The following is a 57,671-nucleotide window of genomic DNA, read 5'->3' as shown; positions in this document are numbered from 1 at the left end:
GCCTATCATGGAAGCGCTGCGCAACCATCATCTCGACCAGAAGCTAGTGTTCCTGAACCCCACCGAACCCTTCAACATGTACCTGAAGGTCGGATTTGTGGCTGGGCTATTCGTGGCCTCGCCGTTGGTCCTCTACCAAGTGTGGGCGTTCATCGCGCCGGGACTCTACCGGCACGAAAAACGCTACGTGGTGCCCTTCATGGTGTCGTCGGTGGGGCTGTTTGTCGCCGGCGGCGCCTTCGGCTACAAGATAGTGTTTCCGGCGGCGCTGGATTTCCTGATCGGCTACGGCGCGCAATTCCAGCCGATGATCACTATCGGCGAATACACCGACCTTTTCTTAACCATCCTCATCGGGCTGGGCATTATTTTCGAGATGCCGATCCTGGTGTTCTTCCTGTCGCTGATGGGCGTGGTGAGCGCAGGCTGGATGTGGCGCAACCTGCGCTATTCCATTCTTCTGATCTTCATTATCGCGGCCATCGTGACCCCGACCACCGACATCCTCAACATGTGCCTGTTTGCGGCGCCGATGGTGCTGCTGTACGTCGTGAGCATCTTTATTGCGTGGCTGGTGAGCCCGGCGCGGCGCAAGGCGCGCAGCAAGGCGGAAGCCGCGAGTAGCGAGTAGACCCACCCTGTGATGTTTACTGCAGTTCCGGCGGGAGGACGCAGATGTCGGGCAAATTGCGATAGCGCTCGGCGTAATCCATGCCGTATCCGACCACGAATTCGTCGGGAATGACGAAGCCGACGTAGTCGGCTTTGACCGGCTCGATGCGGCGGCAGGCCTTGTCGAGCAGGACCGCTACCTTCAAACTTCGCGGCTGGTGGGCGAGGAACAGCTTGCGCAGATAGCCCATAGTCAGGCCGGTGTCGAGAATGTCTTCCACGATGATGACGTTTTTGTCGGCCATGGAGGAATCCACGTCCTTGTTCATCCTGACCTCGCCGCTGGTCTTGGTGCCGGCGCCGTAGCTGGCGACACTGATGAAGTCGAAGGTGGCATCGAGCTTGACCTGGCGGGCGAGATCGCCGAGAAAAATGGACGCGCCCTTGAGCACGCCGACGAAGATGATGGACTGGCTGGCGAAGTCGCGCGTGATCTCGCCGGCCATTTCGGTGACGCGGCGGGCGATCTGATCTCGGGTGAAAAGAATTCTGAGCTGGGGAGTGACCGCAGTGCCGGAGTGCATGGCCGCTATGGTAGTCGAAGTTCGGGGTGTTCAGCTACAGAGGAAGCAGGGCAAAGTCATTTTCGAAGCCCGGTTATTTCTTTCGTTCTCCTCCATGTCCTTCGTGGGTACATTTGGGGCTGATAGAATTCTTCCGCTCGACTTGCATCTGAACATGGCAGAAAGGCGGCCATCATGGACCTGAAAGGCGCCAAGCTCACCTGGCTGGGGCACTCGACGTTCCGCCTGGAAACCGGCGGCAAAACCATCCTGATTGATCCCTGGGTGATGGGGAACCCCTCGTGCCCGTCCAACGAAAAAATAGTGAAGAAGGTGGATGCGATGCTGTGCACGCACGGCCACTTCGACCACATCGGCGACGCGGTCGAGATCGCGAAGCAGCACAACCCGGTCGTGGTGGGAATTTTCGAACTGGCGACGTGGCTGCAGAAAAAAGGCGCCAAGCAGATTGCGCCGATGAACAAGGGCGGCTCGCAGGAGGCCGCCGGGATGCAGATCACGATGGTGCACGCCGACCACTCCTGCGGCATCCAGGAGGACGACGGCTCCATCATCTACGGCGGCGAAGCGTGCGGGTACGTGATCGAACTGGACAACGGGGTGAAGCTGTACCACGCGGGCGACACCAACGTGTTCGGCGACATGCACATCATTCACGAGCTGTATCACCCAGAGATCGTGATGCTGCCGATCGGGGACCTGTTCACCATGTCGCCGCGCGAGGCCACCTACGCCTGCCAGTTGCTGCGGCCGAAGGTGGTGATCCCGATGCACTGGGGAACGTTCCCGGCGCTGACCGGGACACCCGCGGCGCTGAAGCGGCTGATCGGCGACATGGGATGCGAGGTCGTGGCAATGAAACCGGGACAGACGATGGGATAAAACGATGAGCGACGGAAAGCGGCCTTCGTGGGCGATGGGCGGCGTCACCAGTGAGGCGGTGGACAACTATCTCTACTCGTTGCTGCCCGACAGCGGCGACGTGTTGCGCGAGATGGAAGCAGAAGCGGCGAAGCGCAAAATCCCGATTGTCGGGCCGGCGGTGGGACGGTTGTTGTACTTGTTGGCGAGGCTGAGCGGGGCGCGGCGGATCTTCGAGATGGGTTCGGCAATCGGATATTCGACCATCTGGTGGGCCCTGGGCGCGGGAGAGGAGGCGCGCGTCATCTACACGGACGGCGATTCCAAAAAGGCGATGGAAGCCTACAAAAACTTCGAACGCATCGGCGTGGAGAAGCGGATCGAGATCAAGGTGGGCGACGCGATCGAACTGCTCTCCGAACAGAACCTGGAGCCGTTCGACATCATTTTCAACGACGTGGACAAGGAAGATTATCCCAAGGCCTTTCACCTGGCGGTGCCGCGGTTGAGGCGAGGCGGGCTGTTCGTCAGCGACAACGTGCTGTGGAGCGGGCGTGTTCCGGAAGCGGCGGCGGGGAAGGAAGGCGCCAGCGAGGCGACGCGCGCGATCGTACAGTTCAACCGCATGCTGTACGAATCGAGAGAGCTGTTTACCACCATCCTGCCGCTGCGCGATGGGGTGGCGGTGGCGCTGAAGCAGTAGTCCGCAATCGCGCCCGCTCCGCTGAGTACGACCATAGCTGTGAAGTGCTTCATCGCCGCGTATGTCACCGGGCAGGGATATGCCGGCAGACCTTCAATTGAGCTTGCTGCGTCTCACTACCCTCGAAAATCCTGATAAAGTAATGTTCAGAGCCGCGTCTCATATTGTGGGACGATGTCGATGGACTTACCCTCTTAACGAGGTCGCGCCTGACGGGTGACGATCCAGCCTCGTAGCCTGTCGCGTGGGGCTACACCAAGGCGATGACCAGCCGGGTTCTCAGGCTCACGACCGTTACCTTGACTTAGGAGTGCATCCGAATGCCGATCAGCAGCGACGTGGTGATGGGCAAGGATGTTCGCGTCTTTCAACCGACGCTGGTGAATTTGTACGGTTGCACGATTGGAGATGAGACGAAGATCGGCGCATTCGTGGAGATCCAGAAGAATGCGTTCATCGGACGCCGGTGTAAAATCTCTTCCCATACATTTATTTGCGAGGGGGTAACCGTCGAAGACGAATGCTTCATCGGCCACGGAGTTGTGTTCATTAACGACAAGCAACCGCGGGCGACAGCGGGCGGGCAGTTGCAGACCGAGGTTGATTGGAGAGTGGTGCCAACGCGCGTTAAGCGCGGCGCTTCCATCGGGAGCGGCGCAGTCGTTCTGTGTGGCATCACCGTAGGCGCGGGAGCGATGGTAGGCGCCGGCGCTGTCGTTACTCGCGACGTTCCGGACGGCGCGGTGGTGGCGGGCGTCCCGGCACGACTACGGGCGAAAGCGGGCGCCTCGGTTTAAGTACGCAACCCCAAGCTTTTGTCTTGCTGCCGCGTGGAGCGCTGAAAGGGCGACTGTGATTCAGGTCGGCTTAATCGGGTACGGATACTGGGGGCCGAACCTCGTCAGGAATTTTTTTGAAGCGCCGGGCTGTCGGGTCGCAGTGGTCAGCGATCTGAGGCCTGATCGTGTTGCCCGCGCCGCGGCTCGCTATCCCAGCATCGGCACCACGGTCGATCATCGGGAGCTGATCAACGATCCCGGCGTCGACCTGGTGGCGATCGCTACCCCGGTGTCCACGCACTTCGAGCTGGCCATGCAGGCGCTGCGCGCCGGCAAGCACGTGCTGTTGGAGAAGCCGCTGGCGGCAAATTCCGAACAAGGCGAACAACTAATTGAGGAAGCCGATCGCCGCAGGCTGACGCTCATGGTGGATCACACCTTCGTGTACACCAGTGCGGTGGGCAAAATCCGTGAACTGGTGGCCGCCGGCGCCCTGGGCGATGTTTACTACTACGATTCCGTGCGCGTGAATCTGGGGCTCTTCCAGCATGATGTCAATGTCATCTGGGACCTTGCGGTGCACGACCTGGCAATTCTGGATTACGTCGTGGACGCGCGGCCGATCGCCGTGTCGGCAACCGGCATCAGCAACGTGCCGGGGAAGCCGGAGAACATCGCGTACGTGACGCTATTCTTCGCCGAGAACGTGATTGCGCATCTGCACCTCAACTGGCTGTCCCCGGTAAAGGTCCGCAAGACGCTGATCGGCGGCAGCCAGAAGATGATCGTGTACGACGATCTGGAAGCCACGGAAAAGGTTAAGGTGTACGACAAGGGAATCACGGTCACGAACAACCTGGAGAGCTTTTACCAGATGCTGATCGGGTATCGGACCGGCGACATGTGGGCGCCGAATCTGCCCGCCACCGAAGCCCTGCAGACCGAAGTCCAACACCTGCTGCACTGCATCGAGCACAAACAGAAGCCCACGACGGATGGCGAAGCCGGATTGCGCGTGGTGCAGGTCCTGGAAGCCGCCAGCCAATCCATGAAAGAGCGCGGGCGCCCGGTGGAACTGACGGGCGCGAAAGGAGCTGCGGTTTGGTCCCGTTCCTAGATTTGAAGGCGCAATATCACAGCATCAAACCGGAGATCGATGCTGCCGTCGCCCGCATCCTGGAGAGTTCGCAGTTCGTGCTGGGCGAAGCTGTCGCGGCCTTCGAAAAGGACTTTGCGCGCTACTGCAGCACGGAACAGGCGATTGCCGTGAATACCGGCACCAGCGCCCTGCACCTCTCGCTGCTGGCGGCAGGTATCGGCGCCGGCGACGAAGTCATCACCACCCCGTTCACCTTTGTGGCGACGGTGGCGGCAATCCTGTACACGGGTGCGCGTCCGGTGCTGGCGGATATCGACCCGAAAAGCTTCAACCTTGATCCTGCCCAGATCGAGCGGGCCATCTCGCCGCGAACCAAGGCCATCATTCCGGTTCATCTGTACGGTCAACCCGCCGACATGGACCCGATCATGGAAATAGCCAGGCGCCACAAGCTGATCGTGATCGAAGACGCCGCCCAGGCGCATGGGGCCGAATACAAAGGCAGGCGCGTGGGCAGCATCGGCGCGATGGGTTGCTTCAGCTTTTATCCCGGCAAGAACCTTGGCGCCTACGGCGAAGGCGGCGCGGTGACCACCAGCAATCCCGAATACGCGCGCACCATCCGCATGTTGCGCGACTGGGGCGCGGAGAAGAAGTACCAGCACCAATTGAAGGGCTACAACTACCGCATGGAAGGGTTCCAGGGAGCGATTCTGGGCGTGAAGTTGCGCTATCTGGAGGGGTGGACAGAGGCGCGCCGCGCGCATGCCCGCCGGTATCACCAGTTGCTGGCCGGCAGCGGCGTGCGCACTCCTGCCGAGGTGTCCGGGGTGCGCCACGTCTATCACGTCTATACCGTACGAAGCGCCGAACGTGACGAACTGCAACGGACACTCCAAGCCGCCGGCGTGCAGACCGGGATCCACTATCCGATTCCCGTGCACAGGCAGCCGGCATATTCCGATCTCGGCTATGGCCCGGGCGACTTTCCGCACGCCGAAGCGGCCGCTCGGGAAGTATTGTCGTTGCCCATCTTTCCGGAAATGACGGAGGCGCAAATGCAGGAGGTAGTGGCGGCGGTCGCTTCACGGAGGTTCGCCAGTGTCGCCAAGCTCTGAGACCGAGGCGCGGGTGGTCCGCGCGGTCCACGGCCGGCAGGAAGTCCAACCGGACCCGCCATTTGAGCAGGAATTCGCGGAGCACCTCAGGAACAGCTCAAGCCACGAAGCCCTGCTGGAGTTGTACAACCGCTTTGCGCAGGGTGATACCGACTTCGATTTGCGCATGCGCCGAGTGCTGTGGCGGGCCATAGCCCGACGGATCGGCAATGGAGTGCGCATCGGGCCTGGGGTTGGCTTTCAGCACCTGGAAACCTTTGAGTTGGGCGATAACGTATTCATCGGCGCCCAGGCCTACATTCAAGGACGGTTCGACGGCCGCTGCGTCATTGGCAATCATGTTTGGATCGGGCCGCAGAGTTATTTCGACGCTCGCGATTTGGTCTTGGAAGACTATGTCGGCTGGGGGCCGGGGGCGAAGGTGCTGGGTTCGGAGCATACCGGCATTCCCCACGACCAGCCGGTGATTAAGACCGACCTGGTTATCCGGCCGGTCAGGGTGGGAGCGTGGGCCGATATCGGTACCAATGCCGTCCTGCTTCCCGGAGTCACCGTGGGGAAGGGAAGCATCGTGGGAGCGGGGGCCGTCGTTACCCGCGACGTAGCTGAGTTCGCTATCGTCGCCGGCGTGCCCGCGCGTTTCGTGCGGTGGCGCGAAGGATATGCCGGGGAAGTACCGAAATAGGTGAAGCCGGTACGTACTGCGACTGAGCTGTGATGTCCAAATCTTTCAATTTCGCCGATTACGCGAATACTCCCGAGGAGGAGCGGCCCGTACTCTCGGTGGTTACGCCGGCCTACAACGAATCGGCGAACGTGCCCGTCATGTACGAGCGGTTGGTGCAGGCGCTGGACGCAGCGAAGCTCGACTGGGAGTGGGTGGTGGTTGACGACCATTCCGCCGACGACACGTTTGCCGTCCTCGGCCGCCTGAGCGCCGCCGACGCTCGCGTGCGCGCGGTGCGGCTGGCACGAAATTTCGGTTCCCATATGGCGATCACCTGCGGCCTGCACGGCTGCCGCGGACAGGCCGCCGTCATCATGGCTTCCGATCTGCAGGATCCGCCGGAGGTGATTCCCGATCTGCTGTCGCGGTGGCGCGAGGGCGATCAAGTGGTTTGGGCGGTGCGCCGCCGGCGAGAAGGCGAGACGGTCACGACCATCGGTTTCTCCCGCCTATACCTCTGGCTCATGCGTCACATTGTCGGAATCCGCGAAATGCCGGCCAGCGGCGCCGATTTCATGCTTCTCGACCGCTGCGTCATTGACGCCTTCCTGCAGTTCCGTGAAGCCAACGTCAGCATCGTCGCGCTGCTGACGTGGATGGGATTTCGGCAGGGCTCGATTCTGTACGACAAGCAGGCGCGTCTGCACGGCCGGTCGGGTTGGACGCTGAAGAAAAAGCTGAAGCTGGTGGTGGACTCCGTCACGTCCTTTACCTACGCCCCCATACGCGCCATGTCGTACGTCGGGTTTGCGGTGGCGGTGTTGGGCTTGCTGTATGCCGCCTACGTTCTGGTCTACGCCCTGCACGGAAACCCCGTCTCGGGCTGGGCCTCGCTGATGATCGTGGTGCTGGTGATTGGCGGCGTGCAAATGGTCATGCTGGGGGTGTTGGGCGAATATTTATGGCGCGCGCTGGACGAATCGCGGCAGCGTCCGCGTTATCTGGTCGAAGCAACCACGGCGGAAATGGCCCGGGCGCGGAGTGCCCTCGCGGGTAGCGTTCGCGAGGAGCGATAGGGACGCCCGGCGGTGGCAAGGAGCAGGAAAACACGCGCGCTGGTCCTGGGGTTGATCGTCAGCGCCCTATTTCTGTGGCTGGCGCTGCGCAATGCCGATCTGCGGCAGACCTGGTTCCGCTTGCGCGACCTGGATGGCCGCTACCTGCTGCTTCCGGTCGGCATGACGTTGCTCAATTACCCGCTGCGCGCATGGCGCTGGCAGCGGATTTTTCCACCTCATGCCAGACCGGGCTTTTGGGTATGTTTTCAGACGCTGGCGGTGGGCAACGCGTTGAACAATTTTGTGCCGGGGCGCGGCGGCGATCTGGCCCGGTGCGTACTGGTATCCCGCAAGACATCGCTAGCCGGCGGGACGCTCGCCCTGGCAACGCTCGGGGTCGAGAAGATTCTGGACGGGCTGGCGCTGCTGGCAGTTGTCCTATTGTCGTTTCGCTTCTTGACGCCGCCGCAGTGGATGGCGCGACTGGAGATTGCCGCGGCCATCATTTTTGGCGGCGCGTTGGCGGTCGTTATCGTGCTGCGCTATCGGTCACCGTGGCTTCTCGGGTGGGTGGAACGAAGGTTTCGCGCGGCCGGATTCGCCGCGTTGGGCGAGAGAATTGCGCACCTGGGCAGCTCGTTCGCGGAAGGCTTGCATGCGGTCGCTTCGATGCGCGACATGACCGTTTTGCTGGCCATCACGGCAGCCATCTGGACAACGGAAGCGGGCCTGGTGTGCGGCTTAGCTTGGGCGATGCACGTTCCCATGTCGCTCGCAGCCGGCCTCATGGTATGCGCGGTGCTTGGGCTGGCGCTGATGATACCGGCAGCACCGGGGGCGCTTGGCACCTACGAGTTTTTTTCCTCGGCCGCCATCGCTCTCACCGGCGTGGGCGCCGCAATCGCTTTGGCGCTTACGCTGGTTCTTCATGCCTGGGTGTTGCTATCGACTAGTATCACCGGGCTCTGCTGCGCAGGCTCGACGGTGACGCTGCGGGCGCTGGCATCGCAAGCAGAGCCGGTCGAAGGGGCGGAGGAGGCGAGTGCCGCCTGCGCCGCTGAGCACAAGTAGCGCGTCGGGCGGCACGAGAGACAGAACGCGATCATGGGCATTGATCAAAGTCGAATTCTGATCACCGGCGGGGCGGGCTTCATCGGCACGCACCTGGCGGAGCGTTTTTCCGGGCAGGCCAAAGAAGTCATCCTGTTTGATAACGGACGGCGGGACTCGCTCTCGCTGGCACCGCATCTTCGTACCCACCCGTGCATTAAGTTCATCTCCGGCGACACGCTCGACAAATCTTCGGTCGCCGGCGCTTTCGATGGCGGCATTGATGTCGTGCTTCACCTGGCGGCCATTGCCGGTGTGTCGAGCTACTACCAGGAATCGCTGAAGACGTTGCAGGTAAATATTCTAGGTACGGTGAATGTGCTGGATGAGGCTGCGCGCCGCGGCATCGCCCACTTCGTCGATTTTTCTACAAGCGAAATTTTCGGAGCGGATGCCATGTGGGTCACGGAAGAGATGCCATGCGGCATCGGCGCTTCATCCGAACGCCGTTGGGTTTACGCCACCAGCAAACTTGCCACCGAACACTTCTCGTTGTGTTATGGAGAGGCGCACGGCTTTACGGCCACGGTGGTGCGTCCGTTCAACATCTATGGTCCGCGCCAGACGGGCGAGGGAGCGATCAGCAACTTCTGTCGTGCCGCCCTGGAGGGCAAACCGCTGAAGGTTTATGGCGACGGTTCGCCGGTTCGGGCGTGGTGCTACGTCAGCGACATGGTGGATGCAATTGAGCGCATCCTGCAGGTTCGCGAACACTCCACGGGGGTGTTCAATATCGGCAACCCGCGTGAAATCGAGACCACGCTCGGGTTGGCGCGCCGGATAGCGCGCCTCGTGCCGGGAACGTCCATTGAGTTTGAAGCCGTGAGCCGTGCCGAGGTGCGCGCCCGCGTCCCTGTTATCGAGCGCGCTCGCACCATACTCGGCTATGAGCCCAAGGTAGATTTGGAGCAGGGACTGAACTCGACGTTGCAGTGGTTTTCCAAGGCTAAGGGAGCAGTGCGATGAAAGTTGCCGTCATCGGCGCCGGCAAGATGGGCCTGCCGCTGGCCTGCCAGTTCGCCGCGCGAGGCGCAGCGGTGCTGGCCTGCGATGTCCGCCAGGAGGTCGTTGACGCCATCAACGCCGGCCGCTGCCCGATTGACGAGCCGGGAGTCGCGGAGCTTTTGTGCGCTGCCGTCGAGCGCCGCGCTCTGGTCGCAACCACCGACACCGCTCGCTCGGTAGCGGAAAGCGATGTCGTGGTCGTGATCGTCCCTGCGTTGCTCACGCCAGAGCTAGATGCGGACCTGTCAATTTTGTGTTCTGTGTCCGGGCAAATCGCCGCGCAGCTCCGCCCAGGCACCATGGTTTCTTATGAAACGACAGTTCCGCTGGGATCCACGCGACGTCACTTTGTTCCTATCCTGGAGCGCAGCGGACTTCGCGCCGGCCACGATTTTGACGTCGTGTACTCGCCCGAGCGCGTAAAGAGCCAACTCGTCCTCGACCACCTGACGAAAACGCCGAAGGTGGTGGGTGGCATCAACACGGCTTCGGCAGAGCGCGGCGCCGCTTTCTACGGGCAGTATCTAGGCACTGAGGTGACGAACGTCGGGGCGCTGGAGGCTGCTGAGTTCGTCAAGCTGGCCGGCATGGCGTATCGCGATGTGAATATCGCCCTGGCGAATGAGTTGGCGCGCTATGCCGAAGCTGCCGGGGTGAGCTTCGAGCCCGTACGCCAAGCCGCCAACACCGACGGCGAGGCGATGTTGCTGCGACCCGGCATCGGCGTCGGCGGACATTGCACTCCGGTGTATCCGTACTTTCTCATCCGTGATGGAGAGCGGCGCGGAGTTCCGCTGGTGCTCGGTTATCGCAGCCGCCTGATCAATGACGAGCAGGCGGAGCACGCGGTCAGGCGCGTGGCTCGTGAATTGGGGACGTTGTCAGGGAGAAAGGCGCTGATCCTCGGGCTTGCATTCCGGCCGTCGGTCAAGGAGCACCTGTTCTCGCCGGCATTTCTGATCCGCGACGCCCTGGTGAGGCACGGGGCCGACGTCCGACTCCACGATCCTCTCTATAGCGATGAGGAGATGCGCCGCCTGGGATTCCAACCGGGAAGTTTCAAGGAGCGGCCCGCTCCCGAAATTGCGATTCTGAACACTGCGCACCCACAGTACGGCAGCATGAATTTCGAGTCCCTGGCAACGGCTGGCGTGCGCGTCATCTGCGATGGGCGTAACTTCTGGAATGAGGAAGAGGTTCTCGGTGCGGGCCTGAAATACGTCGGAATTGGCGTGCCTGACCAGCGAGCCAAAACCGAGGCACAAGTCCCAGTAGCCAGGCCGTTGCTCGGAGGCGAGGAAGCGGAAGCGGCTGCCGATGTCATTCGCGGCGGATGGGTAACGCAGGGCCCGCAGGTAGCCGCTTTCGAGCGCGAATTCTGCGATGTGGTGGGCGCCGCCCACGCGTGCGCGGTCTCCAGCGGGACGACGGCGCTTCACCTGGCGCTCAAGGCTGTGGGCATCGGCCCCGGCGACGAGGTGATCACCGTCAGCCATTCCTTCATCGCGACCGCCAACGTGGTCCGCTACTGCGGCGCGCTGCCGGTGTTCGTGGACATCGATCCTGTCAGTTTCAGCATGGACCCCGCCCTCATCGAGCAGGTGATCACGCCCCGAACGAGGGCCATCCTCTGCGTCCACCAGATCGGCATGCCCTGCGAGCTGGCGGCGATTGTCGCCATTGCGCGCAGGCACGGCTTACCGGTGATCGAAGACGCCGCGTGCGCCATCGGCAGCGAGATCGTGTGGGAAGGGAAGTGGGAGAAGATCGGACGGCCACACGGCGACATTGCCTGCTTCTCATTTCATCCGCGCAAGCTGGTCACCACCGGCGACGGCGGTATGCTGACGACCGCCAATGCCGCCTGGGATCGCCAATTCCGGCTGTGGCGCCAGCACGGAATGTCGGTGCCGGACACGGTGCGCCACGGATCCGCGCAGGTGGTCTACGAATCCTATGACGAACTGGGATACAACTATCGCATGACGGACATCCAGGGGGCGGTCGGACGTGGGCAACTCCGGCGGCTCTCCGGCATGATCGCCCGCCGTCGTGAGTTGGCGCAGCGTTACGCCGAGCTGTTGGCCGGCATTCCGGGCATCACGCCACCGGCGGAGCCGGCGTGGGCGCGTACAAACTGGCAGTCGTACTGCGTTCGCCTGCCGCAGGGCGTGGATCAGCGGCAAGTCATGCAGGCCATGCTGGACTCCGGCGTATCCACTCGACGCGGGGTCATGTGCGCGCATCGTGAACCCGCCTACGACCAGGAACCCTGGTCGTGCGGTTCCGGCGAGGGTCGCTGCGCCTGCCGGGGCGGCCGTTGCGAGCGCCTGGTCAACAGCGAGCGCGCCCAGGATGAAACCATTATTCTGCCGTTGTACCACCAGATGAGCGAAGCCGATCAGGACCGTGTCGTGGCCGCGCTGGCGAGTTGCTGCCGCGATCAACGGGTGGGCTCAGCGGCGGGCCATACAGATTAGGAAGCACAGGGAAACGACCAGTCATGCACATACTGCACGTCGTGGGAGCGCGCCCCAACTTCATGAAGGCGGCGCCCGTGGTTCGCGCCTTGGGCGAACACTCATCCGTCCGTCAAACCATCGTTCACACCGGCCAGCATTACGACGCCAACATGTCGGACGTGTTTTTCCAGCAATTGGCGATCCCGGCGCCGGATGTCAATCTACAGGTCGGTTCGGGTTCACACGCCCAGCAGACAGCGGAGATCATCAGCCGCTTCGAGCCGGTCGTAGTGGAGCGAAAACCGGATTTGGTGCTCGTTTACGGAGACGTGAACTCGACCGTCGCGGCGGCCCTGGTCTGTGCCAAGTTACTGGTCAAAGTCGGGCATGTTGAGGCCGGACTGCGGTCGTTCGATCGCACCATGCCGGAAGAAGTCAACCGCTTGCTGACGGACCAAGTCGCGGACCTTCTGTTCACGCCATCCCGGGACGGCAATGAAAATCTTGCCCGCGAAGGGGTCGCGCCGGAAAAGGTGCACCTGGTCGGCAACGTAATGATTGATACCCTGGTTCGCATGCTGCCGGTGGCGCGGCAGCAGATCCCCAAGGATCTGCCCGAGCAGTTCGTTCTGGTCACGTTGCACCGGCCTTCAAACGTTGACGATCTGCCCTGGCTGGCGAAAGTGATCGCCACCCTGTGCGAAATCGCCAAAGACGTGCCAGTTGTTTTTCCGGTTCACCCGAGGACGCGGAAGAACCTTGCGGATGCCGGTCTTCAGCCCGATGGCGTGCGCATGATCGATCCGCTGCCTTACATCGAATTTCTCGGGTCGCAAACCCGTGCCGCGCTGGTCATTACCGACTCCGGCGGCATTCAGGAAGAAACCACCTACCTGGGCGTGCCCTGCATCACGGTACGCGAGAACACGGAACGTCCCATCACCATCGATCTGGGCACGAACCATCTTGTCGGACGCAGCGTCGAAAGAATTCGGTCCACGGCTTACGAGGTTCTGAACGGTCCGAAAAAACGTGCTGCAATCCCGCCGCTGTGGGACGGACACGCGGCCGAACGAATCGCCGCGATCATTGCTGCCAGCCGATTCTGAGCTACGGCCGCGCGCGCATCCGGCTTGTGTTTTTCAATCGGCGAATGCCGGCCTGAACAAGAATGGCCATTCCGCCGTCGTCGAGGTGAAAGACCACCAGCCTTAGGCTATGCCCTCGCAGAGGCGAGGGCATTTTTCACGGGCCTTTTGCGGGAGAAAGAACCACGCGAGGCGTGCTGTTCCCGGTCACCCGAGCTCGACAAACTCGCAGAGAACCGGTGTCGCCACCGGATTAGAACTGCCTTTGCCGGTACAATACTTTCAATTTGCAGGCCGATGACACCTGATGCCAAATCTCTGTTCCTCGGAAGTCCTCAGAACGGTTCCGGCCCGCGGACCAGTCTCTCGATCTTTGTCCCTGTGTATAACGAACAGTACCTGGTGGAGGCAAGCCTGCGAAGGCTGCTGATCTTGGCCGAGTCGCCCCTGCTCAGTCGGATTCAGGTCATCGTGGTTGACGACTGTTCGCGCGACGAATCCGCAGTGGTGCTGCAGCGCTTTCAGCAGAACCTTCCCGCCGACCCCTCGGGCAAGTTGGATTGGCATTTCTTGCGCCATGAGCGCAATCAGGGCAAGGGAGCGGCCGTACGCACCGCCCTCGAACATGCCGAGTGCGAACTCTCGGTCATCCATGATGCCGATCTCGAGTACCACCCGCGCGACCTCCTGCAGATGCTGCCACTGTTTCTGCACGAAAATGCCGACGCGGTATTCGGTTCCCGTTTCATGGCCGGGGGATTCAAGCGCGCCCTGCTCTTCAAGCACTCCATCGGCAATCACGTGCTGACGTTCTTGTGCGATCTGGCCAGCGACCTAAACCTCACCGACATAGAAACCTGTTACAAGATGGTCCGCACCGACTTGCTGAAGACGATTCCGCTGGTGAGCAATGATTTTCGTATCGAGCCGGAACTGACCATCAAGCTGGCCAAACGTGGCGCGCATATCTTCGAAGTTCCCATCAGCTACTCCGGCAGAACGTATCAAGAAGGGAAAAAGATCGGCTGGAAGGATGGCCTGGGAGCGCTGTTTGCGATTGCCCGGTTCAAGGTCTCCGATCGCATCTGCCAACCCGATCAGTACGGCAGCGAGGTTTCGGTGCGGCTGGGCCGTGCGCCAAAGTATGCCTCCTGGCTGGCGAGCCGGCTGCGTCCCCACCTCGGCTCCGATGTGCTGGAGATTGGCGCCGGCATGGGCAGCCTGACCGTGCAGTTGATTCCCCGGACGCTATACTGCGCTTGCGATGCGAACCCGCTCTTCGTGCGCGAACTGCGCAAGCTGACCGTCACCCGTCCGTATCTGGAGGCCTCGCAGATTGACCCCGCCGATCCCGCATCGCTTCCCGCCGGGCGCAGGTTTCACACCGTCATCTGCCAAAATGTGCTGGAGCACGTGGACGACGACGTCGCGGTGCTCCGTGGCATCGGGGACAGCATCCGCGAGGATGGGCGCATCGTTGCCCTGGTGCCGAATGCCCCCGCGCTGTTTGGCGCGATTGATCGCAGCCTCGGTCACCGCCGGCGTTACACCCGAGATCAGCTTCATCGCTTGGCGGAGAAAGCCGGCATGCGATGCGCGTCCATCGTACCCTTCAACCGCGCCTGCAGTGTTCCGTGGTGGTTCGCAGGGCGTGTCCTCCGCCGAGAACGCTTCAGCCTGCTGCAGGTGAAGTTCGTCAACTGGGCTGCGCCCGTCCTGCGCCGGCTGGATACGTGGGTCCCGCTGCCGCCCCTGTCCTGGATCGCAACTTTTGAGAAGGTGCAAGCGCGGACGGTCGTGACACCATCCCCACGAGAAAGCGAAGCCACTCTTCTGCGTTAGGCGGCCGCAGACTAACGCGCCGCAGCCTGCGTCGCCGCAGGGTTGGCATACTTACCCGTAATTCCATTCCACCGGATGCTGATCATTTCCCCAAACATGCGCAAGCCGTCCGGCACTGGGTTGATCTTGGAATGTCCGACATGCGCCCACTCCACCGGGATTTCGGCGATCCGCAGCCCATAGATTCTGGCCAGGTACAGCAGTTCGGCGTCGAACCCCCAGTGATCGATGCGCTGGGCGGAGAAAATCTGGCGGGCCGCTCGGCGGGTGAATGCCTTGAAGCCGCACTGGGTATCTCTGTAATTCAGCCCCAGAACAAGGCGGAGCAGCAGGTTGTAGGTGCGGCCGAAGATTTGCCGCAGAACCGGCTGCCGTTCCGTCTGCAACTTCGGATCGACCCAGCGAGATCCGATGGCGACATCAGCGCCACCCTCGATAGCCGCCAGCAGCTTGGGAGCCTCGGAGATCGGAGAGGATAGGTCCGCATCACTAAATAGCAGCACGTCTCCCTCAGCTTTCAACATCCCGTTTCGAACGCTGTAACCTTTGCCGTGGTTTCCCGGGTTCTGCAGGAGCCGCACGCGCGGATTATTCAGCGCGAATTGCCGCACGATCTCGGCGGTGCCATCGCTGGAGCCGTCATCGACGACGATGATCTCCGCTTTCCAGTGCTGCTGCGAGACATAGCTCAACACTTTGTCGAGGGTCGCGGCCAGCCTGCGGCCCTCATTGAAAGCAGGGAAGATTAGGCTGTAAGTTGACATGTAAGAGATCGAAAGATCTTTTCGATTCTACAGAGTAATTTTCATCATTGTTGCACGAACTGCTGCCCATAACGGCGATTTCCGGGCTGCGAGCAGCGTGGCCATGCGTGGTACTCTAATTGTCCCCAAGTTTGTGCCCCCGAAAACGCCAGCCGCGGTTGGCGCCGATGTTGCCGGCGGGGGAGTAGCTGCGCCGGAGTGTGGAATGAAGATTACGGTTGTTGGTTCGGGCTATGTCGGGTTGGTGGCGGCGGCGTGTTTTGCCGACATGGGCCATGACGTCATTTCTGTCGATAACGACGCCAGCAAGACCGCCATGCTCCAGCGTGGCGAGGTGCCCATCCACGAAGAACACTTACCCGAACTCTTGGCCCGGCATGGCGGCAAGCGCATTGCGTTTTGCAGTTCGTTGCCCGACGCCGTTGCCGGCAGTGACGCCATCTTTATTGCCGTCGGCACGCCGCAAGGCGGCGATGGTTACGCCGACCTTTCCTACGTGGAATCGGTCGCCCGGGAACTGGCCCGCGCTATGAAGGGTTACAAGCTGATCGTGGAGAAGAGCACGGTTCCCGTATTTACGCACGACTGGATTCGCAAGGTCATGCTGCTCAACGGAGCATCGGCGGATTCGTTCGACGTCGCTTCGAATCCCGAGTTTCTCCGCGAAGGCACGGCCGTCACCGACTTCCTGTATCCGGACCGGATCGTGGTGGGCGCCGACAACGTGCGTTCGACGGCGCTGCTGCGCGAAATCTATTGCCCTCTTACCAGCGGCAGTTATTACCAGGCGGGTCCAGCGATCCCGAGGCCCGAGGGCGCGCACATACCGCCGGCGCTCATCGAGACCAGCGCCAAGAGCGCGGAACTGATCAAGCACGCCTGTAACGCATTTCTGGCGATGAAGATCTCGTTCATCAACGCGGTGGCCAACATCTGCGAATCGGTGGGCGCCGATGTTCGCCAGGTGTGTAACGGCATTGGCGCGGATGAGCGCATTGGCCCGCGTTTTCTCAATCCCGGCATTGGCTACGGCGGCTCGTGCTTCCCGAAGGACTTGGCGGCCTTCCGCGCCGTTGCCCGCGAATGTGGATACGACTTTCGCCTGCTCGACGAGGTCATCAACATCAACGAAGACCAGCGCCATCGTTTTCTGCGCAAGGTGCGAAGGGCGCTCTGGACGTTGCGGGGAAAGCGACTGGCGGTGCTCGGCCTATCCTTCAAGGGCGGGACTGACGATGTGCGCGAATCACCCGCCATCGCCGTCGTCGAGATGTTGCTGAAGGAAGGATCGGAAGTCCGCGTCTACGATCCGGCCGGCATGCAGCGCGCCGGTGAGACGCTACCGGCCTCGGGCGTAACCTTCGCTTCCTCGCCCTATGAAGCAGCCACCGGCGCCGATGCGCTGCTGATTCTGACCGATTGGGCCGAGTTTGCCGGCCTCGATCTGGACCGCATTCACGCGGCTTTGGGTTATCCGATTGTTGTGGATGGGCGCAACTTGTATGACCCGGCGGTGATGGCAGCCCATGGGTTTCTTTACTACAGCGTGGGCCGGCCCGACGTCCAGTCGTCCGCCGTTAGGACGACGGCAGGCGCAGAGTAATTGCAGAGGTCAGGAAAGCGTGCGAGTCAGCCGCGCCGGCTCTCCGATGCACCCACGCTGGAGCGATACCAATCCACCGTCTTCGACAACCCCAGTTCGAAGGTCACGGCAGGCTTGTACCCGAGGTGTTTCTCCGCCAGAGAAATATCGGCCAGGGAATGCTTGATGTCGCCGGTGCGCTCCGGCTCATACTTGGGTGGACCACTGTACCCAGTCAGCTTCTGCAGAATGGCGTAAGTCTGGTTCAGAGTGATGCGGCGGCCGGTGGCGGCATTGAAGGCTCGCCCGACAACTTGCGAGGCCGGCGCCGCACAGGCCAGGAGGTTGGCGTTCACGACGTTCTCGATGAAGGTGAAATCGCGGCTTTGTTCGCCGTCCCCGTATATGACCGGCTGATCGCCACGCAGCATGCTGGAAATAAACTTGGCCAGCACGCCGGAGTACTGCGAGGTCGGATCCTGGCGCGGTCCGAAGACGTTGAAGTAGCGGAGTGAAAGGGCTTCCAGACCGTACACACGGGAGAAACATGTCAGGTAGTACTCGCCCGTGAGCTTAGCAACGGCGTAGGGCGAAATCGGGCTGGGGAGCATGCCTTCATGCTTGGGCAGCGTCGGCGCATCGCCGTACAGCGAGGATGACGATGCGTACACCACCCGCTTCACCTTGGCATCGCGGGCGGCAATGAGCAGGCTGAGTGTGCCATCGACGTTGGCGCGGTTGCTCTCGGCCGGATCTTGCACGGAGCGGGGCACGGAAGGAATGGCCGCTTGGTGGAGAACATAGTCCACCCCGCGACAGGCAGCGGCCACCGCGGCGGCGTCGTTGATGTCGGCCTCGATCATCTCGATTCGCGAGGCCATGGGAGCAATGTTTTCGGCTTTGCCGGTACTGAGATTATCAATGCCGCGCACGCGCTCGCCACGATCCAGCAAGGCGTGCGCAAGCGACGATCCGATGAAGCCGGCGATTCCGGTGATCAGGTAAAGGGCCATGTTAGTTGTCGTGCGCTAGCAGCGAACTACGTTGGGCGCATCGATACCGTGCGTCGCGTTACGGGTGTCGACCACGAGCTTCGATTCGCGGACAATGCGCGCATAGTCGTAGTCGGAGTGGTTGGTCACGATCAGCACGCAATCGTACAGCCCGAGATTTTCCAAGGGCGTGTTTTTCATTTGCAGGTCGTACTTGCGCCCTTTGCCCACGAAAGCGAAGTAAGGGTCGTTGTAGGAGACGGCTGCGCCCTCGCGCTGCAACAGCTCGATGATCGTCAGCGACGGCGACTCGCGCAGATCGTCGATGTCCTTCTTGTAAGCGACGCCGAGCACTAAAACCTTGGCGCCGTTGAGCGCCTTCTTTTGGCCGTTGAGGGCCGAGGTAACGGATGCGACAACGTGGTACGGCATGGCGGTATTGATGTCGCCGGCGAGTTCGATAAAGCGGGTCTGGAAGTCGAACTCCCTTGCTTTCCACGAAAGGTAATACGGGTCCACCGGAATACAGTGTCCGCCGAGCCCGGGACCGGGATAAAACGCCTGGAAGCCAAACGGTTTTGTCTTTGCGGCTTCGATCACTTCCCAGATGTCCACTCCCATGCGCAGGCACAGCAGTTTGAGCTCGTTCACCATCGCAATATTCACGCAGCGATAGATGTTCTCCAGCAGCTTGGTCATCTCGGCGACGGCCGGCGTGGAGACGCGCACGGTGTGCCGGAAAATCGTGCCATAAACCGCGGCAGCCAGTTCACCGCCCGTGGCGTCGACCCCGCCGATGACCTTGGGAATATCGTGGCGCTCGACATCGGTACGGCCGGGATCCTCGCGCTCCGGGGAGAAGGCAACGTAAAAAACGTCGTCACCGGATCGGCCATTGCGGGCGGCTTGCAAGCCATGCGGGTTGCCTTTCTCCAGAATGGGGACCAGCACTTCTTCCGTGGTGCCGGGATAGGTGGTGCTCTCGAGGATGACAAGCTGGCCGGCGTGCACGTGGGGCGCGATGGATTCTGCCGTCCTGACGATGTAGCTCATGTCGGGCTGGCGGAATTCGTCCAGCGGTGTGGGCACGCAGATGATCACGGCATCCATGTCAGCGATCCGCGAAAAATCGCAGGTCGGGGTGAAGCCGCGTTCGCGGGCCGCCTGGATCTGCCGGGGCTCGATGCGCACGATGTAGGAGCCGCCCTGGGTAAGGGTCTCTATTTTGCGTGTATCGACGTCGAACCCGGTGATGGCAAATCTCTCGCCGGAAAACAGCAGAACCAGCGGCAGACCTACATAGCCGAGGCCGATGACCCCGATTTTCGCAGTGCGCGCTTCGATGTTGGCCAGAACCTTGCTTACGGCAGGCCCGGACATGACGACGCCTGTGGACATTTTTTCTCCTGGCTACTGCCTGGCTACTGATAAGACCGACAATTTTATACCAGAACTGCGCGGCACTGGCCGCGAGGGAGAAGTTACGAAAGTGGCGTTAACGAGCGACCCGTTCTGCTCGTTGGCTACGGTATGTCTTTGCCCAAGGGGCCTACGCCGAACTGCCCAACTGATCGCGGAAGTATTGCAGAGTCCGCTCAAGACCAGCCTGTAGAGGAACCTTGGGTTCCCAGTCGAGCAACTGCCGGGCCTTGCTGATGTCCGGACACCGCTGTTTCGGGTCATCTTGCGGAAGGGGCTCAAAGACGATCGGCACCTGCGACCCGGTAAGTTGCTTGATGCGCTGGGCAAATTCCAGGATGGTGACCTCTTGTGGGTTCCCGATGTTGACGGGATTGTGCTCGTCTGATTGCATCAACCGATAGATGCCGTCGATCAAGTCGGAAACGTAGCAGAAGCTCCGCGTCTGGGAGCCGTCACCGTAGACCGTCATCGGCTTTCCGGTAAGCGCCTGATACACAAAATTAGGTAGCGCGCGCCCATCATTCAGCCGCATGCGGGGGCCGTAAGTGTTGAAAATCCTGACGATGCGTGTGTCTAGACCTCGCGCGCGGTGAAATGCCATGGTCAGGGCTTCGGAGAACCGTTTTGCCTCGTCGTAGACGCTTCGCGGACCGACTGGGTTGACGCGCCCCCAATACGTCTCCGGCTGCGGACTGATTTCCGGGTCTCCGTAACACTCCGATGTGGACGCCAACAGGAATTTGGCTTTCTTTTCCTCCGCCACCCGGAGCGCGTTGTAGGTGCCAAAGGAACCGACCCGGAGCGTTTCAAGCGGGAGCCGCAGGTAATCCGGTGGACTAGCCGGTGAAGCGAAATGCAGCAGGTAGTCGAGGCTGCCGTCGTATATCAGGCCACTGCTGACATCGGCGCGCAGGAATTCGAAGTCGCGGTTGTTAACCAGGTGATGAATGTTTCGTTGCGTCCCCGTCGCTTCGTTATCCACGCACACAACTTTCCAGCCGTGGCTCAGCAAGTGTCCGCAAAGATGGGATCCGAGAAAACCCGCCCCGCCTGTCACTAACGCCCGCATAGTTATTGCCTTACCTCCGGCACCATCGCGAGTGTACCGACCGGGCAGTCGTCTTGGCAATTTTGCCGCGTTCCTGCTCCAGTCAGCTACCTCTGGGTGAGGCGGCGCGACCAGCTTTCGCTCCCGTCAATAGCTAGAATTGCCCCTTTCGTGCTATACATATCGTTAAACCTTGAAGAGTACTGGATGTTTGGGAGGTAACGGTCCTCTAGCGTCCGAGGGGCGCGCGACTGCCACGACCGTTACACATCAGAAAGTTTGAATTATCTCTGTAGCGACTGCTGGGCGATAACCGATTGGAGTGGTGTAACATTTGGATGGAATGGGTTCGGCAGAGTAACTCCCATGTGCTGGAGTGGTAGTCCTCACCTTGTTGTTTCTGCGTCTTTGGCAGATCAGAAACGGCCCCAAGTGAAGGCCACAACTCGTACCCGCTTGTAGGGGCGGCTCTGGGCCGCGGATTCAGTCGTAAGTAGTTGATTGCATTATGCTTATTTCATGATGAGTCCTGTAACTGAGGGGGCGAAGCTGTCTCCATCACCTGCCATTACGATGGGCCCATTGCGATTGCCGCCAATCGTAGAGCCCAACTCGACGGGGCTGGCGGTAGCGCCATCGGCTGACTGGTATGCGTTGTACACTTGCTCTCGCCACGAAAAGCAAGTTGCCGCCCAGTTACAGCAGCGCGACATCGAGTTCTTCCTTCCGGTCTACGCCAGCGTTCGCCGATGGAAAGACCGCCGCGTCACCCTCCAGCTTCCCTTATTTCCCGGTTACGTTTTTGTGCATACCTTCCTGCAGCGCCGTCTCGAGGTGCTCAACGTGCCTGGGACGGTACGCTTCGTCGCTTTCAACGGTCGACCGGTGGCGCTTCCCGAGTCCGACCTGCTGCGGTTACGTAGCGGACTCGATCAAGGACTTTGCGTCACGCCGCACCCGTACTTGAGAATCGGCCGTCGCGTGCGCGTGCGTTGCGGTCCGCTTGCGGGAATGGAGGGAATCCTTGTGCGCAAGAAGGAGCATTCCCGGATTGTTCTATCCATCGATCTCATCATGCGTTCTGTCGCCGTCGAGGTCGACGTTGCCGACGTCGAGCCTCTAAACTGAGTCGTTGAAGTTCCGCTCGATGCTGTTGAGTGAGGTAGTATGAGGAGCGCATTCCCGCAGAATCCCAGGTTGTCGCTGGTGTTCGCGTTCGTCCTGCTGTTAGCCGGCATTTCCGCTTTTGCCCAGACAACATCTCCATTGGAGGACCGGCAATCGCGGGCCGCCCGCGCCGCCATGGACCAGGCGGCGCTGTCGGCAGACAGGATTATCAGCATTCTGCGGGAGGAACCTGGGCTTCTGCTGCAACTGAAGAAGACCCTGATTCGCAAGGCGTATGAACAAGGGCGGTTGCTCGATCCAGTCGATCTCACCGACGCGGCCATCGAGCGCCTCGTTCGCGACGACTTCAACGTCCGCGTGCTCGCGACCCAGGAGATCGAAGCCCGTTCCTACATCCGCGCGAAGCCCACACGCGAGGAAGTGCTGCGCGATACGATTCGCAAGATTCCGTCCGCACAGTCTGCAGCGCCGCCCCCGGCCACTTCAGGTAAAACTCAGGAAGATGTCTACTGGGCAACACACGAAGAAGAGCCTCAAGTCGCTCCCTACCGTGGCGCCACGTCTTCCGAGGTAACCGGCGCTCCGGGTCAATACGGCCAGGATGAGCAACAGCAGCCGGGCGTCCAGGCTCCGCCGCAGCCGCGCAGGTCCGTTCCGCAACCGGCTACGCCTTCGGATCGCCGGCGCGAATTGCAGCGCGCCGAACTCGAGCCTCCCATCGACGAAATCAACTCCGCCAGCTCGCGCATGGCACGCATCACTCCCGATGAATTGCCGGACCTGCTGGCCGGTACCGCGGTGCCGGCCGCCCAACGAATTCCGGCGAATCCCGGCAGCGCCACCAGTTACGACCGCGCCCTGCGTGACTCGCTCGGTTCGTCCTACGGTCTTCCTTCCGGAAGTGTTTCGCGCGGTAGCCAGACACGCGAGCAGTACAGCCAGTACCCTCAGGCCGGTACCGAGACGCGCCTCGAGCGCCGCACGCGGCCGATGATGCCGGGAGTCTACGATCGCGGTTCCGAGTCCTCGATCTTGCGTCGCCGTGCCAGTCCCTACGCCGACGTTCCTTCCCTGTACGACTTGTACTTGCAGGTGCGCAAGCAGCCGCCAGTGCTGCAACGTTTTGGCGCCGACGTCTTCGTCAACGGCAGCGGCAACGTTGAGGAGTTGCCCATCGACATGCCCGCCGGACCCGATTACGTGGTTGGCCCCGGCGACGGCCTCAGTATCGAGCTTTGGGGCAGCGTTTCGCAGCGCCTGCAGCGCATCGTGGACCGCGAGGGCAGAGTTGCCCTCCCCGAGGTGGGCTCGGTCCCGGTGGCCGGGCGCAGTCTGGGAGACGTACAGCGCCAAATCCAGACAGTACTGCGAACGCAATTCCGCGACGTGCAGGCTGACGTGTCGCTGTCCCGGCTGCGCACCGTACGCGCCTATGTCGTGGGCGATGTCGAGCGCCCCGGCGCGTACGACATCAGCTCGCTTTCCACCCCCCTTAACGCTTTACTCATGGCCGGTGGGCCGACCGCCCGCGGTTCTCTTCGCACCCTGAAGCATTACCGCGGCACGCAACTCATCCAGACGGTGGACGTCTACGATCTAATCCTGCACGGCATTCGCTCCGATGTGCAGCGCATCGAACCCGGAGACACCATCCTGGTTCCGCCGATCGGGGCGCAGGTGACGGTCAACGGTATGGTTCGCCGCCCAGCAATTTACGAACTGAACGGCGAAAAAAACCTGGCTGAGATTCTGGAACTTGCCGGCGGCGTGCTCTCCACTGGCACTCTTCGCCACATTGACGTCGAGCGCGTGCAGGCGCACCAGGAACGGATGATGCTCAGCCTCGACCTGCCCGAGGCCAACGATCAGCAGGCCGTCCTTGCCTCGATGGAAGCATTTAAGGTCCAGGACGGCGACGCAGTTCGCATTTCGCCCATCCTGCCCTACAGCTACAAGACGGTGTTTCTCGACGGCCACGTCTTTCATCCCGGGAAGTACCCCTACCGCGATGGCATGAAGGTTACCGACCTAATCAAGGACTACAGCGACCTACTGCCCGAACCCTCAGGCCGCCACGCCGAGATCATCCGCCTTAATCCTCCCGACTTCCGCCCCGCGGTTCTGGCCTTCAACTTGGAAGATGCCCTGGCGGGCAAAGGCGAGGCTCCGATCCTGAAGCCGTTTGACACGGTCCGCATTTTTGGCCGTTACGACTTTGAGGATCCGCCCGAGATCATGGTCACGGGCGAGGTTCGTGATCCCGGCGAAAAACTGACCAACGGCGAGACGCATCTTCGTGACGCCGTGTACCTGGGCGGCGGCCTCACGCCGGATGCGCAACTGACCGACGCCGAGGTGTACCGCAAATTGCCCGGCGGGGGCATGAAGGTGATCAGCGTCAACCTTGGCAAAGCGCTCGCGGGAGACTCGGTCGAGAATGTCGTGCTCGAATCGCGGGACCGCATCATCATTCACCGCGACCTGACCAAGGTGGACCCGCCGACGGTCACGATCGAGGGCGAGGTGGCGAATCCCGGCCACTACCCCCTGGGCGAGAATATGACCGCGGTTGAACTGGTGCGCGTGGCCGGCGGGTTCAAGCGTGGCGCCTACACTCGTTCCGCCGACCTGGCTCGCTACGTTGTCGAAAACGGCAAGAGGATTCTGGGCGAGCATCAGGAAATACCCATCGCCAAGGCGATGGCCGGTGTCGCCGACACCGATGTTCGCCTTTTTGACGGCGACGTCCTGACGATTCGCCAACTTGCCGGCTGGCACGACGTAGGAGCGTCCATCACCGTAAAGGGCGAGGCCCTGCACCCAGGCACGTACGGCATCGAGCAGGGTGAGAAGCTTAGCTCCATTCTCAAGCGCGCCGGCGGTTTCACGGCGAGCGCCTACCCCTACGGCGCCCTGCTGGAGCGCGTGCAGGTCCGCGAATTCTCGGAAAAGAATCGCCAGGACATGATTCATCGCATCGAAGCCGGCGCCAACACGAATATCAGCGGGAGCGTGAGCGGTCAGGAACAAGCGGCGCTGGTGCAGGCTGCCATGCAACAGCAGCAGCAGGTATTGATTGCGTTGCGCAATCAGACGGCGTCGGGCCGGCTGGTGATCCACATTTCATCCGACATTCGCCGCTGGCAGAACACCGCTGCCGATATCGAAGTCCGGGCGGAAGACGTACTGCTCATTCCCAAGCGCCCGAACTTCGTGCTGATTAGCGGCCAAGTGTATAACGCCTCGGCGGTGAGCTTCGCGCCGGGCAAGAGTGCTGGCTGGTACCTGCAACAGGCCGGCGGTCCTACCAAGCTCGCGGACACGAAGAACATTTTTGTTATTCGTGCTGATGGTTCCGTTCTCGGCCACCAGGGTGGCGCAACGTCAGGATTCTGGCGCGGCGGCGTGCTCAGCGCCCGCTTGGAACCGGGTGACACCGTGATCGTTCCCGAGAAGTTCATCACTGGTTCCAGCGCGTGGAAGGAAGTCATGACCACGGCGCAATTCATCTCCTCCATGGCCATTGCCGCCCGAGTGGCAACCAGCTTCTAGGATCATTGTGAAACATCTCAGTCCAGTGGCCATCGCTCTTCTGCTTGCTTGCGCCGCCATGTTTTCGCCGGCGCAGGAGCAGGACCCACCGAACGCGAAGCGGGCCTGCACCGATTTGTCGGGCAGCGTCACCTTGCCCTGTCCCGGAGGCGCGAAGTCGCCCACGATGGAGGACATGGACAAGACTGAGGCAGACAACGCGCCCAGTGCTGCGGCGGCGCCACGCCACGCGCCGTCTGAATCGCGTCCGAATCCCAATCCAGCGGCACCCACTGCCCACGCGAACGCGGCGCAGCCGCCTTCACCAGTTCGCCCCGCCAGCATCCGCCAGCCCATTGGCTCTGCCTACCCGGACGCCGATCCCGGTTCTGCTTCCGTTTACTCGACGTCGGCGGCGGTCGGACCGGAGCCGGTTTCGCTGCAGCCTGCAAGCTCGGTCCCTGGCTCGCCCGAACGGGCATTGTTTCGCAACCTGGTTGCCGACCAGAAAGCGATCTGGACCAGCCCAGTTCATTTGCACCTCAACGATGTCCAGTGGCTGGCGCCTCTGCTGGGCGGCTCGGCGATCATGATCGCCAGCGATACCGACATCGAACGACACGTGCCCACCGGCGCCAACTTCCGCAAGCAGAGCAACAGCCTGTCGAACTATGGTGTCGCGGCTTTCGCGGGTGTGACCGGCGCGACTTGGCTGTGGGGCGTAGCCAGCCACAACGACCATATGCGTGAGACCGGCGTTCTTAGCGGGGAAGCCGCACTCGATAGCTTCGCGCTCACTTACGCGATCAAGAGCCTTACCCAGCGCGACCGTCCTTACGAGGGAAATGGACATGGCAATTTCTGGTCGAAGGGTAACTCGTTTCCCTCGGAGCACGCCGCGGCCGCCTGGTCGGTCGCCACGGTTTTCGCCCATGAATATCCCGGCCCATTGACCAAGTTGTTTGCCTACGGCGGTGCGGCTGCCATCAGCGCTGCCCGGGTCACTGCCGACAAGCACTTCGCCTCCGATGCGCTGGTCGGTAGCGCCATCGGCTACTTCGTCGGGCGCCAGGTTTATCGTGCTCATCACAGCGGCGAAAACCCGGATCGGATCTACGGAACCTTCGAGCGCGCGCGCGGGGCCGAAGGCCCTCGAGATCCTGCCAACATGGGCTCGACCTATGTGTCGCTGGATAGCTGGGTGTATGCAGCCATGGACCGGCTGGCTGCGCTCGGTTACATCCAGTCCGCGTTTGCGGGATTGCGCCCGTGGACGCGCATGGAATGTGCGCGGCTGCTGGATGAGGCCTCAATGCGCATTAACTCCGACACCGGCGGCGGCAAGTCCAGTGCTGAAGCTGCCCGACTGTATCAGGCGCTGCAGTCGGAGTTTTCCGCCGAATCTCGCCGGCTGGGCGGCGGCCGAAATCTCAGCGCCGAGCTCGAATCAATCTATACGCGCTTTACCGGCATTTCCGGCAAGCCGCTCAACGACAGCTACCACTTCGGTCAGACCATCATCAACGATTACGGGCGTCCCTACCAGGAAGGCTTCAACATGGTGACCGGTTTCACCAGCCATGCCGAGGCTGGCCCGCTGGCGTTCTACGTCCACGGCGAGTATCAGCACGCCCCCTCGGCGCCCGCGTACCCGCTTGCAGTCCGCCAAGCGATTGCGACAAAGGATGCCAATCCAGTGCAGCCTGCGATCCCGGTCGCGGCGCACGACGACTTCCAGTTGCTGGATACCTACGTTGCGCTGAACATCAGGAACAACCAGATTTCCTTTGGCCGGCAAAGCACCTGGTGGGGTCCGGGCCAGGGCGGGGCGCTGATGTTCAGCGACAACGCGCTGCCGTTTTACTCCCTGCGCTGGATGCAGGTCAGCCCGTTCAAGCTGCCGTCGTTGCTCGGCTTCCTCGGCCCGGTGCGGACGGACATGTTTATTGGCAGGCTGGAGGGCCATCATTACCCTGGGAATCCCTATATCAGCGGTCAAAAGCTCAGCTTTAAGCCGACCGAGAATCTTGAGGTCGGGTTCTCGAAGATTTCGATCTTCGCCGGTGGGGGCCACCCGCTAAGCTGGCATAATTTCTATAAGTCCACCTTCGGGGTCAACAACCACCCTTCTTCTGACACCTTCAAGTTTGACGTAGGTGATCACCGTGGTGGTTTCGATTTCACGTACCGGATACCCGGGTTGCGCAATTGGCTGACGCTGTACAGCGACTCCTTGGTGGACGATGACCCATCCCCCATTGCTGCGCCCCGGCGCGCAGCCGTCAACCCGGGCATATATCTCTCGCACGTGCCGGGAGTACCGAAGCTCGATTTCCGCGCCGAGGCGGTTAACACGGATCCTCCTTCCGGACGTAGTCTGAACGGACAGTTCATTTACTGGAACTTGGTTTATCATGATTCCCACACGAATGCCGGAAACCTGATGGGCAGTTGGATCGGCAGGGAAGGACGCGGCGTTCAGGCTTCCAGTACCTACTGGTTTTCGGCGCAGAATACCTTCACGCTGAGCTATCGCAATGGCCGGGTAAGCAAGGATTTCGTGCCCGGCGGCGGCAGCCTCGATGATTACTCGGCCCGCACCAACTGGGTCCTCCGCCCAGACCTGAAGCTCAGTGGCTGGATTCAGTACGAGCGCTGGTCCTTTCCTTTCCTGGCGCCGCGGGGCCAGTCTAATGTGACGACGTCCATTCAACTCACTTTTCGGCCCGCGGCGCACCTGTCGCGCTAGCTTTACGTACTCCAATCTCAAGGCTCGAGTTTGAAATCCGCATAATCCGAGACGCCTGCGACGCAACGGCGGCGTCTCCGTAATCCCGCTGTTATCATGATCGTAACAATTCCAGGTCACCGAACGGTTCACAGGTTACGTATCGTCCGCCTGGGAGAAATCACAAGTGATGTTGTCGTCGGCAGTACTTACAAACAGCTCTGGAACGGGAATTGCAAATGGATAGGTCAGGGACGGCGGTTGATTCTGGGCTGAACTCGTCCACGGTGGACGAGTTGGCCGAAGTCAGCGTGCGTCCCGAGCCTGCTTTTGCGCGCCGCGCCATGGCTGTCCTTTGGTCACGCCGCCGTTTTTTGCTCCGCTTCACTCTTCTCGGCATTGTGGTGTCAATCGTCGTGGCCTTCCTGGTCCCCGCGACTTATGAGTCCACGACTAAGCTCATGCCACCCGACACCGAGTCGGTGGGCAAAATGGGAATGCTGATGCAATTGGTCGGTGGAAGCGGAGCAGGAGGTGTGGCAGCCGATTTGCTTGGTGCGAAGAGTTCCGGAGACATACTCGTCGAGATCCTCCAGAGCCGCATGTTGCGGGACCAACTCATCAACAGCTTCGACCTGCGCAAGGTCTACAGCGCCAAGCTGATGATGGACGCTCGGTTTACTCTCGCGCAGCGTACCAAGATCGTTCAGGAGAAGAAGAGCGGTGTCATCAGTCTCACAGTTACCGACCGCGATCCGGTCCGCGCCATGCGCCTGGCCCAAACCTACGTCGATCAACTGGACCGCTCGATCAATACCCTGAATACTTCTTCTGCTCACCGCGAGCGGGTATTTCTCGAGGAGCGGCTCAAAGGCGTCAAACAGGACTTAGATACCGCCAGCCGCGACCTGAGCCAGTTCGCCAGCAGGAACACCGCCTTGGACCCACAGCAACAGGGCCGAGCCATGGTTGATGCTGCCGCACGCCTGCAAGGCGAGATGATTGCCACAGAATCCGAGCTCAAGGGTTTGGAGCAGGTGTACACGCCGCAGAACATACGTGTGCGTAGCGGCCGCGCTCGAATTGCCGAGCTGCAACGACAGCTCGACAATCTCGGTGGCACCGCCGGCTCATTGCAGCACCGGGCCTCCGGTTATCCGTCCATTCGGGAGCTACCGCTGCTCGGATACACCTACACCGACCTCTACCGCCGCGTCAAAATCCAGGAAGCTGTTTACGAAACGCTCACGAAACAATACGAACTCGCCAAGGTGGAAGAGGCGAAGGAATTGCCCAGTGTTAGCGTGCTGGATCGCGCCAACCTGCCCGAGCGCAAGTCTTGGCCACCGCGCAGGTTGTTTGTGATGGTGGGTGTGTTTTTGTTCCTGGCTGCCGGCTCCGTATGGGTCGTTGGCCAAGATTACTGGCAACAACTCGATCCGCAAGATTCGCGCAGACAATTGGTGGCCGAGGCGCTCGCCGGCCTCAGCGTCGCGCGGCAAGACTTGGTTGGGGAAGGTGTTCGATTCAACACGATGCTTGGGCGCCTCCGTCGTCGGAATGTGCCCCGTGCTTCAAATTCGGAGGATGGCGATTCCTCCGCCTAGCGATCAGCGTTCCCATCGAGCCTCACCTGCTGGCCCCTTTTCATTCACTGGTTGCCTCGTGCTGCGCGTTACAGGTTGGCCGGGGCGTGCACCCCAGGGGCATGGCTCACACCAAGCCCTCCCCCGAGCAAGTGAGGGCCTTGGTGGATGGGATCCAGCTGCTGAGCGCAGGGAGGTGGCGCGCTGGTTTCCCGGTGCAACCTTGGTGAAGGAGAGATCGTTAGGTCTCAGCAAGTCCGTAATCGCTGTGAGGTAGGAAGAACAACTTCTGCCTGCATTTAGCACCAGTGGTAACTAATGTTTTTCGGTCACTGACTAGGAATTCGGAGAGCAGCCGCCAAGCGTCTGAACAGGAGGCACGAACCAACGATGCTTGAGCGAATCGTTGTGCGCCTCTTTGTGACATTTTTTCTCTTGTTGCAGTTTACTGCCGCTCAAAGCGTGGCAACGAACCCCGCTGGCTCGCAGACCATTGTTCAGCCTGCTAACCCGTACCTTAGTGTGAGCCGGTTGGAGCAGGTTCGCTACTGTGACCAGTTCGGCGGTGCCGACGCCGCCGCGCAAATCGCTGCCTGTATTGCCGACGTGGAGAATATAGGAGGCGGCGTCGCCGATGCGCGCGCACTGGCCGGAAACCAGAGCGGGGCATCAGGCTTCAGTGTGGGAGACGGAACGAATCCCGTCCTGCTGCTGTTGGGGCAGGTAACCCTCACGCTGTCGGGTGGAATCACCGTAAATTCCAATTCTGCGATTCAATGCATGAGCCAAGGTTCCACCATACGAGCCGGAGCCAACCTGACTGCACAGGTCGTAACCCTTGGCGGCATAAACCCGCAGGTGAAGTACTGCAAAGTGGATGGAGGCGCTTACGCGCTTAACGCCATCTACGCAGGGGATAACGTCACCAATTTCCTCATCAAGGAAAACGAATGCACCAATACGAGTTCCGCCGCCAACGCCGACTGTATCTCCGTGATTTCCGTGTCCGGAACCTCCACCGGAAAGATCCTCGGTAACTTGGTGCATGATTGGGGGGCCAGCGGCGGGGCCATCGCTCTGCGCGGGGCGACGGACACGGAAGTGGGGGGAAATGTCCTGTACGGAGGTGGCGGCAGCGCTACCGGACATGCCGCCATACAGCTTGGCGGCACGATCCGTGCCAACATCCACCACAACCATGTCAAGAGCAACTCCAACTGGGGTACCAGCTGTTTCCGGGATATTGCTCCCATCTTCGACAGCAACCAGGTAGCCGGCAACTACAATCGCGGTATGGAATGCGACTGCGCGTACGCACCGGTTTGGAACGGTAACACCATAAGGGGTCCGGCCGCATCGGGCTATGCCGCCATAGAAGCGGAGGCTTCCCCTTTCGCTCGGATAACCGGCAATACCGTTGATAGCGCGTACGAGTTTGGAGTTCACCTGTTTGGCCGCCTAGGGGTTGACGAAGTCCTTCTCGGCGATGCTGAGACCAACTGGACTTGTTCCCCTAACGTTGCCTGCTCACTGGATGGCACTGACAAGAAAGGGGGCGCCTTCTCGGTGAAGATGGTGATAGGCTCCGGCTTTGCCAGCGGCACCATTGCCTACGGGGCCACAACGGCTGCGCGCGATGTCACCTCCTACCTGCAAATCAGAATGTGGTTGAAGTCGGATAGGCGCATCATGCCGGGAACGCTGGCCGTGCGGCTCTCTGCCACCACCAGCTTTACCGACAACGTAGTGCAGGAGCCATTGCCGGGTTTGTATGCGAACCAGTGGACGCAGTTATATGTTCCCATGCGCGTGTATTGGAACAAGAGGGGCATGCCCCACATCAACTCCGTAGGGTTGGTGACGCTGGGCGCGATTGGCTCCCTAACGCTGCATGTAGACGACATTCAGGTAGAGAACCTCGCCACACACTCTCTGGTGTCTGGCAACGTACTGACCAAAGTAGGCGTCTGCTATGTGGGTTTGGACGGAACCGTGAGCGATAGCGACATCGACTACAACACCATGCTCGATGCTGGAGTTTGGGGTGTCTCCACTTCGGGGACAACGGGTATTTGTAACACGACTTCAGGAGGCAACGCGGGAACGGGAAATCGCTTCATTGGCAACTCCATTCGTACGCCGCTGGAGGGATCTACGCTGGGGAACTTGATCGGCATTGACGAGCGGGGCAGCGGCACCTATATCGCATATAACACATTAGTTGGGTTTCCAGCGGGGCAGGACATTTACAACGCGGGCACGAACACCGTACTGGTCGGCAACCGCAGGGCGGACACCGACGCCACCTTCCGAGTATCGACGGACATCTTATTCACCGCCACGACGTTCGCCACCCTGGGTGCACCCGCGAACGGCACGATCAAGTACTGCAGCAACTGCACGATTGCCAATCCCTGTGCGGGCGGGGGCACGGGTGCCATCGCCAAACGTCTTAACGGCGTATGGGTTTGTAATTGACGTCTGGCCTGCTCCGTTCTTGTGGCCCGCCCCAGTGCGGGTGTTTCCAAGGCCGAACCCCATCTCCGTTGGCAGGTAACATTGTGACGCCGACCGTGAAAGACACAATCAAATCCTACTGGGAGGCCCAGCCTTGCGAAACCGATCGGGCGTCCAGCCCGGCAAGCACTCCTGAGTACTTTGAGGAAATCGAGCGTGCGCGCTACACCACCCAGCCGTTCATTCATTCCTTCGCCCAGTTCACGCGCTGGCGCGGCCAGCATGTATTGGAGATCGGCTGCGGAGCGGGCACTGATTCGCTGCAGTTTGCCCGCGCCGGCACCATCCTGTCGGCGGTGGATTTGACGTCCGCTGCCGTCGCCCTGACCCGCGAGCGCCTCGCGCTCAGCGGTTTGTCGGGCGATATCCAGCAGGGCGACGCCGAAGACCTGCCCTTCCCCGACAATCACTTCGACCTGGTCTACTCCTGGGGAGTGCTGCATCACACTCCCAACACCGAGCGCACGTTCGATGAAGCCTTCCGCGTACTGAAGCCCGGCGGAAAAATTACGATCATGTTGTACAACCGTCACTCCATCGTGGCATGGCGGGTGTGGCAGAAGTTCGCTCTGCGCGCCGGTCGTCCTTTCCGCAGTCTTACTGACGTTATCGCCCACAACGTGGAAAGCGCGGGCACAAAAGCGTACACGCAGAAGGAATTACCCAGGATGTTTCACCGGTTTTCGAATGTAACCGTGGAGCCCGTGCTGACCCCGTACGATCTCCGCCGCCTGCCCTCCTGGCTACGCCTCTGGCTGCCCGCGGCCTGGGGCTGGTTCCTGGTGGTCAACGGTTGTAAACCGTAGGCCCGTAAGTTCCACCGTTTATTTGTCCGCAGACGTAGCCGACGGGCGCAAGATTGCGCTCCGAAGCAAGATTGTGTGCACCGCGTGATCGCATGAATCGGACTTCCGCCAGCGCAGCGCGAGATGACGCCGTGACGGCCACCACTTTGGAGACTTCGCCAGCGGCTAAACCGGCAGGCAGGTTGCTCGCGCGCAATACCGTCCTGAACTTCATCGGGCAATTCTTGCCGGCCGTGGTGGCGCTGTTTACCGTGCCCTTTGTGATTCATCGGCTCGGGGCCGAGCGGTTTGGAGTGTTGTCGCTGGTGGCGCTGGTGCTCGGGTATTTCAGCTTGCTGGATTTCGGCGTTGGCCGGGCCACAACCAAGTTTGTCGCTGAAGCGTTGGGTAAGGGAGAGTCCCGCGAGCAGATCAGCAGAATCTTCTGGACGTCGCTGGCGCTCCAGGGCGTTCTCGGCACTCTCGGCGGCCTGCTGCTGTGTGCGTCTACTCCCTTCCTGGTGCGCCATGTTTTGACGGTCCCAGCGGAGCTCATTTCACAAAGCGAAACCGTTTTCCTTCTCTGTTCCATTTCCGTCCTGGTCACGCTGGTTACCGGCACGCTCAGTGGCTTGCTGGAAGCGCATCAGCGATTCGACATTGTCAATGCGCTGCGAACGCCGTCCACGATCGCCACCTACGCTCTTCCCGTTGTGGTGTTGTTGCTGGGCGGAGGATTGCCGGCCATTGTCATTTGTTTGACTGTCAAGAGCATTGTCTTCGCGCTGATTTTCTTTTTCTACTGCGGGCGCCTGCTGGCCGGGGGCGGACCTCGCGCGGTGGACTTCCGGCTGGCGCCCACGTTGTTCAAGTTCGGCAGTTGGTTGACCGCGGTCTACGTGCTGTCTGCTATGGTCACCTACCTGGACCGGTTCCTCATTGCCTCGCGCCTGTCCACCACTGCCGTAACCTACTACGCGCCGCCGTACGAGATCGTCAGCCGTCTGTGGATTCTTCCCCAGAGCCTGTTCATGACTCTGTTCCCCGCGTTCGCCGCCATGTGGGGGACGCAACGCACTGATCTGGAACGTTTGTTCTGCCGTTCTTTCAAGTATCTTGTGCTCAGTGCCAGTGCCGCGGTTGCGCTTATCATCGTGCTCGCCCATCCACTCCTGCTGTTCTGGCTCGGTCCCGAGTTCGCCGCCAGAAGCACCCTGGTCTTGCAACTGCTGGCTGTCGGTTTCTTGTTGAACTCCCAGGCGTGGGTGCCCTCCACATTGCTGATGAGCATGGGCCGTCCCGATCTGGTCGCCAAGCTCTTCCTGCTGGAAGCCCCGTTTTATTTTGTGGGCGCGTATTGGATGATCGGCAAGTTTGGCATTGTCGGCGCAGCTGCTGCGTGGGCCATTCGCGGTGGCGTGGAGACAATCATTTTCTTCATTACCTGCTGGAGAGTTGCTTCATTTCGATCTTCCATGTTCATCGAACAACGCGTGGTGCGCCTTCTGCCACCGTTGTTGGCTTTGCTTGTCGGCGTCATTCCTCTCCGGGTCGCCGCCGCCGGTCAGTGGTGGCACGGGCTTGGGGGAGTCGGTTGGACCGCACTTTTTGCCATCGTCAGCTTCCGATTCGTGCTCGACCGCTCGGAGAGGGCAGCGGTTACTTCCCCGGTCATGCGTTTCTGGCGGCAGCGCGCGCGATTGCCGGAACAAGACTCCGATTTTTGAAAACGCGAAGGACGGTCCGGCATGAGGGTCATAGGCCGCATCGCTCCATCGCCGAAGTAAACCGAGGCGAACATTGGATACAGCAGCAGCATTGAAGCAAGAGGTGAAGTCCTACTGGGAAGGGAAACCGTGCGGCGCCTCAGTAGGAACGAGCCCGCTCTATAGCCTGGAATTCTTCGAGGAGATCGAGCGTAGCCGCTACGAGAATGAGCCCTTCATCCACTCCTTTGCGCAGTTCACGCGCTGGCGTGAGAAGAGAGTGCTGGAGATCGGTTGCGGCGCTGGTACCGACTCCCTCCAGTTCGCCCGCGCGGGTGCGGAACTTCACAGCATCGATCTCACTTCCGCCGCCGTCGAATTGACGCGCAGGCGCCTAGAGGTCTATGGGTTGGACGGCGAGATCCGCATCGCCGATGCCGAGAACCTTCCTTTCCCCGAGAACAATTTTGACTTGGTATATTCCTGGGGCGTGCTGCATCACACGCCCGATACTCAAAAGGCGCTGGCCGAAGTGCACCGGGTCCTGAAGTGCGGTGGCCGATTCGTCATCATGCTCTACAACCGGCATTCTCTCGTCAGCTTGCATTTGTACTTGAATCACGCCCTTCGGGCAGGCCGCCCCTTTCGAACTTTCAAATATCTGTTGGCGAACTACATGGAAAGCGCCGGTACTAAGGCGTACACCCGTCGCGAACTACGGAAGATGTTTTGCCGTTTCCGCGAAGTTAGCTTCCATCCGATAATCACCGGTTGGGATGCCTATCGCCTGCCGCGATTCTTGCTCCCGGCAGCCCTGGGTTTTTTTCAAGTCGCCACAGGTTCCAAGCTTTCCGACACGCCGACGGCAGGTCAACTCTCATGACACCAGGTCTTCCTGCGAGCCCATCGCCCTTTGAAACCGAGGACGCGGCCGGGTTGAACCACGCCAGAGGTAGTTTCTTGAAGATGGTGCTGCCCCGCCTCATGGTTTCAGGCGGGCTGAGAACCGCGTTGGATGTGGGCTGCGGAGCTTTGGGGTTTTTCTCCGCCGTGCTCTCGGAGTTGGAGTTGGATGTCCAAGGCTTGGACGGTCGCCCGGAAAACATAGAGCAGGCCCAGCGCCGCAATCCCCAGCTTCGCTTCATCGTGAAGGACATTGAGGACCCGGAGCTTGCGCGCACCGACCCCTTCGACTTCGTCCTCTGTTTTGGTTTGCTCTACCACTTGGAGAATCCCTTCCGAGCCATCCGCAACCTGTTTGCCCTTACGCGCGGGTGCCTGCTGATCGAGACCCAGGTTGCGTCGTCGGCCGACACCAATTGCGTTCTTTACCAGGAGTCGCGCGCCAGCAATCAGGCTCTGGCTTATCTTGCATTCATTCCCACCTACAACGCATACATCCACATGCTCTATCAGTCGGGCTTTGCTGCGGTCTACGAGTCGGATCGCCGACCCTCCCATCCTCAATTTGAGAGTTCCGTGCTGCGTCATCGGACGCGCACCATTCTGCTCGCATTTCGGCAGGCAAGTCCTGCCGACGAAACTGTCTGCCGTGAGCTTGGTTTTCGTCTCATCGAGCCGCCGCTTCTGCGTAGCGCCGATCTCCGCCACTGGAACACCATCCTCGGGACGATCCTGGATTCCATCCGTCACCCTCGCGCCGCTGGTGCGCGTGCGTTCAGCCGGCTCCTGGCGCGGATTCCTGTCAAGTGGGTAAGACAGTTGTGCTCGTCGATTACGCCCACGCCGGACCTTAGCCGCCGGCCGGGGTGGACCCTCGGCGCCAGTCTATGCAGCCATCGACCGGACTGGTTATTGCGTCGCCTGCTTTGGAAACGTCTGTCGCCGGGCCACGCCTTTATCGCAACTTGGCATCGTGGCATTAGGGTTCACGTCATTCCCGGAGACGAAACCTCTGCCCAACTGTTCATATCCGGCTACTACGATCCGAATGAGTTGTCGTTTCTCGAGGAAACGCTTCGCCCGGGCATGGTTTTCATCGACGTGGGCGCCAACATCGGCCTATATACGTTGTTTGCCGCCACTCTGGTCGAGTCCCGCGGGACTGTGCTTGCGCTGGAACCCAGCCGCCGCGAGTTTCGGCATCTCTCTGACAACCTCCGCCTGAATGCCGCTCACAACGTTCGTGCTCTGCCCCTGGCAGCCTCGCATCTTTCGAGCGTAACCGAGCTGCTTGTGGCGGAGGCGGCACATGCAGGGCACAACACGCTGGGTGGGTTCGCTTACGATAATGTCGCGGCGGAAGCGCGCCAGCCCGTCTCCACCACCACTCTCGACAGCCTGGTTCAGGAGCAGCGTTTGGCCCGCGTGGACGTCATCAAAATCGACGTCGAGGGCCACGAATGGTTCGTGTTGCAGGGTGCGCGAGACACTTTGGCGCGTTTCCGTCCGGTGCTGCTGCTGGAAGTTTGCGAGCCAGCGCTCGCGCGACAAGGCTGTTCTGGCGAGAAGATCCGCGCCCTTCTCGCCGAGCAGGGATACGTGTTGCTCGGCTTCGATGCGGTTACCGGGTTGCCTGTGCCGTTGGTTGGCGAGTCCGGCGCCAACATTCTCGCCGTGCCGCGGCAACTCGCGGATGCGCGTGCCGTGCCCACAGCTGTCACTGCTCCGGTCGCTGTCCGATAAACCGGTTGCTTTCCGCAGCCGCATACGGCTGCGGTTTCAACGTCGCAAAAAATATGGAGCCGGCACTTCTGCAAAGGTTGCGCCGGTAGGGAAGAATACGGAATGCCGAATTTGCCCACAGTCTCGGTGGTGGTACCTTGCAGGAATCGTGCGCATTTCCTTCGCCCGACGATTGACAGCATCCTCGAACAGAACTATCCCTACGTTGAGTGCATCGTCATCGATGCCGCCTCCCAGGACGGCACGGTAGAGCTGCTGAAGAGCTACGGGGATCGCATCGACTGGGTCTCAGAACCCGACGCGGGTCACGCCAACGCCATCAACAAGGGCTGGGGGATGAGTCACGGCTCGATCCTCGCCTGGCTCAATGCTGATGACGTTTATGCCAGGCCTGATGCTGTTTCCATCGCCGTGGATTACCTGCAAGCCCATCCCGCTACCGATCTCGTCTACGGTAGCTGCGGTTCCATTGATGCTGAAGGTCGGATCATCGGCATGTCGTATTCCCACGAATGGGACCTGCTCTACGCCGTCGAACACTGCGATCACTGCATTCCGCAGCCGGCCGCCTTTATCCGCCGCTCCATCCTGGAGCGCGTCGGTTGGCTCGACGAAACCCAATATCAGAAGAAGGATCACGAGCTATGGCTGCGCATTGGCATGGTGGGTCGCATCGATTCCATGCCCGATCTGCTCGCGCACGCCCGCGATCACGAGGGCAATCTCGGCTATCAGGGAGATACTACCGCCGATTCCTGCGTCCAGCTCACCCGGAAATTTTTCGCGCGCCCGGACCTGCCGCCGGAATTCCGCGGCCGCTATCGCCACTCAATCAGCAATGCCTACCTCACTGGCATGGCCTACGCGTGGGACGGCGGCCGTCACCTCGGGAAGACGCTGTCCTTTCTTCTGCACGCTATCGCGGTCTATCCCCCGAACTTCCTGCGCGTGCTCCGCCGCGTCCTATCGGTGGTCGTTTCCGACGCGCTGAGCATCCAACGCCCTTGCGTTCCCCCGCCCCTGCCGCAGGCGAAGTCGTGCGCGGTGGCACGGCGCCAAGGCGATTAGACAGCCCCTTACGGTCGAGACTCGTACCCGAAATGTCACCCGCAGCGCCAACCGACCAGCGGCGAGTATACGAAGCCGCCTACCAGAATGCCGATGGCGCCTACGGTATTCCCGATCGCAAGATCGCGGATGGCCGCCCGCTTGTCGGCCAACAGATTCTATGCCTGGGGTGCGGCGCCGGAAATGATATCTGGCACTTGGCCGCCGACAACCAGGTCATCGGCTTCGACTACGCCAACAGCGGCTTGGAAGTCGCCGAGCGCCACGACATTGCCGCGGTGTATGGCGACCTTAACCTCGACCCCAAACTTCCTTTTGCCGACGCTGCCTTTGACGTTGTGATTTGCAAGGACATCCTCGAGCACCTGCTCGATCCCTTGGCCGTCTTGCGCGACGTGCGTCGCGTTCTAAAGCAAGGTGGCTTTGCTGTGGTCAGCGTTCCCAACCATTTCACGCTGCCCATGCGCCTGCGCCTGCTCTGCGGCCGCGGGCTCATCTATCGCTCGCTGCTGGGCGGCCATGAAGCTTACGACGAGTGGAATTACATGCATGTGCGCTTCTTTACGTATCGCGGCTTTCGTCGTTTTCTTCGCGCCGCCGGCTTCCGTGCCGAGAAGTGGTTCTGGGATTTCGGCAACCTTGCCCACTACCGCAATCCGGACATGTGGCTCGAGCCGCAGCTCTGGAAACGCCAGCACGGCCTACCGCTCTCGCCGCGGGCCAAGCTGGGCGTGTACATCATTCGGCCGCTCTGGGCGGCCTTCAACGCGGTTTTCCCGCGCTATGTGCGCCGCGCCATCGTTGCTCAGGCGCCCGGCCTGCTATGCGGCGGGTTCTATGTGCGCGTGGTGAAGGAGGAGTAGCGGCCGCGCATCGGTCGTTGTGCATGCCTGAGGATCGAAATGCCGCTTCGAGAGGAACAACGGGATGAGCACTGTTTCAATAATCGGCCTGGGGAAGTTGGGGGCCAGCATGGCGGCCGCCATCGCCAGCCGCGGAATGAACGTGATCGGCGTCGACGTGAACCACAGCGTTGTCGACCTGCTCAACCAAGGCCATGCCCCGGTACAGGAAATGGGCCTGGAGGAGATGATTGCCGCCAACAAGAGTCGACTCCGTGCCACTCTGGACCACGGTGATGCCATTCTCAACTCCGATTTATCTTTCGTCATTGTGCCCACGCCCAGTGACGAGCGTGGCGCGTTCTCCTTGCAGTATGCGACCTGGGCTTTTCGCGAGATCGGCCGCGCCCTGCGCAATAAGCCCGACTACCACTTGGTGGTCCTGACCAGCACCGTGCTTCCCGGTTCAACCCGTTATGGCCTGCTACCCATTCTTGAAATGGAATCCGGCAAGTCCGCTGGCTGCGACTTCGGCCTATGCTACAGCCCCGAATTCATTGCCCTGGGCAGTGTGATCCGCGACTTCCTCAATCCTGACTTCACACTGGTCGGTGAACTCGATGCCCGCTCCGGCGATGCGCTCGCGGCCTGCTACGGGACGATCATGGCCAACCATCCGCCCTGCCGGCGCATGAGCCTGGAGAATGCTGAACTCACCAAGATCGCGGTGAATACCTACATTACCACCAAGATCACTTTCGCCAACATGCTCGCCGATCTTTGCCAGCGTATCCCGGGCGGCGACGTCGATGTGGTGACCGAAGCGCTCGGCAGCGACACTCGCATTGGACGCAAGTACCTCACCGGTGCGCTCGGCTACGGCGGCCCCTGCTTCCCCCGCGATAATGTTGCCCTCGGGTTCCTCGCCCGCGCGCTGGGTACGCGCGCCGAGTTGGCTGAAACCACGGATGCGTCGAATCGCGGCCTGGCCGAAAAAATTCTCGTCCTGTTGCGTGGTGTGATCAAGCACGACGTCACCGTTGCCGTTCTTGGCCTCGCCTACAAGCCCCGCTCCCATGTCATCGAGGAATCGCAGGGCATTTACCTGGCGAGGGCGCTGTCGGAGGCTGGCGCTCGCGTTGTCGCCTTCGATCCGCTGGCCAACCGTGGAGCTCACGATGTGCTGCGCGACCACGCCGTGCTCCTGGAATCGGCCCACGAGTGCCTCCAGCAAGCTGACGTTGTGCTGATCACAACTCCCGACCCGGTGTTCCGCCAGCTCGCGGCCGCCGATTTCCCGGTCCGCTCCACACCCGTAACCGTGGTTGACTTCTGGCGTATTTTGGCCGGCCCGCTCGCGGGCGCATCCCACCTGCGTTACATGCCGTTCGGCCGTAGTACCCGCGATGCGGAGAACGCCGCAAGCTTGATCAATCTCTGGGACTCCGCTATGGCCCCGGCCAAGGGAGGCGGCTAAGTGCGTCTCGCCCTGGCGCAGATCAATACCCGCGTTGGAGATCTGGCTGGCAACTGCCGCCTCATCGCCGACAGGATCCAGAAGGCGCGTTCCCTTGATGCCGATGTCGTCGTTTTTCCCGAGCTGGCCGTAACCGGCTACCCGCCCGAGGACTTACTGCTGAGCCCCGACTTTCTACGTGCCACCATGGCTGCGCTTGAGGAACTCGTTCCAGCGTCCCGCGGGCTGACGGTGATCGTCGGCTCCGCTTACGTCAACCGCACCCTTCATAACGCCGCCGTAGTCTTGCACAATGGCCAGATCGCTGGCGTCTACCGCAAGCAGTTGTTGCCCAACTACGGGGTCTTCGACGAGAACCGCTATTTCCACCCCGGACATCAGAAGCTGGTCTTCTCCCGCGGTGAGGCTGTCCTCGGCATCAGCATCTGCGAGGACATCTGGTATCCCGACGGCCCACCGCAGGCGCAGGCCGCGCGCGGTGGCGCCAACATCCTGGTTAACATCTCCGCCTCACCGTACCATGTCGGCAAGGGTCAGGGGCGCGAACGGATGCTCGCCACCCGCGCCGCTGACAATCTCACCTTCGTAGCGTATTGCAATCTGGTGGGCGGGCAGGATGAGTTGGTGTTCGATGGCCAGAGCCTCATCTGCGGCCCGCAAGGCCAGGTACTCGCTCGCGCCCAGCAGTTCGAAGAAGACTTCCTCGTCGCCGATCTCGACGTCCGCGAGGTTTTCCGCGCGCGTCTTGCCGACCGCCGCCATGCGGCTCCGGTGGTCTGCGATTTTGAATCCGTCGCGCTACCGCCGTCTACAGTGGTCAAGAAGCCCCTCGACGTTGCCATGGCAGAACGGCTTGATCGTCTCCCTGAGATCTACCGAGCGCTGGTGTTGGGGACGCACGACTACGTTACCAAGAATGGGTTTGTCCAGGTTGTACTAGGCCTCTCCGGCGGCGTGGACAGCTCGCTCACCGCTGCCATCGCGGTGGACGCGCTGGGTGCCAGCAGCGTAGTTGGAATCGCCATGCCGACCCGCTACTCATCAGCGCACAGCCTCACCGACGCCGAGCAACTCGCACGCAATCTGGGCATCCGCTACAGCGCTATTCCCATCGACAGAACTTTCCAGTCGTTTCTTGATTCCTTGGCGCCCATATTTGAGGGCCGCCAGCCCAACCTGACCGAAGAGAATCTTCAGCCTCGCATCCGCGGCACGATGCTGATGGCGCTGTCGAACAAGTTCGGCTGGCTGGTGCTGACCACCGGCAACAAGAGCGAGGTCAGCGTAGGCTACGCCACCCTCTACGGCGACACAGCGGGCGGCTTCGCGGTGATCAAGGACGTTCCCAAGACACTGGTTTACGAACTAAGCCGATACCGCAATCAGGTTGCCGGCTACGATCTCATTCCCAACAACGTTCTGGTCAAAGCACCTTCGGCGGAATTGCGTCCTGATCAAAAGGACAGCGACTCCATCCCCGAGTACGACACCCTCGATCTCATCCTGCACGCCTACGTCGAGGACAGCGCCAGCGTAGACGACATCGTTGCGCGCGGCTTCCCGCGCGACGTTGTACTCAAGGTCATTCGCCTGGTCGATCTCAACGAGTACAAGCGCAGGCAAAGTCCGCCGGGCGTGAAGATCACGCCACGCGCCTTCGGCAAGGACTGGCGTTTGCCGATTACCAAGTCGCTGGATCGGCGCGCGGCCGGCACCCCATGATCCCTCACGCTGTCTCATCCTTATGCGAATCCTGACTCTCAACGCCAACCTGAAGGGCGTGGGGACTTATCAGCGATGCTTTTATTTCAGCAGGGAACTGGCTCGTGCTGGCCACCAGGTCACGATGGCGACCGTTTCCCGCGTCTCCAAGTATCGTTCCCACACCTATTACAAGTGCGATTGGGTCGGCGAGCACGTGCAACCCGGAGGCAACGGGGGTCCATGGGTACGGATGATCGAGGGCCCCAATCTGGGGTACAAATGGCTGCCCGGATGGGGCTCTGGCCCGCTCGACATTCTGCTCCGGACGCGTGAATTGGCAGGGGCAACCTACGATATCGTCTACGGCTTTGAGTATCAGCCCAACGTCTCCTGGCCGGTTTACTTGACGAAGCGATTCCACGAGTACGCGTATTTTTCCGATTGGTGTGATTGGCACAGTGGGCAGTCGAGTACCTTGCGCGGCTTGCATCTGGCTCACCGCGTCGATCGATTCTTTGAGGAGCGTATTCGCTTCAGCGCTCGTAAAGTCACAGTGATCTCAGCCACCCTGCGAGACCGCGCAATCTCCATCGGCGTTCCATCAGATCGCGTCGAATGGGTCAAACAGGGTATCGATACCGATTACGTCGGCGCGTACCCACAGTCAGAGATGCGAGCGCGGTTTGGAATTTTGTCGGATGTGCCCGTGCTGGCCGCGAGCTGTGACGGCGATATGTTGGATTACATCCGCATCTTGCAACGCGTGGTTCGGCGCGCGCCGGAGGCGCTGCTGATCGTGATCGGCACAGTCCCGAAGAATGCCCGCCGCTTGGCAGAGGAGCTCGGCCTGAGCAGGTCGTTGCGGTGGACAGGCTGGTTGTCGGACGAGGACTACCCGCGGTATCTCGCCTGCGCGGATCTCTGTGTCATTCCTCTGGCCAACACATTGCTGAATCGCGCCCGCTTTCCCGGCAAGATCTTGGACTATCTGGCGGCCGGTCGGGCGGTCGTGACCAATGATATCGGCGAGGTCGGTCCCATCTTTCGCCAAAACGAGGTCGGCCGTCTGTTACCTCACGACGAGGAGGAGTTTGCCGCAGGCATCGTCAAACTCTTGCGGGATCCCGATCTTTGTCGCGATCTCGGTGCCCGGGCGCGACAATTGGCAGTTCAGCAATGGGATTGGCGCATGCGCGGCTCCCAGATCGCTGGCATCGTGGAATCCTGAACGTAACACCTGCTGGAATTTTTTCGTGAATTCAGATTCGATCACGTCCGGTACGGTTCGCAAGTTGGGAACAGCTACCGTGGTCTCCGCCCTGGAAGCGCTGACCGCCGGTGTCGCAATCGCCGGTGTGTGCGTACTCGCGGCTGGGCTGCGGGTTGCCAGCTCGATGGAATCATGGGTGTTTCTGTGTTTAGCTGGCAAACCCATCATTGACCTTACCTGGCGCTGGCGACTCTTCGAACTCGCCGCACAACGGGTGAATCCTCAGTCCGTGATTGGCTTGGTTGTTCCTGCCCTTACCTTTGCTGCTTTTTTGCAGCGTCGGCGGGAGTGCGCCAATTCAAAGCCTGTCGTCGCCTTCCTTTTGCTGGCGACGATTTCCGTGGCGGTGAACTTTTCGCCTGAGGGCGTAAATGAACTGCTGCGCCTCTTTGCCGGCGTTTCCTTCTACTTTGTCGCTGGCGCCGTGCTCCACGATGAACAACGGTTCGACCGTTTCTGCCGTTGGTTTGTTGCTACGGTTAGCATTCCCGTTCTGCTGTGCTACTTGCAAATTGCAGGCACGGCGCCGTTCGAGTATTGGGACTGGATCGATGGTGAGGCGGTCGGGCGCGTGAGCGGTACCTATCAGCACCCCCTGGGCGTGATTTTCTTCCTGCTGTACGCCATACCTATAGCGCTGTACTTGGGTGACAAATATCGAAACGTGCCCCGTATCCGCTGGCTTGCGGTGCTGTTTATCGGTGTGACGCTCGGCGCGATCGTCTTCACCTATGACCGTACCGCGTACGTTGCACTTGCCATCCAGTTCGTTCTGTGGTTTGCGATTCGCGGCCGCTTCAGCCGCAGGTATTTGATTGCCGGCGGTGTCTTTCTGGTGGGCGCGGCGGTCCTCGGTTCCGCCTGGCTGGCCACGCTCTACTCCGCGCGTGTAATTGGCGTGTGGGGCCCTGACTTTCTCCGTGGTCGTGGTGCTAACTGGATCGTCTTCATGTCTTCGCTTTACGGCGGTGGTCCGGTAGCTTGGTTGATAGGCCGCGGCGCCTCGGTTGCAAGCGGTTTTGTCCCCGGTCTTGGGTTCTACACCAGCGACGAACCGCACGACGATTTCATTCGCCTTATGCACGCCTATGGCATTATTGGCCTCGCGCTCTACCTCATGATCCTGGTGCGCATCGTGCGGGAGGCGCTGTTGCTGCGCCGCAAAGGTTCGGAATACCAGCGCGGCCTCGGAGCCATCGCCCTGCTAGTCGTTCCTTCTATTCTGCTGTTCAGCGTGACCACCGAACCGATGCGCTATCCCACCGGCATCTGGTACCTTTTTGCGCTGGCTTCCATTGTGCAGGTTAACGCAGACCGAATTGCTGGGTGGAGAACGCGGCGCTCTCGATAGGAGCGTGATACCCAAGCCGCCGCGCGCAATTTGCGGGACATTCCAGGGCCTTACTTCCAGAATGTTGAGTTGTACATTTCCACGTGCCCCAACCGCAGGAAGGATTGCTATTTCTCTAAGCGCTGAAAGCTGGGCTGTCGCGGGGAGCCACTGGAGATGGCACGTAGCGGTTCGCCCAAACTCTTGGGAGTCGGCCTGATGTCCTCCGTCGCCGCCTGGCCCGCGCCAGCAGTCTCCGCCGCCACCGGCGCTGCGCTCAAGGTACTGCTCTGCCACAACCAGTACCGTCAGCGCACCGGCGAAGACATCGCGTTCGATCTTGCGCGGTCTTTGCTGCAGGCCGCCGGATATAGCGTGTCGCTTCATACTCGCAGCAGCCGGGAAACCGACCAGTTCGCGTTCTTCGAAAAGCTCTCTTTTCCGTGGAGGGTGATTTATTCCTCTGCTAGCCGCTGCCAGGTGCGTGATCTTCTCCACCGCGAACGTCCCGACGTTGCCATCGTGCAAAACGTGTTCCCGCTGCTCTCGCCGTCGGTCTATTACGCGTTCGCCGAGGCCCGCGTGCCGGTGGTTCAATTCGTTTTCAATTACCGCTTGCTTTGCGCCAATGGCCAACTCTTCACCAACGGCCAGATCTGCGAACGCTGCGTCGGCGGTAACTACCTCCACGGGGTCGTTCACCGCTGCTATCGCGACAGCTACACCTTTAGCGCGCTGTACGGCGCTTCGCTTGGTCTGCACCGTCGGCTGCGCACCTGGGAGCGTTGCATCCGCTTGTTTGTCGTACCCGACGCCTTCCTCCGCGACAAGCTGATCGAGGCCGGGCTACCCGCCGACCGCTTCCGGGTCGTCCCGAATCCGTTTCAGGTCGAGGACTACCAGCCGCACTACCAGCGCGGCGACTACGCCTTGTTTGTCGGTCGCCTGATTCGCGCCAAGGGGATTTTCACCCTGCTCGATTCCGCCTTGCGCCTGGCCGCTCCGCGCATCGTGATCGCTGGAGACGGCGAGGAAGCCGATGCCGTCTGCCGCCATCCCGCAGTGGTCCAGGGCAGGGTAGAGTTCGTTGGTCCGGCGTATGGCCAACGCATGGCTCAGTTGCTTGACAACTGCGGTTGTGTCGTAGTTCCGTCCGAGTGGTACGACAATCTGCCCATGATAGCCTGCCAGGCGTTTGCCTGCGGGAAGCCGGTCGTAGCTTCGCGCATCAACGGCATTCCCGAGTATGTCAGGAATGAAGAAAATGGTCTGCTGTTCACGCCCGGAAATGCGAACGAGCTCGCCGCCTGCGTGGAGCGCTTGTTTGCCGATGCCGACCTCTACGCCCGTGTGGCGGGCGGGGCTCGTCGTACTGCCGAGACCGTGCTTGCTCCAGCGGCTTGGCTCAAAGCCATGGGGTCCATCCTGACCGAAGTCCGTGATCTCACTCCCAGAGGCACATCGTGACCGTGGATCTTGAAAAGTCGTTTGCTGATAAGCGCGTTCTGATTACTGGAGGTCTCGGTTTCATCGGCAGCAATCTTGCTCATCGCCTGGTCGGTTTGGGCGCCAAGATCATGATTGTGGACTCCCTCATCCCCGAATATGGCGGGAACATCTTCAATGTTTCGGGTATCGAAGATGTGGTGCAAATCAGTGTTTCTGACATTCGCGACCGGCACGCCATGCGCTACCTGGTGCAGCGACAGGACTATATTTTTAGTTTAGCCGGGCAGGTCAGTCATCTCGACAGCGTCGAAGATCCCATTACGGATCTGGAGATCAATTGTCGTGCCCAGGTCAATCTTTTGGAAGCTTGTCGCCAGCAGAATACAAAAGTGAAGATCGTTTTTGCGAGCACACGTCAGATCTACGGTCGGCCCCGCTATCTGCCAGTTGACGAGAAGCATCCCATTGCTCCCGTCGATCCTAACGGCATTAATAAGATGGCCGGCGAGCATTATTACTTACTTTATTGGCAGCTCTACCGTCTCGCAACGTGCAGTTTGCGCCTGACGAACACCTATGGCCCACGCATGCGCGTTTGCGATGCTCGCCAGACTTTCATTGGATGGTGGTTTCGTCAAATTCTGCAAGGCGATGAAATCCGCGTGTATGGTGACGGCCATCTGTTGCGCGATTTCAATTTTGTCGATGACGTGGTCGAGGCCTTTCTGCTGGCCGCCGCAGCGCCCAAATCCAACGGGCAGATCTATAACCTGGGCGCCGAACCCGTCTCGCTTGAGGCCTTGGCTGCAATGATGGTCGAACTATACGGCGGCGGCAGCTTCCGTCTTGTACCCTTTCCCGAAGAGCGCAAGATGATCGACATCGGCGATTACCGTGGCGATTACCGCAAGATCGCGTCTGAGCTCGGTTGGCAACCGATTGTGCCTCTTCGCGAGGGGCTGCGGCGTGCCCTGGATTATTATCGCCGTTACTCCGAACAGTACTGGTAGATCGCGACGTCCGTTTTGCGCCTATGCCCTCACACTTCATACCGGCCGCGAAGCCGCTGGCGCAGTACCTGTCTCGTGGTCGTGAGATTGACGAGGCAATGCGGCTCGTGCTCACGACCGGCCAATACATTCTAGGCAGGGAAGTCGAGGCCTTTGAAAAGGAGTGGAGTGCTTACGTAGGGGTTCGCTTCGCCGTCGGTGTTGGCTCTGGAACCGACGCGCTGACGCTGGCCTTGCGCGCCTGCGGCATTGGGCCCGGTCATGAGGTGATCACCACACCGCACACGGCCGTCGCCACAATTGCCGCCATCGAACTCGCCGGCGCCACCCCCGTTTTGGCCGATATTGAACCCAACACTTGCTTACTCGATCCTGCCGCCGCTGCGCGGCACATTACGGCTCGGACCAGGGCAATCATCCCGGTACATCTCTTCGGTCAACCGGCAGACATGATTCCGATTCTCGAAATTGCACGCGCCCGTGGTATTCGCGTTATTGAGGATTGCGCCCAAGCTCACGGGGCAATTTACCGCGGCAAGCGTGTCGGCAGCTGGGGCGATGTGGGCTGCTTCAGTTTTTATCCCACGAAGAATCTCGGCGCCATCGGAGACGGGGGGGCAATTGTTACCAATGACGAACAGACCGCCTTGCTCGCTGCTGCGCTCCGCCAATATGGCTGGCGGCAGCGGTATGTTAGTGAAGTGGCTGGCGCCAATAGCCGCCTGGACGAATTGCAGGCCGCCATTTTGCGCGTGAAGCTCCCTTACCTGGACCAGGACAACGCCTGCCGGGTCGATATCGCGGCGCGCTACTCCCGCGCGCTGGGGTCGCACGTCACGGTGCCAGTTGTAGGTGCTGATCGCACCTCCTGCTATCACCTATACGTCGTAAGTAGCGCGGAGCGGGAGCAGTTACGAACCTTCCTCGAACAAAAGGGAATTGGCACTGCCATTCATTATCCTGTCCCCGTGCACCTGCAGCCGGCATATCGCGGACGGCTCGGCGACACCGGGTCTTTCCCGATCGCCGAACAAGCCGCCACGCAGATCCTCTCACTACCCATGTATCCAGAACTGACTCTAGCGGAGTGCGATTGCATCATCGAAGCTGTGCAGCAGTTTTGTCATGCCCGTACCACCCACGTCTAACCCTGTCCTTGCATTCGAGGAGTATTGGCACAGCCGCCTGGAAGATGCCACATCCCTCGGGTACGTCCCCGGGCGCAACCTCCGCATCGACAGCGCCGCCCGCATGTTGCTGCCTGGCGTACGCCTCCTCGACGTGGGTTGCGGAGCCGGCATGCTTGGCCTCGCTGTCCGCGGCAAGTTCGAACAATTGTATGGTGTCGATATCGCTGAATCTGCCGTGGCGGCCGCTTGTCGCCAAGGCGTTTTCGCCACACGAGTGGACCTTAGCCGCGATCCGCTGCCTTTTGACTCAGGGGCCTTCGACGCCGTTACTCTTCTTGCCGTGCTCCCCTACGTGTATGATCCCGGCCGCACGCTGGGCGAATGCCATCGCGTCCTGCGCGATGGCGGCCAGCTCGTGCTGAGCGTCGCCAATATGCGTACCATTGGTAAGCTCTTTCGGCTTTTCGTTCGCGGGCGCTTTCCCACCACCTCGAAGCTGGACTCCTCCGCCTACGACGGCGGCGCCATGCACTACTTCTGTTCTCGTGATCTGAGGGAACTCCTGCGGAACGCCGGCTTCGCAACCACAGCGCGGAAGGGAATCTTCTGCCGGCCCAGGTTTTTGGAGGGCTTCCCGGATGCATTTCCCGTCCTCGGTAATCTGAAGTCCGAATTCTTCGGTGGTGAAGTGCTCCTGGTTGCTCGCAAATGCGCTGCCCCTTGTCTCGCTCATGTCTAGCAAAAGTTCCGCAGTTCGGCTCGAGGCTCCGACGCTGGTGTTTGTAACCAATATTTGCCCCCATTACCGGGTTCGAACCTATGAGATCCTCGCCACGCAATATCCAGTGACCTACTACTTTTTTTCTGCCGGCGATGAATGGTATTGGCAGCAACAGCACGGTGTTCGTGCTGGAGGTTTCCGTTACCAGTACCTGCCCGGCATCAAACTCGGCGGCACCCGGTTTCCCCTCAGACTGGCGCCGCTTCTCCTGCGGGAGCCGTGCGACGTCTTCATCAAATGTATCAACGGTCGTTTCGCCCTTCCGGTGACCTACGTTATTGCGCGTCTGCGGCAAAAGCCGTTTGTTCTCTGGAGTGGCATCTGGATGCGCCTGCAGACCACGTTTCATCGCTTGGCTTTTCCCTTGACGCGATATATCTACCGCCACGCCGACGCGATTGTGGTTTACGGAGAACACGTGAAGCGCTACTTGATCTCCGAAGGGGTTCCGCCGCAACGCATCTTCGTCGCCCCCCACGCGGTCGACAATGCTTTGCATTCTCAACCTGCTGCCCCCGACCAGTTACAACAGATCCGTCAGAGCTTGAACATCGCCCGTACCCAGCGCGTCATCCTTTACCTGGGCCGGCTGGAGAACAGCAAAGGCATCAACTATTTGCTCGATGCCTTCGCTTGCCTGACTGTGCCTGATGCCGTGCTAGTCATCGTTGGTGAAGGTTCCGAAAAATGCCGACTGCAGGCGCAGGCCGCGCAACTCGGACTCGGCGCTCGCGTTCGCTTCTGCTCCCACGTTCCACCGGAGCGAACGCCGGCATATTACGCGCTTGCCTATGCCATTATCCTCCCATCGGTCACGACGCCAACCGGCAAGGAACCGTGGGGGTTGGTTGTCAACGAGGCTATGAATCAGGGTGTCCCCGTAATCGCCAGTGATGCTGTTGGTGCCGCTGCAGGTGGACTCGTCCAGGATGGCATCACCGGCTTTATCGTTCCTGAGCGCGATTCTGCGGCGCTGGCCGCTGCCATGGAGCGACTCTTGGCGTCTCCTGCGCTGCGTGACCGTTTGTCGCAACAGGCGCTCGCGCGGATCGCATGCTGGAGCAATGAGCGGATGGTCCACGGCTTCCGTGAGGCAATTGCGTTTGTCCTTGGGCGTTCAGCAAGTGCCGAGACCCACTGCTCCTAAAGAACACTTTATGCCAAGCCACGATTCCTTTCAGGTTTTGGGAGTCCGCGTTGATGCCGTCCAAATCCCCAGCGTCCTCCAACAGATGCAGGAATGGGCCTCGGCGTGGCGCTCCGGGTGTGAGCGCCGCTGCCATTACATCGCAGTGACCAACATCCACGGCATCACCGAGGCACAGCGCGATGAGGAATTCAAACTCGTCCTGAACACGTCCGAGCTCTGCGTGCCCGACGGCACGCCTCTGGTCTGGATCGGCCGCCAGCGCGGGTTTGCCCTCAGCCGCCGCGTTTACGGTCCGGAACTCATGATCGAGGTCTGCCGCCGGGATGGCACTCGCGATCTTACCCACTTCTTTTATGGTGGTGCGCCCGGCGTTGCCGATGAACTGGCCATTGCCTTGGCCCGCTGCTTTCCCGGGTTGCGCGTCGTCGGCACATACTCTCCCCCATTTCGGCCGCTGACGCCCGCGGAAGACCAACAGGTGGTTGACACCATCAATCGCACCGCACCGGACGTGGTCTGGGTCGGCCTGGGGTGTCCGAAACAGGAACGCTGGATGTACGAACACCGCACACGGCTCGCTGTTCCGATATTGATCGGAGTGGGCCAGGCATTCGATATCCACAGTGGCAAATTACGGCAGGCGCCTAGCTGGATGCGCGATCACGGTTTAGAATGGTTATTCCGCCTTTGCCTCGAGCCGCGCCGGCTTTGGCGTCGCTACCTGGTCAACATAGTCCGGTTCCTATACTACTTGTCTCTCGAATCACTCGGCCTGAAACGCTTCGCTGCCAGCATGCCCCATGCGCCAACTGGCTCGCCGCGTTCCCGTGTCTAGCGCGCTGACGAAATCCGACCATCTGGCGGCGCCTTGGGCAATCAGTTCTGGGGCATGTTCCTGCTTGCTCATCGCCGCTTTGCTTGACAGGAGTTACAACTACCGTGGCACCGATTAAGGGAGTCGTTCTTGCGGGAGGCACTGGGTCTCGTCTCTATCCTCTCACCCGCGTGACCAATAAACACTTGCTGCCGGTCTACAACCGGCCCATGATCTTCTATCCCATTCAGACGCTGGTGAACGCTGGCATAACTGACGTCTTGGTAGTCACGGGTGGTCAGAGTGCGGGGGAGTTTCTTCGCCTGCTCGACAACGGCGCCCCTTTCGGTCTGAAACATATCGCCTTCGCTTACCAGGAGGGCGGTAACAAAGGAATTGCCGACGCCCTCGCGTACGCGGAGCATTTCGTCGCCGGGGACCGCGTGTGCGTGGTCCTTGGCGATAACCTGATCGAGAATAACATCACCACTGCGGTACAGCAGTTCAGTCAGCAACCCAGCGGAGCTCATGTCATCCTAAAGGAAGTGGATGATCCCGAGCGTTTCGGCTGCCCCGAGATTTGCGGCAGCCGGATCGTCCGCATCGAGGAGAAGCCCAAGCAGCCGAAGACCCGCTATGCCGTTACCGGCATGTACCTATACGACAACGGAGTCTTCGACAAAATCCGCCAGGTGCGGCCGAGTTGGCGCGGAGAGTTGGAAATTACTGACGTTAATAACTTGTACGTTGCTGAAGGTGCGCTAACCTACAGCGTTTTGGACGGGTGGTGGACCGACGCTGGTACCTTCGACTCCTTGTTGCGGGCTTGGAACATGGTCGCTCAGAGCGGCGCCAACAAGATGCGCAAACCCGACGCTGATAACCCCGACGACAATGCCCACGCTCAAGCAGTCGCTACCTAGCGGCTTCGGTGGATGTGATCTGGGAATTTGGCTGTGCCTGCCAAGCTGCGGAAAACGCTGGCGGGTACTCGAGTTTGTACATGCGTATGACGCAGGTTCGGGGCAACAGGCAAACCTGCTCCTACAGTAACCATCTTACGCAATCCTCAATAGGAGAACCGTACACCTTGAGAATTCTCGTTACCGGCGGTGCCGGTTTTATCGGATCCAATTTCATCCGCTACATGCTTCTTCATCATCCCGACGTCTACATCGTTAACTTAGACAAATTGACCTACGCGGGAAACCTCGAGAATCTCGCCGATGTTGGCGAAGGCTCTCCATTTGCTTCGCGTTATCTTTTCGTCCAAGGCGATATTTCCGATCAGGCCTTGGTCGAATCGGTCTTCCGAGAGAGTCTCGACGCGGTTGTTAATTTTGCGGCCGAGACGCACGTTGACCGCAGCATCGAGGATCCATACCCCTTCTTGCGCACCAATGTCCTCGGCGTTCAGGTTCTGATGGAAGCTGGCCGACGCCACAATCTCAGTCGCTTTCTCCAGGTGAGCACCGACGAGGTGTACGGCAGCGCACCCGTTGGCGTGACCTTCTCCGAAGCAGATCCCCTCCATCCTTCCAGCCCGTACGCCGCTAGCAAGGCCGCTGCCGACCTGCTGGTGCTGAGTTACAACCATACCTTTGGATTTCCCGCCGTGATCGTTCGCTGCAGCAATAACTATGGTCCCTACCAATTCCCCGAAAAACTCATCGCCCTGATGATTGCCAATGCCCTCGAAGACAAATCCTTGCCAGTTTACGGTGACGGTCTGAATGTGCGCGACTGGATCTATGTGGAAGACAATTGCCGCGCCATTGCTCGCGTCCTGGAAAGCGGACGTGCCGGCGAGATTTACAATATTGGAGACGTAGCTCCCCGCACCAATCTGGAAGTGGTGCACTCCATCCTTCGCCTGCTGGCCAAGCCCGAATCTCTAATCCGTTTCGTGCAGGACCGGCCCGGGCATGACCGCCGCTACGCACTCGAGAGCTCCAGGCTTCGCTGCGAGCTTGGCTGGTCGCCGGCGGTCTCTTTCCAAGAGGGCCTCTGTCTCACCGTTAAGTGGTACATTGAGCATGTCGACTGGCTCGGACGCTGCCGGAACGGCAGCTATCGCGACTACTACCACCGTCAGTACTTACAGCGTGACGACACTTTACGTCGCACCTGAAGCCGCACCCAATTAGCAGAGGCCGCTCCCGCGAGCGGCCTCTGCTTGCTTTATTGCTGATTTTAATGAGCCGCGACGCGCTCCTTACGGCGGAGTGTCTGCTGTCCGGTGGCCGCCGTTAGCGTCGCGGCCACTTGCGGCTTCATCGTGAGTTGCACCTGTCGTTCGATCCACGGATACGTCTTGCGCAAACCATCGCGCAGCGCTTGCGAGGGCGCCCACTGGAGCTTTTCGCGAATGAGCCGGTTGTCCGAATTGCGCCCGCGTACACCAGTGGGACCCGGCACGTGCTTAATGCTCAGCTTCTTGCCGGCAATCTCCATGATCATCTGCGCCATCTGGTTGATGGTCACCATCTCCTCGGAGCCGATGTTCACCGGACCCATGAAGTTCGAGTTCATCTGCCGGCCGACGGCTTCGATGCACTCGTCGATGTAGAGGAATGAGCGGGTCTGCTCACCGTCACCCCACATTTCGATCTCGCCGCCATCAGGCTGCTCCGCGATTTTGCGGCACAGGGCCGCCGGCGCTTTCTCCCGTCCCCCTGTCCAAGTCCCTTCCGGACCGAAGATGTTGTGGAAGCGGGCCACGCGAACATCCAAGCCGCAGTTGCGATGAAATGCCAAGTACAGTCGTTCGCTGAACAGTTTCTCCCAGCCGTACTCGCTATCGGGCTCCGCCGGATACGCACTTGATTCTTCGCATTGGGGATTCTTCGCATCCTTTTGGTTATAAGCCGGATACATGCAGGCCGACGAGGAATAGAATACCCTCCTGACCCTGCACTTGATCCCGTAATCGGCCATGTGCAGGTTGATCATTGCCGAATTGTGCATCAGGTGGGCATCGTTCTCGCCGGTAAAGATGTAACCGGCGCCGCCCATGTCGGCGGCGAACTGATACACGTCGTCGAATTGCGTGTCCAAGACGTGCTCCCAGGTGCGCGCATCGCGCAGATCGCCGATCACCATCTCGTCAGCCGAAGACGGCCTAAACTCAGGATGTTTCAGGTCGACACCGCGCACCCAGAATCCCTCGCGCTTGAGCCTTTTGACCATATGGCTCCCGATAAACCCGCCCGCGCCACATACCAGCACCTTTTTCAACGACATACACCCTCGCTTCCCCGGAAATAGTCTCCTAAGTTATCACTCACGGATTGCCCTGCATCTGCCTGCGTGCGCTGGATGCGCGCTCGGAGAGTCCGGATGCGCGGCTGCTACTAAGTGACTTCACTTCCCTCCCACCAGAGTTATTCACTCACCGGCCTGCAGCGGCACATTTTGTGGCGATCAGCAAACTGTAACGCGGAGAGGTAGGTTGTTGCAAGCACAATGCTTCCTTACGAGAAATCCGCAGACCGTGATCGAGCCTATCACGCATCCCTGCGCTGCCCGAAAAGCATGCGCGAGCTACTTTCGGGAACAGCCCTATGCGGGAACGCCGCACGTGCGGGTCTGTTCGGAAAGTAGAACGGGGGAGCGACTCGACGCGCTCGGATTCCATCCTTCTTATTACTGCTGCTCTCGATAGAAATTTCTCATTGAGTGCCGCATCAAACTGATGTAAGCTGTGCGATCCAATCGATAGTTTCAATCTTCTTGCGACTCGGTTCCGAGCTGTTTCCCGCTGTTTCCACCTTAGTGTTGCCGGAGGAGTTATTTTCATGGGCAGTTACGGAGCGGAAGTTGATGCGAACAGGCTTCGTCGTTCAACGGCGCTGCCAACTCTAGCCGTTGTCCCCCGCTCCGGCGCCAAGTCCAGCCTGCCGACTCAATTCGAAAAGGTCCTGACCCTGCTCGAGCTTGCCGCCGACTTCATCACCGTTTTTGGAGCTTTGCATCTCGCTTACAATGCCGGGTTTTTTTCCCCCAACCCAGTAGTAATCTACCAGCCCGTCCAGCTGTTGGCCGCTACCCTCAGTCTGTCGATCATCTTCGTGCTCATGCTCGACCGTGAAGATGCCTACAGCCGCGGGAACGGGCTGCTGCGCGTCAAAGAGACCGAGCGCATATTGCGCGTCTCGGCTCTGCTGTTCCTGCTGCTGTTCCTCATTTGCTATTTCGCCAGGGCGCCGTTTCCCGTCGCGCAGTTCCTGGTCGCCACGGTCCTGGTTCCCTCGGCCCTGATTGCCGAGAAGCAATTCGTTTACGTTGTCGTTCGTGCCCTCCACCTCAAGGGGTTCGGCGTGTGTAAAGTGCTCATCTATGGCGCCAGCCACACCGGGCGTCGCGTATTTTCGGCTCTTGCGCGCTCTCCCAAGCTCGGCCTTGATCCGGTCCTCATGATTGACGACGATCCCGCCACCGTCGGCGCGCGCGTTTTCGAACTGGCGTACCGCCGCCAGCGTTCCGTGCCCATCGTCTCCGGACCGATCACCAGCGAGTTTTTGGTTGAAAACGGCGTCGGCATGGTTGTCGTTGCTATTCCCTCGCTGGCGCGGGATAAATTCATCGAGGTGTTCAATGCCGCCGCGGCCGCTGGCGCCGAACTCGCCTTCGTCCCCAATCACCACGTCCCATTCGACTCGCTCATCGAACACGCCGACATTGACGGCCTCCTGCTGGCCTCCCTGCGCGGGCCTTCGCAGCGCATCTTTTACGGTTTCACCAAGCGCGTAGCTGACCTCGTGCTCGCATTTCTCCTGTCGGTGCTGTTTGCGCCTGTGTGCGCGATCATAGCCGTCCTCGTGAAGATCGATTCCAAGGGTCCGGTAATATTCGTGCAGAAGCGAGTTGGCAAGGATCTTGTCTTATTCGACCTTTACAAGTTCCGTACCATGTATACCGACGTGCCCGCCTACGGCTATTCGCCGCTGGCTTCCGAGGATCCGCGCATTACCCGCATGGGCCGGTTTCTGCGGCGCACCAGCCTTGACGAGGTTCCTCAGCTCATCAATGTCCTGCGCGGCGAGATGTCGCTTGTCGGCCCGCGCCCGGAGATGCCCTTCATCGTAGACACCTACACGCCGCGCCATCGCCAGCGCCTTCAGGTGAAACCTGGCATCACCGGCCTCTGGCAGCTCAGCGCCGACCGCGCGCTGCTGATCCACGAAAATATCGAGTACGATCTCTACTACATCCGCAACCGCAATTTCTTCATGGATGTGGCTATCCTCCTCCACACTCTGTTCTTCTTCATGCGCGGCATTTAAGCGTGGTTTGACGGTGGACTGTTTTCCAAGCAACTGCGTGCCGCTGCGATCTAGTATCCCCTGCGAATCGGAACGGATTCTGACGTCGGCGTCCGCGCCTGGCATGCGGCACAGTTGACTGGCAAGTTTGCATTCCGCCCGTTGAGCACGATTTCGCCTGAATGCCGCCGCTTACTTGCGACTGTCTGCCGGTCGGCGTCGGGACACTCTTCACCGACACCGACAGTGGCGCAGCAAAATCTTGATTCGATTGACATAGCCCGTTGGTAACAAGGTAGGGGCGGATTTGCCGTTGACGGCGGGTGCTCTCTGCCTACAGAATCCGGTCACCTAATCCCACTTGAGTGCCGCGAGCCCAGACACACCGTCCTATCTTCATTCCGGATTCCGGGCCGGCCAAAGGAGAGTTATGCATCGTCTGTTAACGGCGACCTTGCTCGTTTTCTGCTCCGTCTTCTTGGGTGCGCAACAGGCCTCGAATCCGATTGTGCCGCGCTACGTGCGCGTCGCCGGCACCCTTACCGGGCATGATCATTCGCCAACGAATCGAACGCTTGGCATCACCTTTGCACTGTACAAGGACGCAACCGGCGGCGCGCCCTTGTGGCAGGAAGTGCAGAACGTCATCCTGCGTCCCGGCGGCCACTACAGCGTCTTATTGGGCGCCAATTCCAAAGACGGCGTGCCCATGGAGCTGTTCACCAGCAATGAAGCGCGCTGGCTGGGCGTACAGGTGGAGCAGGAAGCGGAGCAGCCGCGCGTGCTGCTCGTCTCAGTTCCTTACGCGCTCAAGGCCGGTGACGCCGAGACCGTCGGCGGGCACCCGCTGAGCGACTTCGTCATGACGCCAGCCGCCGATGCTTCCAGCGGCTCCAGCGGCAGCACGGCGAGTTCGACCACCGCCGGCGCAAGCACAGTCAAGAAGAGCGCCAACGCGC

The 57,671-nt window shown here is 60.5% G+C and carries 43 protein-coding genes and 2 pseudogenes (1 of these 45 running past the window's edge); 39 read left to right on the top strand and 6 right to left on the bottom strand.

Features of this window, described 5'->3' with window-relative positions:
- Window positions 1-631 carry the 3' portion of a twin-arginine translocase subunit TatC gene (gene tatC, locus LAN64_09450; protein MBZ5568061.1) on the top strand. 179 nt of this gene lie to the left of the window's left edge, so the window shows 631 of its 810 coding nt (coding positions 180-810); the start codon falls outside the window, past its left edge; the stop codon is at window positions 629-631.
- A 16-nt stretch (window positions 632-647) separates the two neighbouring features.
- On the opposite strand, the gene hpt is transcribed toward tatC, so the two are convergent.
- Window positions 648-1,196, bottom strand: coding sequence for a hypoxanthine phosphoribosyltransferase (gene hpt / locus LAN64_09445; GenBank protein ID MBZ5568060.1), 549 nt, complete (start codon window positions 1,194-1,196; stop codon window positions 648-650).
- A 174-nt stretch (window positions 1,197-1,370) separates the two neighbouring features.
- Here hpt and LAN64_09440 point away from each other — a divergent pair, with 174 nt between their 5' ends.
- From LAN64_09440 to LAN64_09385, 12 genes are all read left to right on the top strand, one after another.
- Window positions 1,371-2,078 carry a metal-dependent hydrolase gene (locus LAN64_09440; GenBank protein ID MBZ5568059.1) on the top strand — a complete coding sequence of 236 codons (708 nt, stop codon included), beginning with the start codon at window positions 1,371-1,373 and terminating at the stop codon, window positions 2,076-2,078.
- Between the two features lie 4 nt (window positions 2,079-2,082).
- Window positions 2,083-2,760: an O-methyltransferase gene (locus LAN64_09435; GenBank protein MBZ5568058.1), complete on the top strand. Its 678-nt coding sequence runs from the start codon at window positions 2,083-2,085 to the stop codon at window positions 2,758-2,760.
- 320 nt (window positions 2,761-3,080) lie between these two features.
- On the top strand, window positions 3,081-3,557 hold the full coding sequence (locus tag LAN64_09430) for an N-acetyltransferase (GenBank protein ID MBZ5568057.1): 477 nt from the start codon (window positions 3,081-3,083) through the stop codon (window positions 3,555-3,557).
- A 55-nt stretch (window positions 3,558-3,612) separates the two neighbouring features.
- Complete coding sequence (locus tag LAN64_09425) at window positions 3,613-4,656, top strand: Gfo/Idh/MocA family oxidoreductase (protein ID MBZ5568056.1); 1,044 nt, start codon at window positions 3,613-3,615, stop codon at window positions 4,654-4,656.
- Window positions 4,641-5,756: a DegT/DnrJ/EryC1/StrS family aminotransferase gene (locus LAN64_09420; protein MBZ5568055.1), complete on the top strand. Its 1,116-nt coding sequence runs from the start codon at window positions 4,641-4,643 to the stop codon at window positions 5,754-5,756. The genes LAN64_09425 and LAN64_09420 overlap by 16 nt, the downstream gene beginning before the upstream one ends.
- Window positions 5,740-6,441 (top strand): acyltransferase, encoded by a 702-nt coding sequence (locus tag LAN64_09415; GenBank protein ID MBZ5568054.1) that lies wholly within the window; start codon window positions 5,740-5,742, stop codon window positions 6,439-6,441. Before LAN64_09420 ends, LAN64_09415 begins: the two co-directional genes overlap by 17 nt.
- Window positions 6,442-6,473: 32 nt before the next feature.
- Complete coding sequence (locus tag LAN64_09410) at window positions 6,474-7,499, top strand: glycosyltransferase family 2 protein (protein MBZ5568053.1); 1,026 nt, start codon at window positions 6,474-6,476, stop codon at window positions 7,497-7,499.
- Window positions 7,500-7,511: 12 nt separating this feature from the next.
- On the top strand, window positions 7,512-8,552 hold the full coding sequence (locus LAN64_09405) for a flippase-like domain-containing protein (protein MBZ5568052.1): 1,041 nt from the start codon (window positions 7,512-7,514) through the stop codon (window positions 8,550-8,552).
- 39 nt (window positions 8,553-8,591) lie between these two features.
- Complete coding sequence (locus LAN64_09400) at window positions 8,592-9,557, top strand: NAD-dependent epimerase/dehydratase family protein (protein MBZ5568051.1); 966 nt, start codon at window positions 8,592-8,594, stop codon at window positions 9,555-9,557.
- A gap of 1,160 nt (window positions 9,558-10,717) precedes the next feature.
- Complete coding sequence (locus tag LAN64_09395; GenBank protein ID MBZ5568050.1) at window positions 10,718-12,076, top strand: DegT/DnrJ/EryC1/StrS family aminotransferase; 1,359 nt, start codon at window positions 10,718-10,720, stop codon at window positions 12,074-12,076.
- A gap of 23 nt (window positions 12,077-12,099) precedes the next feature.
- Window positions 12,100-13,167: a UDP-N-acetylglucosamine 2-epimerase (non-hydrolyzing) gene (gene wecB, locus LAN64_09390; protein MBZ5568049.1), complete on the top strand. Its 1,068-nt coding sequence runs from the start codon at window positions 12,100-12,102 to the stop codon at window positions 13,165-13,167.
- A 276-nt stretch (window positions 13,168-13,443) separates the two neighbouring features.
- A complete protein-coding gene (locus LAN64_09385; GenBank protein ID MBZ5568048.1) occupies window positions 13,444-14,988 on the top strand; it encodes a glycosyltransferase in 1,545 nt (514 codons plus the stop codon).
- 11 nt (window positions 14,989-14,999) lie between these two features.
- On the opposite strand, the gene LAN64_09380 is transcribed toward LAN64_09385, so the two are convergent.
- Window positions 15,000-15,761: a glycosyltransferase family 2 protein gene (locus LAN64_09380; GenBank protein MBZ5568047.1), complete on the bottom strand. Its 762-nt coding sequence runs from the start codon at window positions 15,759-15,761 to the stop codon at window positions 15,000-15,002.
- 196 nt (window positions 15,762-15,957) lie between these two features.
- Between LAN64_09380 and LAN64_09375 the strand changes: the two genes are divergently transcribed.
- Window positions 15,958-17,355 (top strand): UDP-glucose/GDP-mannose dehydrogenase family protein, encoded by a 1,398-nt coding sequence (locus LAN64_09375; GenBank protein MBZ5568046.1) that lies wholly within the window; start codon window positions 15,958-15,960, stop codon window positions 17,353-17,355.
- Between the two features lie 26 nt (window positions 17,356-17,381).
- Here the strand turns inward: LAN64_09375 and LAN64_09370 are convergent, their stop codons facing one another.
- The 3 genes from LAN64_09370 to LAN64_09360 all read right to left on the bottom strand — a co-directional run bounded on the left by LAN64_09370 (window position 17,382) and on the right by LAN64_09360 (window position 20,817).
- A complete protein-coding gene (locus LAN64_09370) occupies window positions 17,382-18,347 on the bottom strand; it encodes an SDR family oxidoreductase (GenBank protein ID MBZ5568045.1) in 966 nt (321 codons plus the stop codon).
- Window positions 18,348-18,362: 15 nt separating this feature from the next.
- A complete protein-coding gene (locus LAN64_09365) occupies window positions 18,363-19,724 on the bottom strand; it encodes a nucleotide sugar dehydrogenase (protein MBZ5568044.1) in 1,362 nt (453 codons plus the stop codon).
- Between the two features lie 151 nt (window positions 19,725-19,875).
- Complete coding sequence (locus tag LAN64_09360; protein ID MBZ5568043.1) at window positions 19,876-20,817, bottom strand: SDR family oxidoreductase; 942 nt, start codon at window positions 20,815-20,817, stop codon at window positions 19,876-19,878.
- A 567-nt stretch (window positions 20,818-21,384) separates the two neighbouring features.
- On the opposite strand from LAN64_09360, the gene LAN64_09355 reads away from it, so the two are divergent.
- From LAN64_09355 to rfbB, 23 genes and pseudogenes are all read left to right on the top strand, one after another.
- Window positions 21,385-21,924: a UpxY family transcription antiterminator gene (locus LAN64_09355; protein MBZ5568042.1), complete on the top strand. Its 540-nt coding sequence runs from the start codon at window positions 21,385-21,387 to the stop codon at window positions 21,922-21,924.
- 39 nt (window positions 21,925-21,963) lie between these two features.
- Complete coding sequence (locus LAN64_09350) at window positions 21,964-25,476, top strand: SLBB domain-containing protein (protein ID MBZ5568041.1); 3,513 nt, start codon at window positions 21,964-21,966, stop codon at window positions 25,474-25,476.
- A 25-nt stretch (window positions 25,477-25,501) separates the two neighbouring features.
- The gene (locus tag LAN64_09345; GenBank protein MBZ5568040.1) at window positions 25,502-28,204 is read left to right on the top strand and encodes a phosphatase PAP2 family protein; all 2,703 of its coding nucleotides are present in this window, start codon (window positions 25,502-25,504) and stop codon (window positions 28,202-28,204) included.
- Between the two features lie 266 nt (window positions 28,205-28,470).
- Window positions 28,471-29,790, top strand: coding sequence for a lipopolysaccharide biosynthesis protein (locus tag LAN64_09340; GenBank protein ID MBZ5568039.1), 1,320 nt, complete (start codon window positions 28,471-28,473; stop codon window positions 29,788-29,790).
- Between the two features lie 369 nt (window positions 29,791-30,159).
- Window positions 30,160-32,247 (top strand): right-handed parallel beta-helix repeat-containing protein, encoded by a 2,088-nt coding sequence (locus tag LAN64_09335; GenBank protein MBZ5568038.1) that lies wholly within the window; start codon window positions 30,160-30,162, stop codon window positions 32,245-32,247.
- 95 nt (window positions 32,248-32,342) lie between these two features.
- Entirely contained in the window at window positions 32,343-33,092 is a 750-nt protein-coding gene (locus LAN64_09330) for a class I SAM-dependent methyltransferase (protein MBZ5568037.1), read from the top strand.
- Between the two features lie 92 nt (window positions 33,093-33,184).
- A complete protein-coding gene (locus LAN64_09325) occupies window positions 33,185-34,798 on the top strand; it encodes a flippase (GenBank protein ID MBZ5568036.1) in 1,614 nt (537 codons plus the stop codon).
- 73 nt (window positions 34,799-34,871) lie between these two features.
- Window positions 34,872-35,660, top strand: coding sequence for a class I SAM-dependent methyltransferase (locus tag LAN64_09320; GenBank protein MBZ5568035.1), 789 nt, complete (start codon window positions 34,872-34,874; stop codon window positions 35,658-35,660).
- A 77-nt stretch (window positions 35,661-35,737) separates the two neighbouring features.
- Window positions 35,738-37,423 (top strand): class I SAM-dependent methyltransferase, encoded by a 1,686-nt coding sequence (locus LAN64_09315; protein MBZ5568034.1) that lies wholly within the window; start codon window positions 35,738-35,740, stop codon window positions 37,421-37,423.
- A 102-nt stretch (window positions 37,424-37,525) separates the two neighbouring features.
- Complete coding sequence (locus LAN64_09310) at window positions 37,526-38,491, top strand: glycosyltransferase (protein ID MBZ5568033.1); 966 nt, start codon at window positions 37,526-37,528, stop codon at window positions 38,489-38,491.
- A gap of 32 nt (window positions 38,492-38,523) precedes the next feature.
- Window positions 38,524-39,354, top strand: coding sequence for a class I SAM-dependent methyltransferase (locus LAN64_09305; GenBank protein ID MBZ5568032.1), 831 nt, complete (start codon window positions 38,524-38,526; stop codon window positions 39,352-39,354).
- 64 nt (window positions 39,355-39,418) lie between these two features.
- Window positions 39,419-40,750: pseudogene (locus LAN64_09300) on the top strand (nucleotide sugar dehydrogenase).
- A 33-nt stretch (window positions 40,751-40,783) separates the two neighbouring features.
- Window positions 40,784-42,532, top strand: a pseudogene (locus tag LAN64_09295) (NAD+ synthase).
- A gap of 22 nt (window positions 42,533-42,554) precedes the next feature.
- The gene (locus tag LAN64_09290) at window positions 42,555-43,742 is read left to right on the top strand and encodes a glycosyltransferase (protein MBZ5568031.1); all 1,188 of its coding nucleotides are present in this window, start codon (window positions 42,555-42,557) and stop codon (window positions 43,740-43,742) included.
- 25 nt (window positions 43,743-43,767) lie between these two features.
- Entirely contained in the window at window positions 43,768-45,135 is a 1,368-nt protein-coding gene (locus LAN64_09285; GenBank protein ID MBZ5568030.1) for an O-antigen ligase family protein, read from the top strand.
- 156 nt (window positions 45,136-45,291) lie between these two features.
- Window positions 45,292-46,581: a glycosyltransferase gene (locus LAN64_09280; GenBank protein ID MBZ5568029.1), complete on the top strand. Its 1,290-nt coding sequence runs from the start codon at window positions 45,292-45,294 to the stop codon at window positions 46,579-46,581.
- 2 nt (window positions 46,582-46,583) lie between these two features.
- Entirely contained in the window at window positions 46,584-47,573 is a 990-nt protein-coding gene (locus LAN64_09275; protein ID MBZ5568028.1) for an NAD-dependent epimerase/dehydratase family protein, read from the top strand.
- 23 nt (window positions 47,574-47,596) lie between these two features.
- Window positions 47,597-48,721 carry a DegT/DnrJ/EryC1/StrS family aminotransferase gene (locus LAN64_09270; protein MBZ5568027.1) on the top strand — a complete coding sequence of 375 codons (1,125 nt, stop codon included), beginning with the start codon at window positions 47,597-47,599 and terminating at the stop codon, window positions 48,719-48,721.
- A gap of 103 nt (window positions 48,722-48,824) precedes the next feature.
- Complete coding sequence (locus tag LAN64_09265; GenBank protein ID MBZ5568026.1) at window positions 48,825-49,442, top strand: class I SAM-dependent methyltransferase; 618 nt, start codon at window positions 48,825-48,827, stop codon at window positions 49,440-49,442.
- A complete protein-coding gene (locus tag LAN64_09260; protein MBZ5568025.1) occupies window positions 49,402-50,631 on the top strand; it encodes a glycosyltransferase family 4 protein in 1,230 nt (409 codons plus the stop codon). The genes LAN64_09265 and LAN64_09260 overlap by 41 nt, the downstream gene beginning before the upstream one ends.
- A 10-nt stretch (window positions 50,632-50,641) precedes the next feature.
- On the top strand, window positions 50,642-51,469 hold the full coding sequence (locus LAN64_09255; GenBank protein MBZ5568024.1) for a WecB/TagA/CpsF family glycosyltransferase: 828 nt from the start codon (window positions 50,642-50,644) through the stop codon (window positions 51,467-51,469).
- A gap of 113 nt (window positions 51,470-51,582) precedes the next feature.
- Window positions 51,583-52,371 (top strand): NTP transferase domain-containing protein, encoded by a 789-nt coding sequence (locus LAN64_09250; protein MBZ5568023.1) that lies wholly within the window; start codon window positions 51,583-51,585, stop codon window positions 52,369-52,371.
- 167 nt (window positions 52,372-52,538) lie between these two features.
- Window positions 52,539-53,579: a dTDP-glucose 4,6-dehydratase gene (gene rfbB / locus LAN64_09245; GenBank protein MBZ5568022.1), complete on the top strand. Its 1,041-nt coding sequence runs from the start codon at window positions 52,539-52,541 to the stop codon at window positions 53,577-53,579.
- Window positions 53,580-53,641: 62 nt separating this feature from the next.
- Here rfbB and LAN64_09240 read toward each other — a convergent pair whose 3' ends face one another.
- The gene (locus tag LAN64_09240; GenBank protein ID MBZ5568021.1) at window positions 53,642-54,685 is read right to left on the bottom strand and encodes an NAD-dependent epimerase/dehydratase family protein; all 1,044 of its coding nucleotides are present in this window, start codon (window positions 54,683-54,685) and stop codon (window positions 53,642-53,644) included.
- 560 nt (window positions 54,686-55,245) lie between these two features.
- Between LAN64_09240 and LAN64_09235 the strand changes: the two genes are divergently transcribed.
- Together LAN64_09235 and LAN64_09230 are read left to right on the top strand one after the other, a co-directional pair.
- Window positions 55,246-56,733: an exopolysaccharide biosynthesis polyprenyl glycosylphosphotransferase gene (locus LAN64_09235; GenBank protein MBZ5568020.1), complete on the top strand. Its 1,488-nt coding sequence runs from the start codon at window positions 55,246-55,248 to the stop codon at window positions 56,731-56,733.
- Between the two features lie 409 nt (window positions 56,734-57,142).
- Window positions 57,143-57,671, top strand: a 529-nt coding sequence (locus tag LAN64_09230; protein MBZ5568019.1) for a hypothetical protein, incomplete at its 3' end; no start/stop codon positions are given.

It is taken from the genome of Terriglobia bacterium (genome assembly GCA_020073185.1).
In the GTDB taxonomy this organism is placed as follows: Bacteria; Acidobacteriota; Terriglobia; order Terriglobales; family Acidobacteriaceae; genus JAIQGF01.
This window is presented reverse-complemented; position numbering and strand designations above follow the sequence as displayed.

Bases quoted from the DNA above. Each gene is read 5' to 3' on its own strand.
- hpt (MBZ5568060.1), bottom strand. From the start codon at position 1,196: ATGCACTCCGGCACTGCGGTCACTCCCCAGCTCAGAATTCTTTTCACC.
- LAN64_09440 (MBZ5568059.1), top strand. From the start codon at position 1,371: ATGGACCTGAAAGGCGCCAAGCTCACCTGGCTGGGGCACTCGACGTTC.
- LAN64_09435 (MBZ5568058.1), top strand. From the start codon at position 2,083: ATGAGCGACGGAAAGCGGCCTTCGTGGGCGATGGGCGGCGTCACCAGT.
- LAN64_09430 (MBZ5568057.1), top strand. From the start codon at position 3,081: ATGCCGATCAGCAGCGACGTGGTGATGGGCAAGGATGTTCGCGTCTTT.
- LAN64_09410 (MBZ5568053.1), top strand. From the start codon at position 6,474: ATGTCCAAATCTTTCAATTTCGCCGATTACGCGAATACTCCCGAGGAG.
- LAN64_09395 (MBZ5568050.1), top strand. From the start codon at position 10,718: ATGAATTTCGAGTCCCTGGCAACGGCTGGCGTGCGCGTCATCTGCGAT.
- wecB (MBZ5568049.1), top strand. From the start codon at position 12,100: ATGCACATACTGCACGTCGTGGGAGCGCGCCCCAACTTCATGAAGGCG.
- LAN64_09385 (MBZ5568048.1), top strand. From the start codon at position 13,444: ATGACACCTGATGCCAAATCTCTGTTCCTCGGAAGTCCTCAGAACGGT.
- LAN64_09375 (MBZ5568046.1), top strand. From the start codon at position 15,958: ATGAAGATTACGGTTGTTGGTTCGGGCTATGTCGGGTTGGTGGCGGCG.
- LAN64_09370 (MBZ5568045.1), bottom strand. From the start codon at position 18,347: ATGGCCCTTTACCTGATCACCGGAATCGCCGGCTTCATCGGATCGTCG.
- LAN64_09365 (MBZ5568044.1), bottom strand. From the start codon at position 19,724: ATGTCCACAGGCGTCGTCATGTCCGGGCCTGCCGTAAGCAAGGTTCTG.
- LAN64_09360 (MBZ5568043.1), bottom strand. From the start codon at position 20,817: ATGCGGGCGTTAGTGACAGGCGGGGCGGGTTTTCTCGGATCCCATCTT.
- LAN64_09350 (MBZ5568041.1), top strand. From the start codon at position 21,964: ATGAGGAGCGCATTCCCGCAGAATCCCAGGTTGTCGCTGGTGTTCGCG.
- LAN64_09335 (MBZ5568038.1), top strand. From the start codon at position 30,160: ATGCTTGAGCGAATCGTTGTGCGCCTCTTTGTGACATTTTTTCTCTTG.
- LAN64_09325 (MBZ5568036.1), top strand. From the start codon at position 33,185: ATGAATCGGACTTCCGCCAGCGCAGCGCGAGATGACGCCGTGACGGCC.
- LAN64_09310 (MBZ5568033.1), top strand. From the start codon at position 37,526: ATGCCGAATTTGCCCACAGTCTCGGTGGTGGTACCTTGCAGGAATCGT.
- LAN64_09305 (MBZ5568032.1), top strand. From the start codon at position 38,524: ATGTCACCCGCAGCGCCAACCGACCAGCGGCGAGTATACGAAGCCGCC.
- LAN64_09290 (MBZ5568031.1), top strand. From the start codon at position 42,555: ATGCGAATCCTGACTCTCAACGCCAACCTGAAGGGCGTGGGGACTTAT.
- LAN64_09280 (MBZ5568029.1), top strand. From the start codon at position 45,292: ATGGCACGTAGCGGTTCGCCCAAACTCTTGGGAGTCGGCCTGATGTCC.
- LAN64_09270 (MBZ5568027.1), top strand. From the start codon at position 47,597: ATGCCCTCACACTTCATACCGGCCGCGAAGCCGCTGGCGCAGTACCTG.
- LAN64_09265 (MBZ5568026.1), top strand. From the start codon at position 48,825: ATGTTGCTGCCTGGCGTACGCCTCCTCGACGTGGGTTGCGGAGCCGGC.
- LAN64_09255 (MBZ5568024.1), top strand. From the start codon at position 50,642: ATGCCAAGCCACGATTCCTTTCAGGTTTTGGGAGTCCGCGTTGATGCC.
- LAN64_09235 (MBZ5568020.1), top strand. From the start codon at position 55,246: ATGGGCAGTTACGGAGCGGAAGTTGATGCGAACAGGCTTCGTCGTTCA.